The 55,217-nt window shown below is 63.0% G+C and carries 61 protein-coding genes and 2 pseudogenes (1 of these 63 running past the window's edge); 19 read left to right on the top strand and 44 right to left on the bottom strand.

Translation table 11 applies throughout. The features are described from left to right. On the bottom strand, window positions 1–418 hold the 5' portion of the coding sequence (locus F3J18_RS11005) for a TetR/AcrR family transcriptional regulator (RefSeq protein WP_025101683.1). 254 nt of this gene lie to the left of the window's left edge; 418 of the gene's 672 nt are visible here — the first part of the coding sequence; its start codon is at window positions 416–418; its stop codon lies beyond the left edge, outside the window. Window positions 419–555: 137 nt separating this feature from the next. Here F3J18_RS11005 and F3J18_RS11000 point away from each other — a divergent pair, with 137 nt between their 5' ends. Next, window positions 556–1,848, top strand: coding sequence for an NAD(P)/FAD-dependent oxidoreductase (locus tag F3J18_RS11000; RefSeq protein ID WP_166912831.1), 1,293 nt, complete (start codon window positions 556–558; stop codon window positions 1,846–1,848). A 31-nt stretch (window positions 1,849–1,879) separates the two neighbouring features. Here the strand turns inward: F3J18_RS11000 and F3J18_RS10995 are convergent, their stop codons facing one another. Together F3J18_RS10995 and F3J18_RS10990 are read right to left on the bottom strand one after the other, a co-directional pair. After that, complete coding sequence (locus F3J18_RS10995) at window positions 1,880–2,374, bottom strand: GNAT family N-acetyltransferase (RefSeq protein WP_166912830.1); 495 nt, start codon at window positions 2,372–2,374, stop codon at window positions 1,880–1,882. Window positions 2,375–2,496: 122 nt separating this feature from the next. Beyond that, the gene (locus F3J18_RS10990; RefSeq protein WP_240154491.1) at window positions 2,497–3,462 is read right to left on the bottom strand and encodes a LysR family transcriptional regulator; all 966 of its coding nucleotides are present in this window, start codon (window positions 3,460–3,462) and stop codon (window positions 2,497–2,499) included. Between the two features lie 105 nt (window positions 3,463–3,567). On the opposite strand from F3J18_RS10990, the gene F3J18_RS10985 reads away from it, so the two are divergent. Next, window positions 3,568–4,128, top strand: coding sequence for a GNAT family N-acetyltransferase (locus F3J18_RS10985; protein ID WP_205195391.1), 561 nt, complete (start codon window positions 3,568–3,570; stop codon window positions 4,126–4,128). A gap of 77 nt (window positions 4,129–4,205) precedes the next feature. Here F3J18_RS10985 and F3J18_RS10980 read toward each other — a convergent pair whose 3' ends face one another. Next, a complete protein-coding gene (locus F3J18_RS10980; RefSeq protein ID WP_166912828.1) occupies window positions 4,206–5,123 on the bottom strand; it encodes a LysR family transcriptional regulator in 918 nt (305 codons plus the stop codon). Between F3J18_RS10980 and F3J18_RS10975 the strand changes: the two genes are divergently transcribed. The 7 genes from F3J18_RS10975 (at window position 5,122) to F3J18_RS10945 (ending at window position 11,342) form a co-directional block, all read left to right on the top strand. Beyond that, entirely contained in the window at window positions 5,122–5,265 is a 144-nt protein-coding gene (locus F3J18_RS10975) for a hypothetical protein (protein WP_166912827.1), read from the top strand. The two genes, F3J18_RS10980 and F3J18_RS10975, sit on opposite strands and share 2 nt — an antisense overlap. A gap of 127 nt (window positions 5,266–5,392) precedes the next feature. Next, the gene (locus F3J18_RS10970) at window positions 5,393–6,172 is read left to right on the top strand and encodes a 5-oxoprolinase subunit PxpA (protein ID WP_025101677.1); all 780 of its coding nucleotides are present in this window, start codon (window positions 5,393–5,395) and stop codon (window positions 6,170–6,172) included. 35 nt (window positions 6,173–6,207) lie between these two features. Beyond that, window positions 6,208–6,450: an acetyl-CoA carboxylase gene (locus F3J18_RS10965; RefSeq protein WP_166912826.1), complete on the top strand. Its 243-nt coding sequence runs from the start codon at window positions 6,208–6,210 to the stop codon at window positions 6,448–6,450. Window positions 6,451–6,455: 5 nt separating this feature from the next. Beyond that, the gene (locus F3J18_RS10960; RefSeq protein ID WP_166912838.1) at window positions 6,456–7,907 is read left to right on the top strand and encodes an acetyl-CoA carboxylase biotin carboxylase subunit; all 1,452 of its coding nucleotides are present in this window, start codon (window positions 6,456–6,458) and stop codon (window positions 7,905–7,907) included. After that, window positions 7,904–8,779, top strand: coding sequence for an allophanate hydrolase subunit 1 (locus F3J18_RS10955; RefSeq protein WP_166912825.1), 876 nt, complete (start codon window positions 7,904–7,906; stop codon window positions 8,777–8,779). The genes F3J18_RS10960 and F3J18_RS10955 overlap by 4 nt, the downstream gene beginning before the upstream one ends. Next, complete coding sequence (locus F3J18_RS10950) at window positions 8,769–9,764, top strand: biotin-dependent carboxyltransferase family protein (RefSeq protein WP_166912824.1); 996 nt, start codon at window positions 8,769–8,771, stop codon at window positions 9,762–9,764. The genes F3J18_RS10955 and F3J18_RS10950 overlap by 11 nt, the downstream gene beginning before the upstream one ends. Window positions 9,765–9,989: 225 nt before the next feature. Beyond that, window positions 9,990–11,342: a cytosine permease gene (locus F3J18_RS10945; protein WP_166912823.1), complete on the top strand. Its 1,353-nt coding sequence runs from the start codon at window positions 9,990–9,992 to the stop codon at window positions 11,340–11,342. 2 nt (window positions 11,343–11,344) lie between these two features. Here the strand turns inward: F3J18_RS10945 and F3J18_RS10940 are convergent, their stop codons facing one another. Further along, the gene (locus F3J18_RS10940; RefSeq protein ID WP_166912822.1) at window positions 11,345–11,797 is read right to left on the bottom strand and encodes a GNAT family N-acetyltransferase; all 453 of its coding nucleotides are present in this window, start codon (window positions 11,795–11,797) and stop codon (window positions 11,345–11,347) included. Between the two features lie 564 nt (window positions 11,798–12,361). Between F3J18_RS10940 and F3J18_RS10935 the strand changes: the two genes are divergently transcribed. Continuing rightward, complete coding sequence (locus tag F3J18_RS10935; RefSeq protein WP_166912821.1) at window positions 12,362–13,984, top strand: NAD(P)/FAD-dependent oxidoreductase; 1,623 nt, start codon at window positions 12,362–12,364, stop codon at window positions 13,982–13,984. Between the two features lie 153 nt (window positions 13,985–14,137). Here the strand turns inward: F3J18_RS10935 and F3J18_RS10930 are convergent. Further along, a pseudogene (locus F3J18_RS10930) lies at window positions 14,138–14,285 on the bottom strand (IS481 family transposase); the annotation flags it as partial. A 123-nt stretch (window positions 14,286–14,408) separates the two neighbouring features. Between F3J18_RS10930 and F3J18_RS10925 the strand changes: the two are divergent. Together F3J18_RS10925 and F3J18_RS10920 are read left to right on the top strand one after the other, a co-directional pair. Then, window positions 14,409–14,891, top strand: coding sequence for a DUF2778 domain-containing protein (locus F3J18_RS10925; RefSeq protein ID WP_166912820.1), 483 nt, complete (start codon window positions 14,409–14,411; stop codon window positions 14,889–14,891). After that, window positions 14,888–15,175: a hypothetical protein gene (locus tag F3J18_RS10920; RefSeq protein WP_166912819.1), complete on the top strand. Its 288-nt coding sequence runs from the start codon at window positions 14,888–14,890 to the stop codon at window positions 15,173–15,175. Before F3J18_RS10925 ends, F3J18_RS10920 begins: the two co-directional genes overlap by 4 nt. Window positions 15,176–15,214: 39 nt before the next feature. Here the strand turns inward: F3J18_RS10920 and F3J18_RS10915 are convergent. Further along, a pseudogene (locus F3J18_RS10915) lies at window positions 15,215–15,550 on the bottom strand (DNA adenine methylase); the annotation flags it as partial. 541 nt (window positions 15,551–16,091) lie between these two features. Here F3J18_RS10915 and F3J18_RS10910 point away from each other — a divergent pair. After that, window positions 16,092–16,871, top strand: a complete 780-nt coding sequence (locus F3J18_RS10910; protein WP_166912818.1) for a hypothetical protein — start codon at window positions 16,092–16,094, stop codon at window positions 16,869–16,871. 53 nt (window positions 16,872–16,924) lie between these two features. Here F3J18_RS10910 and F3J18_RS10905 read toward each other — a convergent pair whose 3' ends face one another. From F3J18_RS10905 to F3J18_RS10890, 4 genes are all read right to left on the bottom strand, one after another. Beyond that, window positions 16,925–17,743 carry a DUF5677 domain-containing protein gene (locus tag F3J18_RS10905; protein ID WP_166912817.1) on the bottom strand — a complete coding sequence of 273 codons (819 nt, stop codon included), beginning with the start codon at window positions 17,741–17,743 and terminating at the stop codon, window positions 16,925–16,927. A gap of 12 nt (window positions 17,744–17,755) precedes the next feature. Continuing rightward, window positions 17,756–19,201 (bottom strand): hypothetical protein, encoded by a 1,446-nt coding sequence (locus tag F3J18_RS10900; protein ID WP_166912816.1) that lies wholly within the window; start codon window positions 19,199–19,201, stop codon window positions 17,756–17,758. 323 nt (window positions 19,202–19,524) lie between these two features. After that, window positions 19,525–20,529 carry a DGQHR domain-containing protein gene (locus tag F3J18_RS10895; protein WP_166912815.1) on the bottom strand — a complete coding sequence of 335 codons (1,005 nt, stop codon included), beginning with the start codon at window positions 20,527–20,529 and terminating at the stop codon, window positions 19,525–19,527. Between the two features lies 1 nt (window position 20,530). Then, window positions 20,531–21,169 carry a hypothetical protein gene (locus tag F3J18_RS10890; protein WP_166912814.1) on the bottom strand — a complete coding sequence of 213 codons (639 nt, stop codon included), beginning with the start codon at window positions 21,167–21,169 and terminating at the stop codon, window positions 20,531–20,533. 443 nt (window positions 21,170–21,612) lie between these two features. On the opposite strand from F3J18_RS10890, the gene F3J18_RS10885 reads away from it, so the two are divergent. From F3J18_RS10885 to F3J18_RS10875, 3 genes are all read left to right on the top strand, one after another. Next, window positions 21,613–22,029 (top strand): hypothetical protein, encoded by a 417-nt coding sequence (locus F3J18_RS10885; protein ID WP_166912813.1) that lies wholly within the window; start codon window positions 21,613–21,615, stop codon window positions 22,027–22,029. A 144-nt stretch (window positions 22,030–22,173) separates the two neighbouring features. Further along, the gene (locus tag F3J18_RS10880; RefSeq protein ID WP_240154490.1) at window positions 22,174–23,277 is read left to right on the top strand and encodes a DUF3578 domain-containing protein; all 1,104 of its coding nucleotides are present in this window, start codon (window positions 22,174–22,176) and stop codon (window positions 23,275–23,277) included. Between the two features lie 152 nt (window positions 23,278–23,429). Further along, window positions 23,430–24,884: a hypothetical protein gene (locus tag F3J18_RS10875; protein ID WP_166912812.1), complete on the top strand. Its 1,455-nt coding sequence runs from the start codon at window positions 23,430–23,432 to the stop codon at window positions 24,882–24,884. A 164-nt stretch (window positions 24,885–25,048) separates the two neighbouring features. Here F3J18_RS10875 and F3J18_RS10870 read toward each other — a convergent pair whose 3' ends face one another. The 33 genes from F3J18_RS10870 to F3J18_RS10715 form a co-directional block, all read right to left on the bottom strand. Further along, complete coding sequence (locus tag F3J18_RS10870) at window positions 25,049–25,711, bottom strand: hypothetical protein (RefSeq protein ID WP_166912811.1); 663 nt, start codon at window positions 25,709–25,711, stop codon at window positions 25,049–25,051. A 2-nt stretch (window positions 25,712–25,713) separates the two neighbouring features. Further along, complete coding sequence (locus F3J18_RS10865; RefSeq protein ID WP_166912810.1) at window positions 25,714–26,280, bottom strand: glycosyl hydrolase 108 family protein; 567 nt, start codon at window positions 26,278–26,280, stop codon at window positions 25,714–25,716. Continuing rightward, window positions 26,277–26,726: a hypothetical protein gene (locus tag F3J18_RS10860; RefSeq protein WP_017918170.1), complete on the bottom strand. Its 450-nt coding sequence runs from the start codon at window positions 26,724–26,726 to the stop codon at window positions 26,277–26,279. Before F3J18_RS10860 ends, F3J18_RS10865 begins: the two co-directional genes overlap by 4 nt. 72 nt (window positions 26,727–26,798) lie before the next feature. After that, window positions 26,799–27,848, bottom strand: a complete 1,050-nt coding sequence (locus F3J18_RS10855) for a contractile injection system protein, VgrG/Pvc8 family (protein WP_047837034.1) — start codon at window positions 27,846–27,848, stop codon at window positions 26,799–26,801. 9 nt (window positions 27,849–27,857) lie between these two features. Then, on the bottom strand, window positions 27,858–28,064 hold the full coding sequence (locus F3J18_RS10850; RefSeq protein ID WP_166912809.1) for a tail protein X: 207 nt from the start codon (window positions 28,062–28,064) through the stop codon (window positions 27,858–27,860). Continuing rightward, a complete protein-coding gene (locus F3J18_RS10845; protein ID WP_166912808.1) occupies window positions 28,039–28,917 on the bottom strand; it encodes a phage tail protein in 879 nt (292 codons plus the stop codon). The genes F3J18_RS10850 and F3J18_RS10845 overlap by 26 nt, the downstream gene beginning before the upstream one ends. Window positions 28,918–28,926: 9 nt before the next feature. Beyond that, a complete protein-coding gene (locus F3J18_RS10840) occupies window positions 28,927–31,347 on the bottom strand; it encodes a phage tail tape measure protein (protein ID WP_166912807.1) in 2,421 nt (806 codons plus the stop codon). An 81-nt stretch (window positions 31,348–31,428) separates the two neighbouring features. Then, window positions 31,429–31,731, bottom strand: coding sequence for a phage tail assembly protein (locus F3J18_RS10835; RefSeq protein ID WP_166912806.1), 303 nt, complete (start codon window positions 31,729–31,731; stop codon window positions 31,429–31,431). Between the two features lie 77 nt (window positions 31,732–31,808). Then, a complete protein-coding gene (locus F3J18_RS10830) occupies window positions 31,809–32,312 on the bottom strand; it encodes a phage major tail tube protein (RefSeq protein ID WP_013698992.1) in 504 nt (167 codons plus the stop codon). A 9-nt stretch (window positions 32,313–32,321) separates the two neighbouring features. Next, on the bottom strand, window positions 32,322–33,491 hold the full coding sequence (locus F3J18_RS10825) for a phage tail sheath family protein (protein ID WP_166912805.1): 1,170 nt from the start codon (window positions 33,489–33,491) through the stop codon (window positions 32,322–32,324). A gap of 71 nt (window positions 33,492–33,562) precedes the next feature. Next, window positions 33,563–34,288, bottom strand: a complete 726-nt coding sequence (locus tag F3J18_RS10820) for a tail fiber assembly protein (RefSeq protein ID WP_166912804.1) — start codon at window positions 34,286–34,288, stop codon at window positions 33,563–33,565. A gap of 13 nt (window positions 34,289–34,301) precedes the next feature. Further along, a complete protein-coding gene (locus F3J18_RS10815) occupies window positions 34,302–36,266 on the bottom strand; it encodes a phage tail protein (RefSeq protein WP_166912803.1) in 1,965 nt (654 codons plus the stop codon). Continuing rightward, window positions 36,254–36,832, bottom strand: a complete 579-nt coding sequence (locus tag F3J18_RS10810) for a phage tail protein I (protein ID WP_166912802.1) — start codon at window positions 36,830–36,832, stop codon at window positions 36,254–36,256. Before F3J18_RS10810 ends, F3J18_RS10815 begins: the two co-directional genes overlap by 13 nt. Then, complete coding sequence (locus F3J18_RS10805) at window positions 36,822–37,718, bottom strand: baseplate J/gp47 family protein (protein ID WP_166912801.1); 897 nt, start codon at window positions 37,716–37,718, stop codon at window positions 36,822–36,824. The genes F3J18_RS10810 and F3J18_RS10805 overlap by 11 nt, the downstream gene beginning before the upstream one ends. Next, complete coding sequence (locus tag F3J18_RS10800) at window positions 37,715–38,047, bottom strand: GPW/gp25 family protein (RefSeq protein ID WP_166912800.1); 333 nt, start codon at window positions 38,045–38,047, stop codon at window positions 37,715–37,717. The genes F3J18_RS10805 and F3J18_RS10800 overlap by 4 nt, the downstream gene beginning before the upstream one ends. A 2-nt stretch (window positions 38,048–38,049) precedes the next feature. Continuing rightward, window positions 38,050–38,247: a hypothetical protein gene (locus F3J18_RS10795; RefSeq protein WP_166912799.1), complete on the bottom strand. Its 198-nt coding sequence runs from the start codon at window positions 38,245–38,247 to the stop codon at window positions 38,050–38,052. Window positions 38,248–38,297: 50 nt separating this feature from the next. Then, a complete protein-coding gene (locus tag F3J18_RS10790; protein WP_166912798.1) occupies window positions 38,298–38,978 on the bottom strand; it encodes a phage baseplate assembly protein V in 681 nt (226 codons plus the stop codon). Next, complete coding sequence (locus F3J18_RS10785) at window positions 38,975–39,505, bottom strand: hypothetical protein (protein WP_166912797.1); 531 nt, start codon at window positions 39,503–39,505, stop codon at window positions 38,975–38,977. Before F3J18_RS10785 ends, F3J18_RS10790 begins: the two co-directional genes overlap by 4 nt. Beyond that, a complete protein-coding gene (locus tag F3J18_RS10780) occupies window positions 39,495–40,025 on the bottom strand; it encodes a phage tail protein (RefSeq protein ID WP_025099033.1) in 531 nt (176 codons plus the stop codon). The genes F3J18_RS10785 and F3J18_RS10780 overlap by 11 nt, the downstream gene beginning before the upstream one ends. Window positions 40,026–40,028: 3 nt before the next feature. Continuing rightward, complete coding sequence (locus F3J18_RS10775) at window positions 40,029–40,319, bottom strand: hypothetical protein (RefSeq protein ID WP_025099034.1); 291 nt, start codon at window positions 40,317–40,319, stop codon at window positions 40,029–40,031. Window position 40,320: 1 nt separating this feature from the next. Next, window positions 40,321–41,316, bottom strand: a complete 996-nt coding sequence (locus F3J18_RS10770) for a major capsid protein (protein WP_105820258.1) — start codon at window positions 41,314–41,316, stop codon at window positions 40,321–40,323. A gap of 76 nt (window positions 41,317–41,392) precedes the next feature. Beyond that, entirely contained in the window at window positions 41,393–41,737 is a 345-nt protein-coding gene (locus F3J18_RS10765) for a head decoration protein (protein ID WP_013698682.1), read from the bottom strand. 29 nt (window positions 41,738–41,766) lie between these two features. After that, window positions 41,767–42,858 (bottom strand): head maturation protease, ClpP-related, encoded by a 1,092-nt coding sequence (locus F3J18_RS10760; protein WP_166912796.1) that lies wholly within the window; start codon window positions 42,856–42,858, stop codon window positions 41,767–41,769. Beyond that, the gene (locus F3J18_RS10755; protein ID WP_166912795.1) at window positions 42,855–44,345 is read right to left on the bottom strand and encodes a phage portal protein; all 1,491 of its coding nucleotides are present in this window, start codon (window positions 44,343–44,345) and stop codon (window positions 42,855–42,857) included. Before F3J18_RS10755 ends, F3J18_RS10760 begins: the two co-directional genes overlap by 4 nt. After that, on the bottom strand, window positions 44,342–44,548 hold the full coding sequence (locus tag F3J18_RS10750; protein ID WP_013698685.1) for a hypothetical protein: 207 nt from the start codon (window positions 44,546–44,548) through the stop codon (window positions 44,342–44,344). Before F3J18_RS10750 ends, F3J18_RS10755 begins: the two co-directional genes overlap by 4 nt. Before the next feature lie 10 nt (window positions 44,549–44,558). Continuing rightward, window positions 44,559–46,562, bottom strand: coding sequence for a terminase gpA endonuclease subunit (locus F3J18_RS10745; protein WP_205195390.1), 2,004 nt, complete (start codon window positions 46,560–46,562; stop codon window positions 44,559–44,561). Continuing rightward, the gene (locus tag F3J18_RS37825) at window positions 46,525–47,094 is read right to left on the bottom strand and encodes a MarR family transcriptional regulator (protein WP_205195389.1); all 570 of its coding nucleotides are present in this window, start codon (window positions 47,092–47,094) and stop codon (window positions 46,525–46,527) included. Before F3J18_RS37825 ends, F3J18_RS10745 begins: the two co-directional genes overlap by 38 nt. Window positions 47,095–47,206: 112 nt before the next feature. Further along, window positions 47,207–47,461: a hypothetical protein gene (locus tag F3J18_RS10740; protein ID WP_341773643.1), complete on the bottom strand. Its 255-nt coding sequence runs from the start codon at window positions 47,459–47,461 to the stop codon at window positions 47,207–47,209. Between the two features lie 310 nt (window positions 47,462–47,771). Beyond that, window positions 47,772–48,668, bottom strand: a complete 897-nt coding sequence (locus F3J18_RS10735; RefSeq protein ID WP_166912793.1) for a hypothetical protein — start codon at window positions 48,666–48,668, stop codon at window positions 47,772–47,774. Between the two features lie 95 nt (window positions 48,669–48,763). Beyond that, window positions 48,764–49,552 (bottom strand): hypothetical protein, encoded by a 789-nt coding sequence (locus tag F3J18_RS10730; RefSeq protein ID WP_166912792.1) that lies wholly within the window; start codon window positions 49,550–49,552, stop codon window positions 48,764–48,766. A 216-nt stretch (window positions 49,553–49,768) separates the two neighbouring features. Further along, window positions 49,769–52,270: a VapE domain-containing protein gene (locus tag F3J18_RS10725; protein WP_166912791.1), complete on the bottom strand. Its 2,502-nt coding sequence runs from the start codon at window positions 52,268–52,270 to the stop codon at window positions 49,769–49,771. Window positions 52,271–52,428: 158 nt separating this feature from the next. Next, window positions 52,429–52,812 carry a hypothetical protein gene (locus F3J18_RS10720; protein WP_166912790.1) on the bottom strand — a complete coding sequence of 128 codons (384 nt, stop codon included), beginning with the start codon at window positions 52,810–52,812 and terminating at the stop codon, window positions 52,429–52,431. Then, window positions 52,799–53,341, bottom strand: a complete 543-nt coding sequence (locus F3J18_RS10715; protein ID WP_096749044.1) for a hypothetical protein — start codon at window positions 53,339–53,341, stop codon at window positions 52,799–52,801. The genes F3J18_RS10720 and F3J18_RS10715 overlap by 14 nt, the downstream gene beginning before the upstream one ends. Before the next feature lie 160 nt (window positions 53,342–53,501). Between F3J18_RS10715 and F3J18_RS10710 the strand changes: the two genes are divergently transcribed. The 3 genes from F3J18_RS10710 to F3J18_RS10700 form a co-directional block, all read left to right on the top strand. Further along, window positions 53,502–54,227, top strand: a complete 726-nt coding sequence (locus tag F3J18_RS10710) for a hypothetical protein (protein WP_166912789.1) — start codon at window positions 53,502–53,504, stop codon at window positions 54,225–54,227. A 360-nt stretch (window positions 54,228–54,587) separates the two neighbouring features. Beyond that, entirely contained in the window at window positions 54,588–54,806 is a 219-nt protein-coding gene (locus F3J18_RS10705) for a hypothetical protein (RefSeq protein WP_166912788.1), read from the top strand. A 51-nt stretch (window positions 54,807–54,857) separates the two neighbouring features. Next, window positions 54,858–55,217: beta-hexosaminidase (locus tag F3J18_RS10700; protein ID WP_166912787.1), on the top strand; the 360-nt coding region annotated here is incomplete at its 3' end.

The raw sequence follows: 55,217 nt of genomic DNA, 5'->3' as shown, positions 1-55,217 counted from the left end.
CGTGCTCGGTGGCGGCCGTCGAGAAGAACATGCCGACATCGGGCATGGCGAATACCTGGTCGATGAAAAACGCCATCGCCTGCTCCACGCGCTGGCGCGGCGACAGCTCCGGCATCTCGTGCAACGCGCGGATGCGCTCGATCATCGGCGCCACTTCGTCGGCGATCTGCTCGACCACGGCCGCCCACAGCGTTTCCTTCGAGCCGAAATGATGGCCGACCAGCGCCGCGTCGACGCCGGAGATGCGTGCGATCTCGCGCGCGCTGGTGGCGTGGTAGCCGCCCTTGGCGAAGGCCGCGCGCGCATTGCGCAGCAGCACGTCGGCACCGCCCGCGTCGCTGGCGGCGGGCCGGCCGCGCGCGCGGCGTCGTTGGGTGGCCGTCGCGGCGGCATCCAGGGAATCGTTCGGGGACTTCATCGGGTCGAGATCGGCAAACCGGGAAATGACGAAGTTTAACCCTTGCCTCCTACCCGGCAGCCCCCCTCGCATTGACAGCGAACAAGGCCTGCCCTTACCATCGTCCGTCGAATTCAACACATGATGAATAAATCGCGATGAAACACCGACCGAGAATCGTCGTCGTGGGCGGCGGCATTGCGGGCCTGTTGCTGGCCACGCGCCTGGGCGACACGCTCGGGCGCAAGCAGGGCGCCGACGTGACCCTGATCGACAAGAGCCCCACGCATATCTGGAAACCGATGCTGCACACGATCGCCGCCGGCACGCGCGAGATCCAGCAGCAGCAGGTGATCTTCCTCGCGCATGCGCGCGAACACGGCTTCACCTACCAGCCCGGCGAGATGGTCGGCATCGATCGCGCCACGCGCGAGATCGACCTGGCCGCGATCGAGACCTCGGCCGGCGAGACCCTGATCGGGCCGCGCCGGATCGGCTACGACGTGCTGCTTCTCGCGGTGGGCAGCCGCGCCAACGATTTCGGCACGCCGGGCGTGACCAGCCATTGCCATTTCATCGACAACCAGGTCGAGGCCGAGGCCTTCAACGAGGCGCTGCGCGTGCGCATCTTCCAGAGCGTGGTGATGAACCGCGACCTGCGCGTGTCGATCGTCGGTGCCGGCGCGACAGGAGTGGAACTGGCCGCGGAATTGAGCCACCTGCTCGAGGTGGCGAGCAGCTACGGCGACCCGGCGATACGCGAGCGGCTCAAGCTGTCCTTGTATGAAAGCGGGCCGCGCATCCTCGCGGCGTTTCCGGAAACCGTGTCGAAATCGAGCGAGGCGCAACTGCGCCAGATCGGCTTCGAGGTGCACACCGGAACACGCGTGACGGCGGCCGGGCCCGATGGCCTGCAGCTCGCCGACGGCGGCAGCCAGCCGGCCGACATCATGGTCTGGTCGGCCGGCGTGAAGGCACCGACCTTCCTCGGCCAGCTGGCCGGCATCGAGGTCAATCGCTCCAACCAGGTCGCGATCGGGCCGACCTTGCAGAGCGTGGACGACGAGCACATCTTCGCGCTCGGCGATTGCGCGAGCTACACACCGGCCGGCCGGGAGCGCCCGCTGCCGCCCACCGCCCAGGTGGCGACGCAGCAGGCGCGCTTCCTGGCCAGGCACCTGCCCGCCTGGCTCGAGGGCAAGCCCCTGCCCGAGTTCCACTTCCAGGATCTCGGCGCGCTGGTGTCGATCAGCGACTACAACGCCTTCGGCACGCTCGGGCAGTTCGGCTTCTTCCGCGGCGGCTTCATCAAGGGACGTTTCGCACAACTGAGTCACGCGATGCTGTATCGCCAGCATCAATACGCGCTGCACGGCCTGAGGAAGTCGGCCCTGCTATGGAGCGCCGAGCGCCTGAACGGCTGCGTGCGGCCCACGATCCGGATGACCTAGGCGTCACGAGCCTGGCGCGCGCGGGCGCGGCTCAGAGCGGCATCACCATCTCGTGCCAGGCCATGCCGCCATGGTCCGATTCCGAAGGCTTCACGTACTGGTAACCGAGCTTGCGATACAGCTCGACGTGGCGGTCCTTGCACATCAGGTGGATGGTGGCCTTGTCCATCGCCCGCATGCGCGCCACGAAGCTGTCCATCAGCAGCTTCGCATAGCCCTTGCCCTGTTCGGCGGGGTCCAGCACCACCGACATGATCACCACGTTGGGCGCCTCGGCGTCGTGCCCGACCAGTTCCTTGAAGGCCTCGTCCGACATCACCACCTGGTGGGCACAGCCCGAATTGATGAAGCCGATCACGCGGCCCTCGCGCTCCAGGACGAGAAATCCCCGCGGATATTGCGCGATGCGCGTGGCGATCTTCTCGCGCGTGGCCGCCTCGTCGCCCTCGTAGGCCGAGATCTCGATCGCGTAGCAGCGATCCACGTCGGTCGGCAGCGCCTCGCGCAGGTGGAGTTCGTGGTTCATCCCGGGTACCTGTCCAATCCAATCGATTCCAAGCACGCGATCATAGGGCGCCGTGGCGAACCGCGCGCTGAAACTTCTTCATGGGCGACTGTATGCCATGCAGTTTGCCGCTCGGCCGAGCCTCAGGTTCCGCGCCGCTTTTTCCGTGGGTTCGCGGGCAGCGGGGGATTCGCCGCCTCCAGCGCCTGCCGCAGTTGCTCGCGCATCCAGGCATGCGCGGGCGTGCCGGCATGACGGGCGTGGAAATACACGCGCAGGGTGTAGTCGGGGCTCGCGAACGGCGTCGGGAACAGCGCCAGCGGCGTGGCCCGGCTCAAGGCCTCGGCCGCGCGACGCGGCAAGGTGAGCAGCAGCTCCGTGTTCGCGACGATGAAGGGCGCGGCCAGCACGCTCGGCAGGCAGACGGCGACCTGGCGCCGATGTCCGCCGCGCGCCAGCACCGCATCGATGATGCTGCCCGAACTCGCCCAGGGCAGCACCGCCACGTGTTTCTCCGCCAGGTAGGTGTCGAGCGGGAGCGAACCCGCGATGCGCGGATGCGGCTGGCGCGCGACGACCACATAGTCGTCGGTGTAGCAGGCGAAGGACTCGACGCCCTCGCCGGAAGGCCCTTCCTCGTCGGAGAATCCGAGCGCGAAATGCGCGCGGCCGGCAGCGAGATCCTCCAGGGCATCGCGATGGCTCGAATACACGACGTTCACCCGCAGCTCGGGCGCCTGCGCCTGCAGGCGGGCCATCAGGCCCGGCAGTACCGCGAAGGCCGTGAAATCGGTGGCCGCCAGCGTGAACACCTGGGTGCTGCTGGCGGGCACGAACGGGCCGGCCGCGCCGAGGTGGTCCGACAGCAGGCGCAGCGCGTCGGAGACGGCCGGCGCGATCTGGTCGGCCAGGGCCGTGGGCTGCATCGCGCTGCCGTAGCGCACGAACAGCTCGTCGTTGAAGCGCGTGCGCAGGCGCGACAACGCGTGGCTGCAGGCCGAGGCGCTCAGGGCCAGTTCGTCGGCGGCCGCCGCCACGCTGCGATGGCGGTGCAGCGCGTCGAGCACGAGCAGCAGGTTCAGGTCGAGACGGCGGAGAGCGTCGTGCATGACATGCATTTTTCGAGACGAGAGATGCAGTATGCACAGCATTGGCGGCGCTCGCCAGATGGCGCTCGGCGACGCCGCCGAGCGACTTGACCCAAGCACATCGGGATGATTGTTTTCCTGCCCCGAATTCAGGTTCAATCACGCATCGGCATCCACCGACCCATTTCGAACCTCATGAATCTCCATCCCATCGACAGCCACGAACCAGACAGCCCCGGCACGCCGCCCTACTCGATTCGCCGCGCGCGCGTGGACGACCTGCCATTGCTTTACGAAGGCGAGCTGGCCTACATCCTGGCCATCGAACCCGAACAGGAAGCCGGCTGGCGCCGGGCCATGGGCGCGCATCTGCGCCAGTGGATCCGGGGTCTGCCCTTCATGTATGTGGCTGAGCAGCAGGGCACGCCGATCGGCTATTGCTTCTGGGAACGCCACGGCGAGCAGGCTGTGCTTGCCTCGATCCATGTCGTCGAGGCGCATCGGCGCCGCGGTATCGCGCGCAAGCTGCTCGACGCCTATATCGAGGACGCCCGCTCGCACGGCCCGCTCGAGCTGGTGCTCGGCGTGAAGGCCGACAACCCCGCCCGGCAACTGTATGAAACCGCCGGCTTCGCGTTCACCCACGAGGCGGACGGTTATCGCCATTACCGTTACTCGGCCGGATAAACGCGCGCTCCCGCTGCTTCCCGGACGACGGCGACGCGAGCGGCCATGGCAGCGCCGGAACACCGCCCTCCCCCGTCTCAGGCGCCGCCCGTCAACGGGCGCGGCTCCATGAAGGTGTGCCGGAAATACTCGCGCACGGCCAGCATCGCCGGGCTCGGTTCGGCGTTGCGGCGCCAGGCGAGCCCCACGCTCATCGGCGGCACCGGATCGCGCAGCTGCATGGTCTCGATGCGCCGCCCCTCCAGCGACCAGGGCCGATACACCATGTCCGACAGGATCGCCACGCCGCTGCCGTTGGCCACCATGCTGCGCACCGCCTCGACCGAGGAGGTGCGCAGCTTCACGTTCGGCCGGTACGGCGTTTCGTTCCAGTAGCGCAGGGCCGTGTAGGCGGCCTCGTCGACGGTCAGCATCACGAAGGGTTCGGCCGCCACGTCGGCCAGCGTGACGTTCTCGCGCTTGAGCAGCGGATGCTGCGCGCACAGCCAGAGACGCCGCGGCGAATGAATCACCGGCTCGAGCATCAGCTCCGGATTCGCGACGTTGGAGGTCAGCAGCACGGCCATGTCGTAGCGATCGGTGATCAGGCCTTCCTCGATCGACTCGCGATTGAGCTCGTGCAGCTGGATGTTCAGGCGCGGATACAGGGTGCTCATGCGCTGCAGGTGATGCGGCAGGAAATAACCGAGCACCGTGTAGCTGGCGGCCAGCGTGAGCGTGCCGCTCAGCGTGCTTTCCAGGTTCGGGATGCGCATCGCCTCGTCGACCGAGGCGAGGATCGTGTAGGCCTGGTTGAGGAAGCGGCGCCCCGTGGTGGTGAGGGTCACGCCCGTCGCGGTGCGCATGAAGAGCTGGGTGCCGAGGCTGTCCTCCAGTTCCTTGATCGCGTTGGTGACCGCCGACTGCGAAATCGTCAGTTGAATCGCCGCCTGGGAGATCTGGCCGAGTTCGGCGGTCGCGACGAAATACTTCAGCTGGCGCAGCGTCAAGGCCATGGCAATCATCCGAAAAATCGATATCGAGATAGCCGATATCTTATTCCCACCAAAATCCATCGGGCGCGAGGCGGTCGATACGCCCCTGGCGACCGGCTCAGCGCCGACTTTCACGCATTCCGGCGGCGGCCGCCCCATCTGAAAAACAGATACGGTGCCATATAAAAATAGAACTATTTTGACCGGCGGCCAGCGGCTACTGTGCTTCTCGATGGGGTGAACGCGGCTTGCCGGCCGCGTCCGCGCCCCGCATCGAGGAGAACGCCAGCATGAAGAAACACCGCGTCGACCTGAACTCCGACATGGGGGAAGGCTTTGGGGTATGGACCGTCGGCGATGGCGTCGACGAGGAGATCATGCCGCTCATCAGCTCGGCCAATATCGCCACCGGCTTCCACGCCGGCGACCCCAACATCATGGCGCGCACCGTGCAGCTCGCCCGCCAGGCGGGCGTCGGCGTGGGCGCACATCCGGGCTTTCGCGACCTGGTCGGCTTCGGCCGCCGCACGCTCACCGAGACGCCGCAGACGCTGGTCAACGACATCGTGTTCCAGCTCGGCGCGCTGCGTGAATTCGCGCGCCTGCACGACGTGAGCGTGCAGCACGTCAAGCCTCACGGCGCGCTCTACATGCTGGCCGCGCGCGACGAGAACCTGTCGCGCCTGCTGGTGGAGACGCTGCAGCGGCTCGACCCGACCCTGCTGTTGTATTGCATGGAAGCCTCGGTGACCTACCGGATCGCCCGCGAACTCGGCCAGCCGGTGGTGCGCGAGTTCTACGCCGATCGCGACTACGACCGCAGCGGCTCGATCGTCTTCACGCGCCGGGTAGGCCGGCTCGACCCCATGCAGGTGGCCGCCAAGGTGCTGCGCGCCTGCGTCGAGGGGCGCGTCGCGACGGTCGACGGCGAGGACATCGAGATCGACTTCGACTCGGTCTGCATCCACAGCGACACGCCCGGCGCGCTGCAACTGGTCGAGGCCACGCGCGCGGCGCTCACGGCGCACGACATCCGGGTGGCGGCGCCGAGCTACCCCGTCGCGCGCTGAACCGCGCGCCCCGAATATCGATGAGGACTACCCAGATGGCACAACACGAGATCGTCAGCCCCCTGCCCGGCACCTTCTATCGGCGCGCCTCGCCGGACGCCGCGCCTTATGTCGAGGTCGGCACGCAGGTCGACGGCGACACGGTAGTGGGACTGGTCGAGGTGATGAAGCAGTTCAACGACGTCGAGGCGGGCGCGGCGGGCCGCATCGCGGAAATCCTGGCCGAGGACGGCGAGCCGGTCGATGCCGGCCAGGTCCTGATGCGCATCGAGGCCTGAGCATGATGAATCCGTCGAACACGCCCCACGACAGCGCCGCCGGCGCGGCCTTCTATCGACCGAAGCGGATTCGCACCGTGCTGGTCGCCAATCGCGGCGAGATCGCCGTGCGCGTGATCCGCGCGGCACACGAACTCGGCATGCGCGCCGTGGCGGTGGTCAGCGATGCCGATCGCGACAGCCTGGCCGCGCGCCTGGCCGACGAGGCGATCCCCATCGGTTCCTCGCACGCGGCCAAGAGCTACCTGAATCCGGCGGCCATCCTCGCCGCCGCGCAACAATGCGGCGCCGACGCGATCCATCCCGGCTACGGCTTTTTGTCGGAGAACGCGGACTTCGCGGCCCAGGTCGAGGCAGCCGGGCTGATCTTCGTCGGCCCCTCGCCGGCCGTGATCGCCACCATGGGCGACAAGGCCAAGGCCCGTGAAACCGCGCAGCGCGCCGGCGTGCCGACCGTGCCGGGCAGCAACGGCGTGGTGCTGTCGCTCGACGAGGCACGCGGGATCGCCGCGAAAATCGCTTATCCGATCATGATCAAGGCCGCGGCCGGCGGCGGCGGTCGCGGCATCCGCGTCGCGCACGACGCGGCCCAGCTCGACGCCGAGCTGCCGCTGGCGCAGCGCGAGGCGCAGGCGGCCTTCGGCAACGGCGGCGTGTACCTGGAGCGCTTCATCGCGCAGGCCCGCCATATCGAGGTGCAGGTGCTCGGCGACGGCCGCGAGGTGGTGCATCTGTTCGAGCGCGAATGCTCGCTGCAGCGGCGCCGCCAGAAGATCATGGAGGAGGCGCCCTCGCCCTCGCTCACGCCGGAACTGCGCCAGGCGCTGTGCGCCTCGGCCACGCGGCTCGCGCGCCAGGTCGCCTATCGCAGCGCGGGCACGCTCGAATACCTGTTCGACGAGACGCGCGGCGAGTTCTATTTCATCGAGATGAACACGCGCATCCAGGTCGAGCACCCGGTCACCGAGGCGATCACCGGCGTCGACCTCCTGCGCGAAACGCTGCGCATCGCCGACGGCGAGCCCCTGCGCCTGAGCCAGGACCAGATCGTGGCGCGCGGCGCGGCGATCGAATGCCGGATCAACGCGGAAGATCCGGTGCAGGACTTCCGCCCGAGCCCGGGCCGCATCGACGAACTCGCCTGGCCGACCGGCCCCGGCGTGCGCATCGACTCGATGCTGTTCCAGGGCTACACGGTGCCGCCGTTCTACGACTCGCTGCTGGCCAAGCTGATCGTCGCCGACGAAAGCCGGCCGGCCGCGCTGGCGAGGCTCGAGCGCGCGCTCGCGGAGCTGCATGTCGGCGGCGTGAAGACCACCGCGCAACTGCATCGCGCCCTGCTGGCCGACCCCGACGTGCGCGCCGGGCGCTATCACACGAATTTCCTGGAAGCCTGGATCCCGGCCTGGCGCGAGCGGCTCGCCGCTGCTGCCGGGCCTCGCGAGGAGGCCGCATGACCACGCGCTACACCTTCGGCGGCGACGAATTCATCTTCGTCGAGATCAGCGAGGACATGTCGCTCGACGCCTTCTTCAAGGGCACCGCGATCACGCGCGAGCTGCAACGGCGCGCGGTGCCCGGCATCGTCGACATCTGCCCGGCCAATGCCTCCTACCAGGTTCGCTACGATCCGGACATCGTCGATCCCGAGGCGCTGCTGGCCCTGCTCAAGCAGATCGAGGCGGAAACCGGCGATGCGCAACTGGAGATCGCCACCCGCATCATCGAGATCCCGGTGCTGTACAACGACCCCTGGACCCACGAGACGCTGATGCGCTTTCGCGAGCGCCACCAGGACCCGGATTCGACCGACCTGGAATACGCGGCCCGGATCAACGGCAAGCGCGATGTCGATGAATTCATCGCCGCGCATTCCGGTTCGCCCTGGTTCGTGTCGATGGTGGGTTTCGTGGCGGGCCTGCCCTTCATGTTCCAGATGGTCGAGCGCGAGCGCCAGTTGCAGGTGCCCAAGTACGTGCGGCCGAGGACCGACACGCCGAAGCTGACGGTCGGCCATGGCGGCTGCTTCGGTTGCATCTACTCGGTGCGCGGCGCGGGCGGCTACCAGATGTTCGGCGTCACCCCGGCGCCGATCTTCGATCCCGAGCAGCGGCTCGACTACCTGCGCGACTTCATGGTGTTCTTCCGCCCCGGCGATATCGTCAAGTTCAAGCCGATCGACCGCGCCGCCTACGACGCGGCCGTGGCGGCCGTGGAAGCGGGCAGCTTCTCGCTGCGCGTGCGCGAGGTGAACTTCTCGCTCGAATCCTTCCTGCGCGATCAGGACGCGTACAACCGTTCATTGGTCGAGGTGCTCCATGCCGACTGATTCCCGTCCCGCCATCGAGGTCGTCAAGCCCGGGCTCGCCACCTCGGTGCAGGATACCGGCCGGCCCGGTTATTACCGCGTCGGCATCCCGCCTTCCGGCGCGCTCGACCAATACGCGCTGCGCGCCGCCAACCTGCTGGTCGGCAACCACGAAAGCGCCGCGGCGCTCGAATGCACCCTGCTCGGCCCGCAACTGCTGTTCCATGCCGAGGCGCTGATCGCCGTGACCGGCGCCGACATGCAGCCGAAGATCGACGGCGTGCTCCAGGCCTGCAATGTGGCGCTGCGCATCAAGGCGGGCAGCACGCTGAGCTTCGAATACGTGAAGGGCGGCGCGCGCGCCTGCCTGGCCGTGGCCGGCGGCATCGATGTGCCGGTGGTGCTCGGCAGCCGCTCGACCTATGCGCTGGGGGCCTTCGGTGGCCACCAGGGGCGGCGCCTGCAGAAGGGCGACCAGCTCGCCATCGGCCGCGATCGCGGGCCGGCGCGCGAAGGCACCGCGCTGCCCGAGCGCCTGCGCACGCCGCTGGCTCGCGAGGTGGCGCTGCGCGTGCTGCCGGGCCTCTATCACCACCGGCTCACCGACGAATCGGCCCGGACCTTCTTCGAGGACACCTGGACCGTCGCCCCCGAGGCCGACCGCATCGGCTATCGCTACAAGCAGGGCCGCCCGCTCGGCTTCCGGCCGCGCGAGCAGCCGTTCGGCGCCGGCGCCGATCCGTCGAACATCGTCGACGCCTGTTATCCGATCGGCTCGATCCAGGTGCCCGCCGGCCTCGAGCCGATCATCCTGCATCGCGACGCCGTGTCCGGCGGCGGCTACGCGACCATCGGCACGGTGATCAGCGCCGACCTCGACCTGATCGGCCAGATGCAGCCGAACCACCAGGCGCGTTTCGTTTCCGTGACGATGTCCCAGGCGCTGGCCGCCCGGCGCGACGCGCAACTGCGGCTGGCCCGCCTGCGCGACGTGCTGCTGCGATAGCACGACGACGCGGCCGCGACGGGCAGATCGCCCTGCTCGCGGCCGCCCTCGTCCCCCCGTTTCCCGATCGTTCGCGCGATGTCCAGCATCGCGCGCGAAGCGTTGCGCTCGTTCGAGGCGCGCGCGGCAAGTCCTGCACGTCGTTCCGGCAACGTCGCGGCCGATCGCCTCCCTGGCTCGCGACGCGGCCATTTCCATATCCCTTGTGTATTGAGGAGCAGTTCGATGGCCAATCTGAAGCAGGAAGCCGCCGCGGGCGATCTCGATCTATCGATCGCCGCGATTCCGGAGCAGGCCCGCATGCCGGCTTTCTCGCTCACCATGGCCTGGTGGGCCGTGTGCAGCGCGGTGTTCTATATCGTCGTGGGCGCAACCCTGGCGCTCGGTTATGGCGCGCGCAACGCGCTGATCGGGATGGCCTTGTCGGTGGTGGCCTATGGCCTGGTCAACTCGGTGATCAGCCGGTATGCCGTGCGCACCGGGCTGTCGGTCGCGCTGTTCTCGCGCGTGCTGTTCGGCAGTTCGGGCGCCGCGCTCGCCACCCTGATCTTCTTCGCGACCGCCATCTACTACGCGGTGTTCGAGGGTTCGGTGATCGCCGTGGCGGCCCATACGCTGTTTCCCGTGCTCGACTACCGATGGGCCGCGCTGATCGTGGTGGCCTACAGCGTGCCCCTGGTGTTCGGCAGCGTGCAGCACTGGCTCGACAAGTTCAACGGCGTGCTGCTGCCCTTCTATCTGTTCGGACTGCTGGCGGCCGTGGTGCTGACCACGCACGAATACGGCTACAACGCCGCCTGGCTCGATTTCGGGCCCAAGGGCGCGGTGCCCGCCAACGGCTGGTGGAACTGCTTCGTGTACTACATGGGCGTCTGGGTGCTGATGATGTTCACCTTCGACTATGCCCGCTTCGGACGCCGCAAGGACGCCGTCTATCACGGCCGCTTCAACTTCGGCATGCCGTTCTACCTGGTCACCTTCCTGCTGAACGGCGCGGTGGGCATCTACCTGGTCAGCACCACGCCGGGGCTCGGCACCTTGTCGGAAGTCTCGGTGGTGCTGGCCCTGCTCAAGCTGATGGGCATCTGGGGGCTGCTGTTCGTGTGGGTGACGCAATCGCGCATCAACACGGCGAACTACTACCTCGCCGCCATCAACATGCAGGCCTTCTTCGGCAAGCTGGCCGGGCTGCGCGCGCCGAAATTCGTGTGGGCGCTGGTGGTCGGTGCCGTGGTCTATGCGCTGATGATGGCCGACGTGTTCTCGAAGATCCTCCAGGCACTCGCCTACCAGGGCATCTTCGTGGTCGCCTGGGTGGGTGTCGCGCTCGCGCATATCCTGTCGACCCGTTACGACGAACTGGTCGGCGAGACCATCGAGTATCGCGATTCGCATGTCCCGGCCTTCAATCCGGGCGGCTTGAGCGCGTGGCTCGCGGGGGCCTTCGCCGGCCTCGTGCTGATGAACATGACGGGCACCGCGCAGTCGCTGTCGGCGCCGGCGAGCTTCGCGGTGTCCTGGATCGTCTATCGCGGCATGCTCGGCTCGGCGAAACGGACCTGGTTCGTGCGCGGCTGAGTTCAGGCCGTGAGCGGCTTGCTCATGAAGACGCGCTTCATGCCGTCCGGCTCGCGGTGCGTCTCGACGTAGCCGATGCGCGTGTAGCGCGCGATGTTCTCCGTCATGGTCTCGTTCGTGTAGAGACGGATGACGCGGTAGCCTGACGCCCTGGCCGCCTGCTCGGCGTATTCCAGCAGGTGATGCCCGAGCCCGGTTCCCCTCGCGGCAGAAGCGACGGCCACGTTGTGCAGCAGCATCGCCTCCGCTTCGGGGATCAGCACCAGCAGGCCCTGGACGGCGCCGTTCGTCTCGACGACACGGACCCGGCCGGCGTCGATCAGGGCCGCGTAATCGTCCAGCATCGGGCCGGGTGGCCTGCCCATTCGTGCGATGTAGGGCGAGTAGGCCTGCTGGACGATTGCCTCGATGGCCTGGCGATCGGCTGGTGTGGCTGGGCGGGGAGTCGGATGCATGGGGTGCTTGGGGTGCTTGGGGTGCTTGGGGTGCTTGGGGTGCTTGGGGTGCTTGGGGTGCTTGGGGTGCTTGGGGTGCTTGGGGTGCTTGGGGTGCTTGGGGTGCTCGGGGATGGATGGGGACAGGTGCCGAGGTGATCGATGCGGGGGCCCGGGAGCCGGGCGTCACCCGCCCTGATGCGCTCCCGCCGCCGTCCGACAGCCGGACGCCCGCGCGGCATTTATAATAGCGACCTTCCATGCTGGCCAGCCTAACGATAAGGGCGGCGATGCCCGCATGGCGCGGCTTTCGCACCAACCAGCCGTCGGCGCCGCCGGGGTGGATCCGGAGCGTTTTTCGCGGCCGGATCGCCCCGGAGCAGGAAAACTCCTCGGCGACAGGCGCCTCGAGACGGCGCCCCGAGCCGCCCGGCCTGGTCAGTGTGCAGCCCCGCGTACCGTTTTTCCGGCGATGAATGCCTTGCATCCCCGATGCCAGGATGGCGAACCCAGCCGCCACCGGCATGCCGGCCCACATACGTCACAACATCGCCACGGCTGCGTGGCGACCGCATTCGAGTACTCATGTTACGGCTAAGCGAAGTCAAACTGCCCCTCAATCATGCCGAGAGCGATCTCGATGACGCGATTCGCGCGCGCCTGGCCGAACTCGGCGTGGCCGTGGACGAGCCGCTGCGCTACACGGTGTTCCGCCGCGCGCACGATGCCCGCAAGCGCGCCGACGTCAAGCTGACCTATATCGTCGATCTCGAGGTGAAGGACGAGGCGGCGGCGCTCGAGCGCATCGCCGGCAAGCCGAATTGCGGCCCGACGCCGGACATGCGCTACCACTTCGTCGCCAAGGCACCGGAACACGGCACGGCCTTGCGCCCGGTGGTGATCGGCATGGGCCCCTGCGGCCTGTTCGCCGGGCTGCTGCTGGCCCAGATGGGATTCCGCCCCATCATCCTCGAACGCGGCAAGGCCGTGCGCGAGCGCACCAAGGACACCTTCGGCCTGTGGCGCAAGAGCGTGCTGCATCCGGAATCCAACGTGCAGTTCGGCGAAGGCGGCGCCGGCACGTTCTCGGACGGCAAGCTGTACAGCCAGATCAAGGATCCGCATCACTATGGCCGCAAGGTGCTGGACGAGTTCGTCAAGGCCGGCGCGCCGGAAGACATCCTGTACCTGAGCCGGCCGCATATCGGCACCTTCCGCCTGGTCAGCATGGTGGAGAAGATGCGCGCGACCATCCACGAACTCGGCGGCGAGGTGCGCTTCGAAACGCGTGTCGACGACATCGAGATCGAGCAGGGCAAGGTGCGCGCGCTCAAGCTCTCGAACGGCGAGACGCTGCGCTGCGATCACGTGGTGCTGGCCGTGGGCCACAGCGCGCGCGACACCTTCCAGATGCTGCACGATCGCGGCGTGTTCATCGAGTCGAAGCCGTTCTCGCTGGGTTTCCGGATCGAGCATCCGCAAGGGCTGATCGATCGCAGCCGCTTCGGCAAGTTCGCGGGCCACAAGCTGCTGGGCGCGGCCGATTACAAGGTGGTGCATCACTGCAGCAACGGGCGCGCCGTCTACAGCTTCTGCATGTGCCCCGGCGGCACGGTGGTGGCGGCCACCTCCGAGCCCGGCCGCGTGGTGACCAACGGCATGAGCCAGTACTCGCGCGCCGAGCGCAATGCGAATGCGGGCATCGTGGTCGGGATCACGCCGGAAGATTATCCGGGCGGGCCGATGGCCGGCATCGCGTTCCAGCGCAAGTGGGAAGAGCGCGCGTTCGAGCTGGGCGGCGGCGATTATCACGCGCCGGGGCAGTTGGTCGGGGATTTCATCGCCGGCCGGCCATCCACCTCGCTGGGCTCGGTGGTGCCGTCGTACAAGCCGGGCGTGCGCCCGACCGACCTCAGCACCGCGCTGCCGGATTATGTGATCGAGGCGATTCGCGAGGCGCTGCCGCAGATCGACAAGAAGATTGCCGGATTCGCCATGCACGATGCCGTGTTGACCGGCGTGGAGACGCGCACCTCGTCGCCGATTCGCGTGCGGCGCAAGGATGATTACCAGAGCATGAATGTCGAGGGGCTGTATCCGGCGGGGGAAGGTGCGGGTTATGCGGGCGGGATTTACTCGGCGGCGATCGACGGGATCGAGGTGGCGCAGGCGGTGGCCTTGAGCATCACGGGGGCAGGTGCGTCTTGATTTGGCGGGGGCGGCGAATCAGGGGCTGTGGGCCTGTCAGAATTTTCGTGTTCGAGGCGGGTTGAGCATCACACGGATAGCCGGGCAAAACGCTCTTCGTAGAGGATGGCAAACTGATTCATGGCTGCCTTCCAATCATGCGCGGCGCGTCCCCATTTCCTCGATGACTCGATCAAGAAAAAGCAGCGTGTTACGGGGCGTTTCTGCGCGGATAGACAGCCAGTATGCGAAAGGCCGTGTACTGGCAAACGCCTCGCGCGATCTTCATCGTGTCCATCTGGACCCAATCTCCTGAAACCGGGCAGTCCAAAGAAATCCGCTGCTGTCATCCCGACAGGCTCTGATACGCCGATCTCGGTCAAGGGTCGCCACCTAAGTGCCGTGTACACTGCGCGGATCCGAGGCCTAAAAAGAAGGAATAACGATGCCGATCCGCTGCACATTTGATTTAAATGGAAAGACCACCTCCACCCTGAACTGCCCCGGGTTCGGGATGGTTTCGGCTTTTTCAGGCACCAAGAGCGGTCGAGACAACCCCGATGCCACCGGCATCGAAGGCGTCGGGCCGATTCCCAAGGGAACGTACTACATCGTCGATCGCCAGTCAGGTGGGCGTCTGGGATGGTTTCATGATGCGATCGGGAAATATGGCGTTGGCACTACCGATCACACGAAGTGGTTTATGTTGTGGAACGCCAAAACCGGCGACTCAACATACGTAGGAAGCGTCAAGCGCGGCCAGTTTCGACTGCATCCGATGGGGCAGCTTCGCCTAAGCGAAGGCTGCATTACCGTCACGAATCCAACGACATTCGATCGCCTCGCCGAATATCTCCGGAAAAATGGTGCCGACCTGCCAGTGCCAGGATCGACGTTCAAGGCATATGGAACGGTTGACGTGAAATGAAGAAGATCGGACTGATCGCGCTGAATGTCGTTGTCACGCTGGCCGGCGGGTGGATGCTCGGGACTTTCATCATCAGCCAAGCCGGAAACATGCCCGAGTGGATGGATCACGCGCTGCGCGTGCTGCTGCACATAACCGGCCGCGAAGAATTTGCGAACCCTGACGACCTGCCCACACTCGGCATGCTGGCGATACTGCTCGCGTCAATCATCGTTTGTGGCCTGCTTGTCTGGGTCGCGAACGTCGCAATCGGCCGCGCTCGAACCCGTCGGGCCCAAGCGTAACGACATGGCGCGAGCGGGCCGCCCCGCTCGCGCAACGCCTCAGAACAATCCTGCCGGCTCGGCGCCAACGTCCCAGCTCGAAATGATCACCTCATGGCGGCTCGCTGCCTCCAGGCCAACCGTGTACTGCATCTGCACCGTCTCGATATGGAATCCGTCGAACACCCGGCGGATCTCCGGATGATCGTTCAGACTCACGATCGCACGGCCCTTGAGCGTCCGTAGACGCTCGGCCATCCCTTCGCATTGCTCGAACGGAAACGCAGCGCCATAGCCGGCCGTGTCGAGATACGGCGGATCCAGATAGAACAGCTCCAACTTGCCGCCAAAGCAACCTTTCTGCAGGTAGTAGAAACCTCGCCGCGCGCTGGATTCCTTGCCCCCTTTCAGAGCGATCGTCTTTTCGGCGGACAAACCCGCCCGCGCATCTTCGGGCGACTCGTTAACATGCGCCGGTCACGCGTTTCCAGCCACAACGTAGCCGCCGCCTCGAAGCAGCGCGATCAGCCCGCCAACACTCTCACTCCCCCCGCCACCCAGCCAAAAGGCCAACTCCGCGCCCCTTCCCCAGCCCACTGGTAAACTCCCCCCGCTAAAGCAACTTCTCCCGGCCAAATGAGCACGCAATCCACCGACGTCACGACCAACCACACGCCCATGATGCAGCAGCATCTTCATCTTATCTGACAGAGCTCTGAGCACAAACCTACGCCAATACCTACGCTAGCGCTTTTACGGTTCGTCCACTAACGATCCTCTCCGGACCTTGAACCGGGCCTCAGCTCTCCGGCTTCTTCGACGTGTTTAACGGCCATCCACACATCCGAGCCGACTGGCAAATCGTTGGCGGCTTTGCGCATGGTAGGCTCGTCAGGCAACCTGCCATATCGGCAGCGACGAACACAGAGAAGGCCTGATGACCCGCGTGCTACTCCCGCTTGACCAACCAGAGGCGTGGCCCGCTCCACTGGCGTCTCTCCTAGGCGGCCTCCACGAATTGTTTCTAAGCTGGCAGATTGCACCGTGGAAGGTAAGCCCGCAGGACTATGACCGAGCCATTCTTCGCGTGGGCGATGCGCTCAGGCCGTATTCGATCACCGGCTGGCACTGCACCCGCATCACAGATGTCGAGATCACGCAGATCGTCCGATCTGGCATGCAACTGCCCGACGGTACGATGCTGCGCCGTCGCATCGATGCACTGGTCGCGTCAGGCCAGTTGCCGAGCGACATTGGTAACCGACTCGCAGCGGCCAATCAGGCTGACGAGAGCAACCGCGCTGGCCGGCTGTGGTTCTGCTTTTCCCCGCCGCATCGGGCAGGCGAACATGGCATTGGGCGATTTTTCCGCCATTGGGGTGGTGAAGCGCTTTATAACTCGCATGAGGACGACCTGGTGACGTCATCGATCCTGCATGCGATCGGGACACCGTGTGTGATCGAGGCCAACGTGCCCGTTGCTTCACTCGCCCCCAGTGCCGGCCTTGCGATGAAGCTCGTTCGCATCTACCTTATTAGCCGCGGCTACGAGACGGATGAACCGGTGGAGTACCAAGACAAAAGCGTGCAGCCCATTGCGGCTGACTGCATCAGGCGGGTGATCCGGTATCCCGAACGCGACTTCATGGACCTCACCGGATGCGCGAAATGGCGACGGACGCCCGTAACGGGACAAGGAAAGGGTCCTCCGGAATAAAGTCGGCCTGTGCGCGTGGAGGTGGCTCAGCACGAGTAAATGATCGCCGGGGTTCAGTTCTGCCCCTCTGCGGTGCTTGCCGCTTCGAGGTCCGGCCTGAGAATGTTCCAGTGCAAAGCGAGATCGATCCGTTCGGGGTTGAATTCAACCAGTCCCATGTTTTCGACGGCGAGGGTGATCAGGTGAATGGCAGCGCTATTGGCACATAAAAGCGTCGACGCCATGTCGGACGTGTCGGGACCGAAGAAGTAGACGTCTGGCTCCCCATCGATGCCCTCTCTCATGTGGCGAACGAATGCACCCAGCGTCGCGTGTGCCCCGTTCCCGGACGTGAACCTGTACGAAAGTTCATAGAGCAGCGTCAGATCCGAAGCGTGTGCAAGCGTCGCAAGTTTCAGTGATCGCGGCCGTTCGTACCGCGCTTCGATCTCGGCCTTCCTTCTTCTGAAAACTTCCAGCCGCTCGTCGTTCGCGTCATTTCCATTGAGTTCGAGAACCCGGTTACATACACCGAGATCGTGCGCTGCATCGTCCTCGCGCAGGCGCTCGAGCGTTCCCACGACCCTCACCAACCCGGCCGTGACGATGACGGACTCCGTGCACAAGCGTGCCAACGCGCGAGCTTCTGGTAGCGCTCCGCGCTCGGCCATCAGAATGCATCCCTGGAAAGCCCCCAACGCCCGCACGAACCCCGCAATGGCCCACTTCGCTTCCTCGGCGAGCCCTTCCAGAGCAAAGGCTTTCCGCATTCGCATTCCCATTTCATTCGCGCGTTCGGCTAACTCGAAGGGCCCGGCATACAGTTCACGGACTGCTGCCTGCCAGCCTGTAAAATCGTCGGACAGGAAACCGACTTCATCAAAACTCGCCATAGCTTTCTCCGGTCACCGCACACAATGCCGCGCCAGCAGCCCCTCGAAGAATTCGGCAACGCATTGTTGAGCGTGTGGGCCGACCTCGCGCTGTTCTAGATCGACATCCAAGAACTCGTGTCCGCCGAAGCGGTAGACCTCGTATCCCATCAGCCGCAGCCGGCGGTCCTCCGCTACCATTTCGGCGTAGCGCTGTGCGCTCGCGATGAACCGATCCGACGCGAGGGGATCCGGTACTGCATAGTGGTGGCGGCCATCGACCTCGATCACAACGCGCACGCCCTGCTCCAGCATCAGCAGAAAATCCATGCGTTGGCGCGCCAGGAACTGCTCGTCACCGCGCTGGCGCTTGGTATAGGGGTCGTAATGCAGATAGACCTGCGGAATCAGCGCTGGCAACCGGTCGCCAAGCGGGCCGCCGAAGCACTCGTAGTAACCTTGGAACACTGCGAACTCACCTGCCGAGCGGGCACCAAGCACCGTCTGGCGCAGTCGTCGGAACAACCGCTCCTTTGCAATGCCCGGGTCACTGATGCCCTGGAGTTCGGCATACCAGTCCCGCAGGTCCTTCCAGAGCAGCAGTCCTGAACTCGGTAAGGGACGGTCGAAAACCAGCACCTTGTCGGCATGCTTGACGATCTCGACGTCGTTGTTCACAGCATCGCGAAAGACCAGCTCCGGCTTCTCGCCGATCGAGGCGAAGATCAGATTCTTCATCGCTCCGGCGACGCCAGCCTTGGCCCGCACTACCCCGTAGATAGCGTACCCGGACTCTACGCTGGCCTGCCGAACCGTGAAGCCATCCCGCCTCAGTATCGCGCCAATCGCGATAGCAAGCTCCGCCTGCTCCGCGTTGCGGCGTGTCATGGGGTGCAGAAGCTTGGTCAGCAACGCGAAGAAGCGCGTTTGGCTGCACGTCAGCGCGCCGCATTGAGTCAGCAACTCTTCGTGCGACCAGTCGTCGTTGCGCAAGCAGTGCTGGACTATCTGCCCGTGCAAACTGGAGCGGCCGAGCAACCCAGTCGCATCGTCTTGGATGACCGAGACACCGAACACCTCTCTGAGGCTGTCAATCAGGGGGAGCTCGCCGAACAGGGATGCCAAAGGATTGAGGGCCTTGAGCACGTCACTCCGGACCAACGCACTCACTCGATACTCGGCGTGGATTGTCGTCTCGCTCACGGTGTCCGCGAGATTCTCCGATGGGTACTCGCGCAGCACCCGCGTTGCCAAGTCGAGAAGGTCCGCCTCATTCCACGAGAGGATGCGTCGCCGGACATACAGCCGCTTGCTGCTAAAAGCCTCTTGCGCATCGCCTTCCGCTACGGCCTGCTGAATTCCCATGCGGACACAGGCGTCGGGAACTTCATAGGCCTTGGCTGCGGCGACGGCCTGTGCGATCTGCTCCCTAAGCGTGTCGAGAGGAATGACCGCCGGCTTGACTAGTGACCCCTGCATTGCTTTTCCACGGCGTTGCATGAACTGACATTCTGACACCTTTCGGCGAGAAGCAGCCGCTCCACTGCCGGCTGTGCTTGGTGATCACTGACGGCTTCTGGCCGATAGCTGCCGCTCAACATTCCTGGCAGCCGAATGGCGAACTTCGAGCGGCCCCGTTCAGGCCGCCGGTAAACTCGAGCTGTTCAAACGACCGATCCGATGTCTGACCCGTACATAAAGTTGCGCAGGCGAATGCGCTGCAGCCGAGCCAACGGAGCGGATCGACGCAGTTATCATTCTGACTCAAACGAACATTCAAGCTCCGACACTATGATCTAGACTCAGCCATTCGTCGCGCTAGCGGCAGCGGCTAAAAGGCGGCTCTTGATGTCCAGCATCGCAGCGTTGCCAACCCCAGTCGGCGGCGATTCCTTACCGTTAAAGAAAACCTTCATTATTGGTACAAAAAAATCGCGACTTACGTCGCCGAGCTGCTTTCCCATCTTGACAAGCTCGCCCAACGCTTGCACCACCCCCCCATAACCAGTTGTTCTATAAAAATAATCTTGAGGAAATTGGCTCGTATCTGAGCGCACTTCGTCTATAGCGGAAAAGCAACTGGCCAGTATCTTCCTGATTACCCAATCTTCGTCTGCGATATAGAACTCATACAACGAACCGCTACGATCCTTGATCTGTCGAGCGAGTTGATCGACAAAGGCTGCTTGGGAAAGCGTCTCTTCCGGACCAACTTTTGTACCCAGTATTTTAATACGACCATGGAATGGCGACTCCGGATCATCATGCAAGGATCTCGCAATTTCGTGGCATGACTTCTCAATACTTCTGCCGGGACTCAACGAGAACAGGTCATACATTAAGGATTTTGAAACCTGCTTTTGATTACCATTGATCGTCGAAAAGATGGTCGCTTCCGAGTAAACATCAATGTCGAACACGAAGACCACGAGCAGATTGAATCTTCGAAGATCACTACGTGACAATTCCCTCAAACCTAATACTCGATGTTGCCCGTCCAACACATGCCCGACATCACCTTCATTGTTTACGAATCGAAGATGGGCTCCGTCGACCACGACTTGATTCGATCGAGCCGATACGATGACCGGGGTCGGGAAGATCGCATTTCGCTCAGTCGCATATTCTGATATTTCACGGACCCGTCTCGCATTTTCATCCCTCTGAATACCAAAATCGGGATCTGAACTGCGACGACGAATCTCTAGTCGGTCGATGATTTGATCAGCCGGAAGAATACAAGCATAGAATACCGCACCCGGCTGCTCATACTCGAATACGGGAATTTTGTTCGAACTGTCTGACATTTTAAACCCTCAATCCCGTTGACGTCTTGACCCGTTCGGACTCAGTCGTCATGGAAGATGCATTTCTTTCCCATTTTCCAGTCTCTTCTGAAGCTGAAGTTTGCCACTCCTCTAGCATCCAAAGAGCGAACGCCGTGATCATTGCAAATCCGTAGCAAACCCAATGCAACCAACGCTGTAGAGGTGCGCCGAAAACTGAACTCGACGCTGATAAGAGCTGCACGGAAATGAGTACGCACCCAAAGCCACACAAGATGGTCCAAAGTAACAAACTTGATTTCATAATCCGGTTACCTATCTGCGCTGGTGAGTTGTATTCCTTCACCAAAAAATAGGTTCCGGCAGCTAAAATCGCAATGGCGCAAGTTAAAAGCTCGCCCTTTGCTGCACTCTCCTCGATCTTGTCCAGCACTGATGATCCATCCCACAATGCTTTCGCGTATTCGATGAGTGGACCAATCTGTCCGACGATTAATATTATGAAAACGTACCACGCTGCATTTAGCAGTTGCTTGCGTTTTTCTTTCATTGCCTTCCCGAGGGCCGCGGCCTTTGACAATATCGGTCGGGCAACAGCCTGCGCACGTGTTATCAAGCATTGCGATTGTGCCTGTTGTGCGTCGTCGGATTCCGTTGCCATTTGAAGTTAGCCAGTTTTGGTCAAAATTGCGCTTTCGCAACTAGAAAGTGACTAGAAGGAATCGCAGGATATTACCCACGGCCTTCTTGTGGCGCAACACAAAACTCACGGCAAGGGCCTCGCCCCCAACACAGTTAGCCGCATAAGGTCATCCGCCGACGAGCGTCCACTCTCTGAGAGTAGGACCGCTACTCGACCAACCAAGGGACTGACACCTAGAACGACAACTCCTGGCCGGCAACCGCCGCTCGCCATCACCTACAACCAGCGGAATGGCACACTTCGAGCAGCCTCCGTTTCTGACCGCTGGCAAACTCGGGCTGTCATAGCAACTTTTTCCGGCCACATAAGCATGCACCCACATCAACGCCTACAACCGTCATGCGCCTGGCGGACCGCAGCACTAATTCAGCAGTGACTTCACCTTTACCAGCAAGACTAAGATGAAAAGTTACGCCGGAATTTTCGAAGTTGATCGACACCATAGAATCCAATCAATAATATCTTCAGGAGAGGGCGCTGCTGCGCGCTTCGCTCACATCACAACTACTTTTGCCACGGGGTGCAACATGCCACTAAACAAGATACAAAAAGAAGCCATCGATTCACTGATCGGTCAAAATAAAAAAGGAGCCGATATTGTCCAAGAACTTGTCGCCAATCGAGGCGCACAAGTCCGCGACGTACAGGAATATCTTAAAGAAAACAAGACCCTTCAAGGGATGCTGAAGACGATTGCACATCGCACCAGCGACCTCGCCGGCGCGGGTGACGCCGGAAGCCGCGAAAAGCTATCGAAGGAAGTTCAAGCGATGGCTAAAAAGGCTATTAAGATTCTTCAAACGAAAGCGAAGGAATAACGAGGTCGGCACGAAGTCCCAATACCGGCGGGCGTAGGCCTCAGGTTCCCGCCGGGCCAGCTAGAATTGATGAGGATTTTTTCACGCAAAAACAATAAATCAATCCGCATGCTTTCATTTTTATAGTGATTCCAGCGGAGCCACATGATAAGAGGACTTCAATTGATAACGGTCATTAAGCGGATTTGCGAACTTCAGAAAAAATATTCTTCATCAAATACGCACGAAATGAAGGAGCGCGGCAGTCTTATTCGCACCGATTTGGTTGAAGAGATACGAAATCGAATTCCCACCCTGAGTCGTGCGTTCAATCCTCTATTCGACGACCTAGCCGTGCAGGGTTCAGACGGTATTGGGAGAAAGACTGAAGCGCCATGGGTTCGACTCTACTCGAACGCAATGTCCCCGACGCCGCGCGAAGGCTTCTATGTTGTGATTCACTTTTCGGCAGATGGTGCGGCCTGCTTTTTCACTGTAGGCTGCGGCAGCACTGTGTGGAATAATGGTGATCTTAGAGCAATATCTGACGCACAGCTAAAAGTAAAAACATCATGGGCACGTTCGGTTATTGAGCGGCGCTGGAAAACACTGATGCCCTTTGTCGATACTATTAATCTGGGGGCACGTGCGTCTCTTCCTAAAACATTCGAAAAAGCAACTGCGGTGGCCCAAAGAGTACCCGTCGAAAGTATTGAAACTTATGACCTCGACGGATTACTCTTTGCTGCCAGCGAAAGGCTCTCGGCGATTTATCTTGCTCAACTCGACCAGCGAGACGTAGCTCCGGGCGACCAAGACGCTCGCGATCTAACAGCAGTTGTAAAACCATTACGCCGGCGGTCTCGTGCGCAAGGCATTGGGCTTACACCTCCCGAACGACGGGAGGTAGAGCTACGCGCAATGTCCCTGGCAATAGACTTTCTTCAATCTGCGGGCTTCGCGTGCCAAGATACATCAGCGGTCGAATGTTTTGATATTCTGGCTCAGCGAGATGGACAAACACTCAAAATCGAAGTCAAGGGGACAACAAGTGAAATATGTGACTCGATCTTAATGACGCGAAACGAAGTCGAACTTCACAAGCGAGAAAAAGGCACAACAGGACTCTTAATTGTTTCACGGATAGCACTCGACAGAAGCAGTGTGAATCCACGCGCTTCCGGCGGAGACGTTGAAGCATTGATTCAATGGGATATTGACCAGTGGACACTTGAACCCCTCGCCTTTCAAGTCCGCCGATCGGCTTAGCTTACCGACAAGACATCATTTCAATCAATTTAAATTTACCGCACTGCGGAACATAAAATCATTCACCAAGGTAGACTATTTATATTATTTCCACCACACACAAAACCAGACACACCCACCACATTAAACCCTCACAAAAAAGCGAGGAATTTATGAGAATAAGTGAGCTTTTCGATCTCAATGCAGGACAGCGCGAATTAGATTTCGTAGACATCGATCCCGATCGAGATTTGCGAGTATTTCTCGACCCTCACTTTCTTTCCTTAAGAAACGACCGATTCTCAGCTGAGGCCACTTCGACTATTCGAAGTTTTTTCGCACAGCTTCTTGAAGCAATTCGAGCAGACGACGACATAACAGCCTTGGAGCTCCTGCAATATTTGCATGAACCCAACGAAACTTGCCTAGGCCTATCCATAGGGGCGCCGGACGGACGCGGGCTGGGTTCGATTGATGCAACAAAAATATTAAATAGTTTGAAAGGTAGCCGCGCCGTCAAAAGCGGCCTGGTAGAACACATTGAAGATGTGCGAATATTTGTTCACGGCGTGGATAAAGACAAAATATCGGACATGATCACGAACATCATTCGCGGTCAGTTGATAAAATACACGCAAAATCAATGCAACTTATGGGGAATAAATCTCACCAAAGAAATAGACTCCGGCTTCTATTGGGACAGAGCAAAATGCCAGTGGGCAGCTTCACATGAGGACATGCTCATAATAAATGATCGAAAGATACTACTTGTTCCCAAAGGAGTTGTCTCGTACTCGACAAGATATTCATCCTCTAGATTCCACCGCTTTGGCGTACTCCCTTTCCTTCAGCACGAACATTTGAGACTCAACACAACATTAGTCAATCGAAGAATTTCAAAAAATGGCAAAGAGCGAATTTGGGTAAATAAAAGCGATGTCGCAAAGGAGGTTTCATCAAACAAAGATGATCTCAGCGCCTTTACCGAGCGCCATAAAGAAGTTTTCAAAAAATTTAAATTATCCGAATCAAGATTAGGAGCAAAATCACTTGATGATGACGCATTCAACCCTCCAACCACCATAGAAGAAACCGCCAACACCTTGAGGGACGCTCTTAAATCGACAAAAAAAGGCAACAATGAAGCAGATCGATTCCACAAACTCGCAACCTCAATACTAGATTTCATATTTTATCCCGATTTAATAGCCCCCACATCAGAAGTTAAAATTAACGGCGGCAGAAAAAGAATAGACATTGTTTTTGAAAATGCGGCAACAAATGGGTTTTTCAACAGACTCCACCAAGTATCAAATATTGCTTCAACATATATCATCATAGAATGCAAAAATTACTCAAAAGACCCAGCCAATCCAGAACTTGATCAACTGGAAGGACGGTTTAGTGTAAATCGAGGTAAATTTGGACTCCTTGTCTTCCGAGACGCAAAAGACGAAGCCCTTGTCATTGAAAGATGTCGAGATTCGTGGCGAGACAGACAAAACTTGATATTACCAATCACAGATGACTGTCTCAACCGCATGTTACTTAGAAAAATCGAATACCCCGAATCTCCGGCATATGAAGAAGAACTGAGAAAATTGGCTAAACTTGTGCGATTAGGATGACATAGTCGACGGTAGTGCGCCTTGGACAGAGGATAAATGATCTCAGACGGGCTTCATAAGGAAGCCCGAACTTATCAACGATTCCGCCAAATGTAACCGGACGGCCAGGGAAAGCTCGCGACCGCGGCGTTGTTCACCGGTTATCTATGTCGCCACGAGGGCAGCTACTCCGAGGCCTCCAGTCCTTCTAAGCGTTTGGTACGATCCAAATAACTTTTCGGCAGAACTCGATCACGAACACCAGCGCTCACGGTAATGTCCGGCGAGACCGCGAAGCGCGTGATCTCCGCCGTCTGCTTATCCGCCCGCGACGACGAGCCGAAGAAATACTCCTTCGAGCCGATCACCATCGTGATCAGCACACCGAGCAGTGTGTCGAGCGTGCTCTTCACGACGTCAGGCATCCGGATCTCGCCGATCGCCAGATAGAACTCCAGCCCGATCACCACGAAGAGCGCCACCGTGTACATGTAGGCTAGGTTTCGGGCCGTGTGATCGTGTTCGGACGCCGCATACTGCCGGGCGCTCGCGCGATCGTCCGCCGCGACCTTGTCGGCCTGCACCTGGATCCCGGCGAGATTCTCGGCATGCGCGAAGCCGGCCTGCCGCATCTTCAGCTCGAAGTCGGCGTCGGCCTGCTTCAGCGCGAGCAATTGCTCCGGCGTCATCGACTGGCCGGACAGGGCCGACGTCACCGCCTCGACCGAGCCATCGCCCAGGCCGAGCCGGTCGGCAATCGCCGACGCGGCCATGGCCGCCACGCCCGGCACGCCACCCGTCAATGCCGTGACAAGCCACGGCGCCACCGTTTTCAGAATGTCGAGCATGCTTACACCCCCAGCGCACGGTTGAGTTGCCAGCCATACTCGAACGCCTCGTTCTCCGGGCGGCGCTCGGCCAGCTCGATGTAGAACACCGACTGCTGCGCGGCGACCATGCCGTACAGCACGCGATGTCCATCGGCACCGCGCTGCTGTAGAAACGCCTTCAGCGCGGCGAGGGTCATCGGGCCGATGCCACCATCGGCCGCGATGTCCGGGAACGCCTTGCCGCCCTGGTTCAGCACGTTGAGCGCCCGCTGCATGAACTTCACCCCGGTGGACGGCCCCGCGTTCACGCCGATATCGAACAGCTTCTCGGCCAGCGTCGTCGAGATCGCGTCGACCTGGTCGAACTTCGGCCGCGACCAGTAGCGCGATTCGTAGATCGCGACGGCCGTCGCGCGCGGCATGTCCTTCATGGCGCCGAGATAGCCGTTCGCCCGCGCCTCGGCGGCCGTGATGCCCCACATCGTCCCCTCCAGCTTGCCGAGATACCAGTTCCCCCGATCGTTCGGATCGTTCGAAAAACCACCCTCGCGCCCGATCAGCGCGTCGATCTTCGCCGTGACATTCATGGCTTTCCCCCTCGGCCAATGGCCAGTTCCAGCGTTTCGATACGCTGCTGTTGCAGTCGATTGAGCACGTCCGCCTCGTTGACGTGCGTGAAGACCCAGACGATCGAGCCGACGACGAAGGCTTGCACCGCCCCGAGGCCGATGCCGAGCACCCAGACCGCGCCCGTCGCCCGGTTCCTCATCGCATCGACCTTCCGGTCCACCTCGGCGATATCGCCGGCTTGGTCGAGGCGCGCACGCTCCTCGGCCTGCGACCGCGCCCACAGCAGCCCGACGTCCTCGCGCACCGATTCCGCGCGCACGCGCATCTCGGCAAATCCGCGATCGAGATCCGCGAACGGCTGCACCGATCGCTTGATGTCCTCGACGCTCGCCGCGACCGATCGCATCTGCTGCGTGAGCGTGGCGATCTGTACCGCCAGCCCCTCCTGCTTCTCGTCACCCATCCCACCCCCGTTGAAAAAAGAAAGGCCGCTCCGGTTACCCGTGAGCGGCCTACATCGTTCTCGCGTGGCGCGTTACGTCGGCGCCGGCACGACCAGATCGATCTTCTTGCCCGACTTCTTCTTGTGCCCGACCTTCGCCTTGCCCTTGTTCCCTCCATTCAACGTCACCACCGTGATCCAGCCCCGCGAGGCGAACGTGTGTTCGACCGCCTCGATCAGGAACTCCCCATCGACACCCTCTTTGAACCCCTTCAGCGCGATCGTCTTTTCGGCAGACAGATCGGCCCGGCCGCGCATCGTGAGGCGGCTCGTCGACGTGTGCCGGTTGAGCGTTTCCAGCCTGGACGTGGCCGCCGCCTTCGCGGCCTGCGGGCTCGCGAACGCATGGCGCTCGGTATGAACCGCGGCCGCCCCTTGCGGCGCATCCGGATTGGGAATCGTCAAGTCGATTTTCTTCCCCGTCTTGCGATCGTGGACCTTGGTGCGGACCGCCGCGAAGCTCGCGCGATCGGGAAAATTGATGTCGTAGTCGAGCAGCAGCTCGGGCGTCAGGGTCACCACTGGCAACGGCTTGCCGCTCGCGCTCTTGCCGCCGCCTCGGGGCAGCACGATCAGCTTGCCGGCCTTGACCGTCGCCGTCGCCCCATACTGCCGAGCGAGCCGCGTCACGAAATGCAGATCGCTTTCCCCGAACTGGTCGACGCGGGGCACCACCACGTCGACGTCGCACGCGGCCGACCATTTGTTACGTCGCGCGACATCGCCGACGATGTCGGCCAGCCGCACGTTCGACCAGCTCCCGTAGCGCTGCGTCTTCGACGTCGCCCGCATGTTCGCCGGCTTGCCGCGAAACACCACGCTCGCCGGCGGCCCACGCAGCCCGACCTCGTCGACGGCATACTCGCCCAGCATCGAGAGCCCCTGCCCCTCCCATCCCAGCGACACCTTGACCGTCGCGCCCTTGGGCGGGAATCGGATCCGGCCGTCGCGATCGTCCAGCGTGATCGTGCATTCGTCCGCATCCAGGCCCGGTTTGTCCACGGTCCGGATCTCCATGACCCGGTCCTGAATCACCTTCGTGACATCGTCGCCGTTCGCGATGATTTGAAAAATCGCTTCCATTGCGCCTCGCTATGTCCAGAGCGACACGGTTTCGTCGCGCGGCGCCTCGATATCCGGCATCACGATCTCGACGCCCGAGGCGAACGGCTGCGGCCTCGCAGCGAGGCCCGTATTCGCCTCGTAGACCGCCTCCACCGTGCCCTGCAGCGTCCCGTACACCCGATAGCACAAGGTATCGAGCACGTCGCCCTCAGACGTTCTTAAAATCTTCGCCATAGCGGCCAAACTCCACAGTGAAGGATTGCTTGCGGGGCAGGCCATCGGCCAGCATGGCGTCCTGCTCCTCCTCGATCGTCTGCAGCAGCCAGCGGCCGAGCACTTCGCCGCTGCCCGTCGTCAGGCGCACCGGCTTCATGCGGCTGCCGATCGCGCGCAGCTTGCTGATCTGCGTCGTGCCGGCGCCCAGGGCGGGAAAGATGACGCCCGACAGGGTAATCGTCTCGCCGCCCTCGCTGACCGGCTGCAGCGCCTCTTGCCGGTTCAAGCGCTCCTGCGTGGCCACCCGGTATCGCGTCGCCCGCCGCAGCTTCTCGAACGCCGCCGTCGACAGGTTGAAATGGAATGCGCTGCCGTCGTCGGCCGCCATCGTCATCAAATGCGGCGTGCTCGACGTCGCCCCGTCCGCGAGCCCAGGTAGTAGGGAACTCAGGCCCGTCGCCTTGACCGCATCGGCCACCGCCGAGTCCTTGATGCCGACCAGGCTCGAGAACTGACTCACCGCCCCGCCAAGCGCCGATTTGACGCTGTCGGCGGCAGAGCGCACGAGCGGGAAGCTCGAACTGTCCGCCATCTTCAGAATCGAGCCGACCGACGCCTGCGTCGCGTTGAAGCTGCGCATCACGCTCCCGACTTGCGGGAATAGATCGCCCGCGACCGACATGGCGCTCTTGGCGCCGGTCAGCAGTTCGGCCGCGCTGCTGAGATTGCCGGTCGCCAGCTTCTGCAACGTCTCGACCGTCGTCGCGCTCGCGGCGCGGTTGCGATCGGCTACGCGCACCATCTGCCGGACGCGCTCCGAGGCGACACTCGCCTGCGTCGCGGCCGACGTGATCTGTCTGATCAGATCCATGCCTTACCCTCATAGATGCGGCGCATCGAACATCGCCGAAAAGTTAGTCGTCTTGCGCTGCTGCTCGACCATCATCTGCGTCAACATCGGACTGACCCGCGCCAGGAATTTCTCGGCCGCGTCCGCCTCGTTGCTTTCCACGCGGACATGGAAGACAGGGGCGAACGTGTTGGTTTGCTCGACGCGCGGGCCGGCACGCGGTGGGGCGCCCTCGCCAGCGGCGTTCGCTGCGGCTTTCGCAGCCGCCTCCGCGCTGGCGGGCGGCTCGCCCGACTTGTGCTCGAACACCTTGCGCGCGATCGCGCTCAATGCCTTGTCACCCGCGAAGGTGCCGATCGCACCGCCAATCACGCCACCCACAGCGGCACCGATCGGGCCACCGAAGGCACCGACCAGGGCGCCGATCTTGGCGCCGGCAAAGCCTCCAGCAAGGCTCCCTGCTATCCCCGCGAACTGCGTCGCCTTCCGCTCCCGCGTGTCGGTACTCGACGCCACGGCATACGCGTCTTTCGCTGCGAAGCCGACCTTCAGGATCGTCCCGGCCAGCGCGATCTTTCCGGCATAGGGCGCTACCTTGCCGAAGAGCGAGCGGCCGGCGCTCAGGGCTCGACCAATACGGCCACCACGCGCGGCACCGCGCCCACCTGCACGCCCCTTATCGCCACCCGCCGGCACGTCCACCAAACCGCCGCCGCCGAGCCCGCCTGTCCCTCCCGGCATGTTGACGACGAACACACGCTGCACCCCGCCAGCCGCGCCGGCAAGCGCGTCGAGCGCTTTGCCGGCCACTCCACCTTTGCCACCGCCACCACGGGCGCCTGACCGGCCCAGGACCGTGCCGCGCGCGATATCGAACACACCGCGCCCAATGTTCCAAAGTGCCTTTGCGCCGCGATAAGCGACGGCCGCGCCCGCCACGCCGACCACCGCTGCCGTGACACCCGGCGCCTTGTCCGCCGCTTCGCGCACCGTGCCACCGAGCCCCTTTGCCGCTTTGCCGGCGAGATCCGTGACCGGCCGCAGCGCATCGCCGATGCTGCGCATCGCGTCATCCCACTGCTGGCCGACCTCGTTCCAGATCTGTTTGGACGTCTCGCGGCGGGCTTCGAGATCCTTCTGGATCTCGCCGCTCGCCTTCTGTGCATTGGTCTTCAGCTCGTTGTACAGATCCGCGTTCTGCATGTACGCCGTGAGCGCCGCCTTGACCTGCATGTCGTTGAACAGGTCGCCGGTCTTCATCGTCTCCGCGAACGCGGCCATCTGCGCCTGCCGCTTCGCCGGATCCATCTCCGCATTGAACTGTTTAGCGGCACCGGCCAGTTGCTTTGCCTTCTCCGGATCCACGCGCTCGATGTACGCACGAGCCAGCACGAACGACGCCTCCAGCGTCGACCAGCCCTTGCCGATCGCCTCGCGCATCTTCGCCTGGTAGTCGACCCCGGCTTTCGCATAGTTGCGCTCGGTCTCCCCCGAACCGATCTTCGAAAACCAGTTCTTGAGGTTGTTCGCGGCCTCGTCGGCGCCGCCGGCCGTCTTCATCTGCACCTGGAGCATGGCGCCTAGCTGCGTGACGGAATCCTGCCCCGTGATACCGATCTTCTTCATTTCGGCGAGCAGCACCGGGAACCACCGCGCCATGTCGACCGACTCGAACGACCCTTCCTTGCCGAGATAGGCGATCGCCTCTAGCGCTTTCGCCATCTGGCGCGGATCGACAATCTCAGCGTTCTGCTGAAGCGCCTGGATCATCTTCGCTGTCTCGACCGTCGTCGCCCCCTGCCCGATCGCGAACTTCGCGACGAGCGGCCCGAAGTTGAGCGCCCGGTCGAGATCCATGCCGCCCGCCACCATCTGGTTGATGGCGTCGGCCAGCTCGTTGCGGCCGATCCCGTTGTCCGCCGCATCCTTGCGGATGCGCACGCCCATCGCCGCCTCTTGCTGCGTGCGAGCGATGCCGGCCTTGATCGAGATGTCGCGAATGATCGCCTGATAGTTGGCCGCGATCGTCGCAGGCACCGCCACGGCCGCCGACAGCTTCACCGCGTCACCGATCACCCCGCGACCCGCTTCCTTGCCGGCCTCCATGCGCTCGAAGCCAGCCGCCTTCAGATCGAGCCCGCGCGCGGTGCGCCCGAGTTGCGCATACGCGCGATCGAGCTTGCTGACCTCGACCCCAGCTTCGCGCAACGACTTCAGGTTGCTATCCAGCTTGCGGCGGATGCCGTCCGCCGCGCTATCCCCGGCGGCATGCAGCCGCCGGAACTCCTCCTGCAGGCGAACCGTCTCGCCGATCTGCCGCTGCCAGAGGCGGGCATCGTTCGCCCGCTTCTTCATGCCGTCGATCTTCGACGTCGTATCCGTGATCGCCTTGCCGAACGTCGCCGACACGGCGCCGCCGATCACGATACCCAGGGCGATATCCTTTGCCATGTCCGCACCCCTCAGTCAGTCAACCACCAGATCATGTCGTCGATCGTCATGTCATCGATCGACGCAGGCGACATGCCGAATTCAAGCGCGAGGCGCCTGGCCAGCGCCTTCAGCGTCTTGGCGTCCGTCTTGGCGTACGGATCGAAAGGAGTAGTAGGCGTCCTGCACGCGCGCGTAGTCGGCCATATCCATCTCCTCGATGTCGTCCGGCGACACCTCGGCAAGCGAGGCGAACAGGATCAGCTCCTGTTGTTCCTCGTCTTTCGGCGCGAGTTTCTGCGCGCCGCGCATGTCGCGCACCTTCGGGCGGCGCATCGTGAACTTGTCGCACTCGACACCGTTCAGCTTGATCGGGTAAGCCAGCGTGACGGTAACCTTGTCCATATCGTGTCCTCAAAGAGAAACGGCGAGCCATCGGCCCGCCGTTGAGTAAAAAGTGACTTTGCTCGCGTCCAAACGAGCTACATGCCGAGCGCCTTACGCACCTCGGCCAGTTGGTCGACGCCGTTGACCACGCGCTTGCACGCGAACACGTCGATCTCGTGAACCACGGCGCCGTCGATCTCCATCCGGTAGTAGTCGACGGCGATGGTGTATTTCGTTTCCGCCTTCTCGCCCGGCTTCCACTCCCCCGGATCCACCTCGGTCAGCTTGCCGCGAAAGAAGGCGCCGACATACTTGATCTTGCCGTAGTGGTCCTTGAAGGCCGCACGGAAATTGCCGCTGAACGCGTTGCCGTCGAGGATGCCGAAATACTTCAGCACGTCGTACTCCATGGATGCCATGGCGAACGATGCTTCGAGCGCTTCCATGCCCTGGTCGACCTTGGACGGCGCGTCCATCCCGCCCGCGCGGTAGTCGTCGGTCTTGAGCTTCAGCTTCGGCGGCGTCATGCTCGTCGCCCGGCCCGCGTAGCCGCGACCGTCGATCGCCACCGAGCAGTTGTACAGCGTTTCCGGAACCATCTTTCCCCCTTAGATCTGGTTATCGAGCACTTCGGTCATCCACTGGTTGGTGACCTCGAAGCGGAAAATCGGGTTTTCGGCCGGCGGGACATCGGTAAAGCGGATGTTCCAGTACACCTTGCCGTCCTCCAGTTGGCTGGCCGTGTTCAGCTCGGGATCCGGGTAGACCTCGAAGTTGATCAAGGCGCCCTGGCGCTTCAGATCGCGCATGAACGCCTGCAGCCCTTCCGTCACGTCGCTGACGTAAGTTGCCGTGATACCGCGATCGACCGCCCACTTGTGGCCGGCCTGGACCGCGTCCATGACGATGTCGAGCGTGCGCACCCGTGTGACGAACTTCCACTTCGGATCCGCCGACAGCGTCCGGTTACCCCACAGGCGATAACCGCCGTCGCGGATGATGGTCGCGATATTGGCGTTGTTCAGCAGGTTCGCGCGGCAGGTCTCGTCGCCGTCGAGATATTCGATCGGCCGCGCCGTGCCCGTGATGCCCGTGATTTCCTTGTTCGACGGCGATGCCCAGAAACCGATATTGGCGTCGGTCTGGCAGAACAGGCCAGCCGCGAACACCGAGGACGGCACGGCGACGTCGGCGTTGGCCGTCGTATCCCACATCGTCGAGCCGGGATCGACCATGTAGAGGCGCTTGCTGCCGAAATTCTGCGCGTAGGCAATCGCCGCCTCGTCATCCTTGTTCGGGCCATCGATCACGGCGATACCGCGCAGCTTCGCCGCGATCTCGTCGGCCGCCGTCGCGACAGGTTGCTTGGCCGAGTGGCCCGGCGCGATCAGCAAACGCGGCTGCGCGTTGAATCGCGACTTCGCATCGAGCAGCGCTTGCATGCCCGTGCGCGCTCCGCTAGCCGTCACGCCCCCGATCACGGCCGAGGTGCGCTGCGCCTCGTCACCATCGGCCGGCACGCCCACCGCGACGATGACCGCGCGGCTCTGCGCGTAGATCGCTCGCGCAGCTCGCGCGATGGCACTCGTATCGCCGAACGCCACTACCGCATCGCGATAGCTCGTCAGTTGGACGGGCACGTTCGGCTGCGCCAGACCCGCGCCGGGCATGTACGTATCGACGAGCCCCACCACCGACGACGAAGGCACGGCGATCGTGCGCGGCCCCGAGTCGACGATCGTCGTCGTGATGCCGTGAAAAAACGAGGTTGCTCCCATACGGGTCTCCAGAAATGAAAAAGCCGCCCATGCGGGCGGCTCTGTGAAAGGTCGGAACGGGGTCCGGAAAGTTACTTTTTGCTGCTGTTCGCCTTCGGTGCGGTATCCGCGTCCACCGCTTCGTCAACGGGGCCAGTCTCGTCAGCCTGCGCCGCCTGCTCCGCCTCCGCTTTCGCCGCCTCTGCGGCAGCGGCAGCGGCTCGCTTGGCATCGACTTCACGGCGGATCGCGTCGTCGTCCGGCTCGACCGGCCACACGGCCGAGGCAGGGAAGTCCGGCGCATTCACCACGCGCGAGAGATCCATCTGGTACTTGGACCACGCGACGAACTGCGCTTCCTCGACATCCGACAGTACGCCGGCTGCGTGCGCATCGGCTCGACCGTAGTTCTTCGTCTGCGCGTTCGCCTGTCGATGCTGGAATTCCGCCATCGCCTGCTCCTTCGCCTTGCGCGCCACGATGTCCGGATCGATCGCCCAGGCGCCATCGGCCCAGCGGTACTCGTCGGACGGCCGCGGCGTCTCCGTGAGGCCAGCATCGGCCGGCGTGACGCCCGCTGCCAGGATCTCGGTGCGCTCGCCGGTATCGGTTCGGTACAACACGCGCCCGCGATAGTCGGGCATCAACACCCAGGCGCCATCCTTCCAGAACGGCCACGTGAGCGGCTTACGGTCGGGGATCGGCGTGACGGTCGAGAAAGCCGGTTCGAGCCAGCGGCTATCGTCTTTCGGATCCGAATCAGCAAGCGTGCTGTTCAGGTATTGGCCCGTCTGTCTATCGTAGTGGTTGCAGAGCATGTTTTCTCCCTTATCAATATGCGCGAATCATCGCCAGCAATGCGACATTGCGCGGACGCGCTTCGGCGCCGCCATCGGCTTGAACACTGATTGCGTGCGCGTGCCTTCCCCCGCCGTCCATGCCGATCGCGTGATCGTGCGTGCCGTTCCCAGCAATCGCGATGTTGGCCATCCCCTCGTCGGACCACAGGGAGGAAATGCGCCCGTTGTATGGCCCGATACCGCCGCCCGGCGCAAGGCCCGATACCTGCACGGCGCCGGTCCACGTGACGTGCGCATGCGGCGTTTGATTGACGCCGTGATCATGCCAGCCGTTCGGCGCACTCCAAACCTTGTGCCAGTGATCGTCGACCGTGTCCGAAGACGCGGCATGCGTGTGCGTCTGGTTCTGGCTGGCCTGGAACGAGCCGATCGCACGGCCGGCGTCGACGTCGCCGCGCCCGTCCGACCAGCAGCGCAGGAACTCGCCGCGCAGATCAGGAACCCGGAAGTACGTCTGCCCGTCCGCCGTCGAGAAGCCGCCCCATCGGCCCCCCGCGTACTCGGCTTCCGACACCAGCGCACCACTGGCCTGCGCATAGGCCCACAGCGCTGGATAGTCCGCGCGCTTGTACTGCGCGCCGTCACACTTCACATAGCCCGCGCGCGTGGACGTTCGCGCCTCCATGACGATCTGGCCGATCGACGCCGTGCCGATCGCAGCCGTCACCCATGCTGTTGTCGCGAAACGCAACGAGTTGTCACCCGCAGCCGGCGAAGGCCCGGCCGCTGGCGCTTGGAAATAGGTCGCTTCCTGCGCGAACGTGACCGTGACAACGCCATTGCAGGTCACGCCAAAGACACCGTCTCTCGCGTGATAGAGACCGGTGTCGGGAACGCCATCGTTCACGAACGCGATCGAGGGGAACGCCGCGCTCCCCTCGTCGAGAAACAGACGTTGACCGGCGGCAAATGTCACGCTGCCGCTCATCACGCCTCCCTTGCTCGCGTCGAGCGGCGTCACGTTCCCGCTGTGCCAGACGGGCTTCCCATCGATACGGAAGGATCGATCGTCGACCATGTACTGGAACGAGCCGATCGTCGGCGACCACCAGCCGACAGACGTCGCATTCGAGTAGAAGTAACCGTTCAGGGGGCCGATTCGCGCGCGCCCCTCATTTGCACCATTCGCGATCCACGCTTCGCCGGCAATCTTGACGTCACCGCCGATTGCCGTTCCTTGACCGCCCGCATCAATCGACACGTGGCCGCTATCAAGACTCCATCCGAACGGCCGATAGTCATTGAATTTCCCGGACGGATCGCCCTTTTTCGTCGACAGCAGATAGACATTCGTGCCGTCGTTGCGCAGGAAGGCGCCGTAGTCGCCCATGCGCGCCCTCCAATGCCCACCGCCTGAATCGAACGCATCCGACACAAATCCGTCCGCACGAACCGAGCCGGAAACTTGAAGCCGATTCACACCGTCGCTATTCGACGATCCGATCAGCAACCGGCCTTCACTGGTCACCAACGCCCGGCCATCCGCTCCGGCAACCAACACCAGATTGCCGCCGGCAACATTCGGCCCCACGTAGGTGTCGGTGCCTCGCGTCTCGAAGTGGGCAATCCCTTGCGCACCGATCTGCACGAGCCCATCCTTCGGCGAAAACATCCCGCTGTCCGCATCGCCGTCAAAGCCGTAACCCGCCCCTTGCGGATTGTTCGGTGCGATGGCGCCAAGCTTCCCAAGCAGCACGCCCTTCAGCGTGCCCCCCGCGACGGGCAGTTTGTCGGTGCCTAGGCCGGCCACCGTCTGCCCCATCGCATCGACCCGCTTGTCGGTCGCATCAGCCCGATCCCTCAGGTATCGCGTGCGGCTCCCAAGTTGCTTTGCCTGCACGTTGTCGACACCATCGGGGCCGCCCTGTACGGGATCCGACGTCTCCAACTGGTAGATACCGTCTACCCAGGCACTGTCCTCTTTCAGATTGGCCATGTTCCGATAATCCCTCGTGTAAATTGCCCGTTGCGTGTCGCGACGCCGTTATGTCGGATCGCGACCTCGGAGAAGTCCAGCCATGCCAGCCGGCTGCGGGCCGGCGCGTACCGTTCGATCGCCCGTTTGATCTTCTCGCCCTGGTCGCGCGTCACGGCGCGGTTCAAGGTGACGATGTATTCGGCCCAGGCGCCGTCGCCGCCATGCAGATAGCGCCCATCGCGGCGGGCCGAGCCGTCGCGGCGGGACAGGCCCCGCCCCTCCTGAATGTCCACCTCACCAAACCCGAGCCGCCGCACGATTTCCCGGATCGCCCACGGCGTGCCCTTGCGCCGGTAGATCGCCAGCGACGACTTGATCAGCTCGCGGCGGGCCTCGTCCGACTCGGCCAGTTCCCACCCGTCCACCTGAAGCGACCATGCCAGCCAGGGCAGGAACGCCGCCGGGCAGCGATCGGCGTCCCACAGCGTGCGGATGACGTCGGGCTCGACGCTCGGGCGCATCACCTGCGCGAGCGCCGCCTCAAGCGACGTTTGATTCGCGGGCAAGAGCGGTTCAGTCGTCATCTTTCACCCTCGCATTCAGCGTGATCGACGCGCACCGCGCGAACTGGTCGAACTCGCATTCGACATCGAGAGTCGGCTCTGTCAGATCGACTCGCACCACGCCCGACGACTTCGGATGCAGTGCCCCCGTGATCGCCGAGCGCGGCATGCCGTTGCGCAGTCGGGCGCCATCGTTGACCGCGATATCGAGATCAAGGCGCCGTGCGGCAATCACGACCTCAGGATCCGGGCCGCGACCGACGTAGATATCCGCCACGATCGCGTAGTCGACGGGCCGGGCGGGCAGCACCTGCACCGTATCGTTGAGCGGGCGCCTGTCCTCGGGCGTCAACGCACGTTGAACCACGTCGAGCAGCGCGGCACTGGGCACCCCGCCGTTCGATTGCGACTTCACGACCACGCGCACGACGCCCGGCACGCCGCGATCGACCCGCACGTCCGCGACGTCGGCCGAGGCATTGAGCGCAATCGATCGATACGAACCCGCCGGCCCCGCTGTCGTCGCCTGCTCGATCGCCATCTGCGTGCGAAGACGCAGGCGATCATCCTTCTCGTAGGTCACGGGAATCGGCGGGCGCGCATCCGGATCGCCGGGATCGACGATCTCTTTCTTGATGTTCCAGAGCGCGGCGAGGTGTTCAAGATCGGCCCCGGTCGCGCAGGCGAGCAGCACGGCCCGCCCGCAGTCGTTGACACGCGCTCGATACCGAACCTCGTCGTACGCCGCCAACTCCAGCACCTTGACTACCGGATCCGATTCGAGCGCCGCAGTCCAGTCCGGGTAGATGCTTTTGAAGTGGGCCAGCTTCAGTTGATACGTCGCCTCGAAGTCCAGCGTTTCGACGAGATCCGGCGGATCCATCGCCGAGAGATCGATCATGGTCATACCGTCACCTCGAAAACGACATCGCCGTCGTCATAGCGGCCAGCAATGAGAAAAGTCACTTTGCCGTCGACGACCGACTGCACCGCGACCCGATCCAGCTTGATTCGCGGCTCCCATCGTCCGATCGCGCCGGCCGCCTCGGCCTGGACGGCCGAGATCCACCCGCGCGTCACGGGCAAGTCGATCATGGCCGGGAGATCCGAGCCGTATTCCGGCCGCTGCCGCCGCGTGCCCTTGCGCGTGCTCAGGATGTCGCCGATGCTCTGCACCAGATGCTCGACGCCACTGATCAGCCGCCCCGAGCGGCGGCACATCCCGACCAGCGCCATCGTTATTGCTCCTTCGCCGGGATCCGCGTGAAACTCGGACTCGACTCCAGATAGGCGACGTGCTCGGGCGCCGTCACCTCGGCCTTGCCTGCAAGCACCGGAATGAACGAGCCATCCGGAAACACCACGACGCGGCTGCGATACTCCGCGTCGACAAATGTCACCGCCACGCCAACCGCCTGCTGATCTTCCTTTCGCATACCCACCTCACGAGAGCCCCGCTGTCATGCGAGGTCCAAAGTTGCTTTGTTCAAACCGGAGCGCTCACCAGCTCCCCGTCTCCCTGCTCGCGATGCTGGTGCCCATGAACCGAGGTTCCAGCCGCGACGACGTCCGCCGTAAATTCCGCCCCACCATCAACCTTCACCGCGACGCCCTGCCCCGCTCCCGGCCGCCCGTGCATGCCGCCGTTGAACGTCAGCAGCCGCTCCGTCGTCGTGTTGCCAGTGAATGTCGAGTCCGGAATGTCCGCCAGCAGCTTCGCGCTACGCAGCGTCGCGCCATCCGCCTTCAGCTCGAACTCCGTGCCGCCGATGCGGAACACGATCCGACCGCCGGCTGGCACCGACAGCACGTATTCATGACTCGCATGGTTGTACTGTTCGAATGCGCCGTCCGGGAAGTCGGTCGCGGTCTCGTCGGGACTCGACCGACCGGACCCGCCGTGCTGATCCGTGTAGTAGCCCGGCGCCACGAACGCGCCCGCCAGATCGCCGGACGGCGCCCACAAGGCGACCTCCTCGTCGACGGACGGCGGACGCCACTGGCGAACCTTGCCGGCAGCACCGGCCTGCCATTTCAGCCAGTCGCTGACCCAATCGCCGATGCGCACCTTCACGCGTGGCGGATCGTAGGTCACCGCCTCCACAATGGCCGACTGCGTCAGGCACGCCATGCGGCGATCCATTTCGCCCAGCTCGTAGTCGCTCACGGGCGCCCCTCCTCGGCGATTGCCACGTCGACGTAGTCGCCACGATGCTCGGCCCCGATCTCCGGATAGACGCCCCAGCGGATCTCCCGACCTTGCGGCGGCGGCTCGACCCTCTCGCCCAGGTCGAATTCATGGACCCACTCGACCAGCCACACCAGATAGGTATCGAGATCCGGCCGGAACGGATCTTCCGCCGCCGATCCGATCTGCTTGCCCGGCGTGATCGGCAATCCCCAGGTCTGGCCATGAACGGCGCGCAGCACACGGGCGGACAGCTCACGCACCAGGACGTCCGCGCCAGGAACCAGCGGATCGACGACGATGCGTGCCTGCATCCGTCCGATCAACGGCACGCGGCCCGTGCCGTCGTCGTGCCCCGGCTCCAGCTCGGCCAGCTCGATCGCCACCAGCGGCGTCTCGATCGACTTCCCGATCTCCGGATAGGCCAGCACCCGGTCGAGCCCGGCAAGCCGGCAACGCAGCCCGGATTCGATCGCGTCATGTAGTTGCTTGAGGTTATCGAGCACGGCCTGCCGCCTTCTGGATTTCGTAGTTGACCTCCTGCCGCAGGACCGCCAGCAGCCTTTCCTCGCACGCTCGGGCGGCCCGTCGAAAGGCCGGATCGCCTTCATGTGCCCAATCGAACCTCACGACCTCGATCGGCGTGCGGCCCTTGCCGGTTCGGCGGAACACGGGGCCATCCGGCGCCTTCTCGGTCATACGCCACGCGCCCTCGAACAGCGTCTTGCCGGCCCGAATGCCCTTGCGCGTACGACGCACGGCGCCGAGCCGGTGCGCCCCGATCGGATTGAGACCGAGCCACACCTTCCCGCTATCAGCGGATCGCATGTAGAAGTACGTCCGCTGTCGGATCACCTTCTGCTGTATCCCCGTTGCGCGGCCCACATCCTTCGCCGTCTGGCTCTTGATCCAGGCCGCCGTCTTTCGGAGCGTTCGCCGCCATGCCGACTGCATCGCGGCAGGCGGCAAAGCGGCGAGCGCTTCCAGCGCCCCCTTCACGTCGATTTCGACTTTCAGCACGTCCATGCCTTACCCCAAGATCAAGACCGTCCACCCCGTGCCGTCCGGCTGCAGTTCGTGAACGCGGTAACGGTTCCCGCCGGCCACGACGATGCTGCCGACCTTGACGACCGCGGCATCGGCGTCCGTGACGTGCAGGACGGGCGCCACCAGTTGCGTGCGCCGTGAGCCGAGATCCGGCCCGAGCCACGGCGCCGCGAACATGCCCTGCACCGGCTTCCCGTCGATCGTGACGTCGTCGTCCGCCAGATCGCGCTTCACGGCGGCATCGACGTCCGCCATCAGATCGCGGAACCGCATATCAAGCCTTCAGCTTGATCAGCGCCTTCGGGCGCGTGCAAAGATGGATCGGGTTCGATTGCGCCTCGATGTCGATCCCCTTGCCGAACGGGGCCAGCTCCTGCTTCGCGTAGTACGGCAGGCCCGTCGTGTTGACCGCCTCCACGTAGTCGGCCGGCGCGAAGCGCGAGATGAACAGATCGGGCACGCCTTCCGGCACGGCGTGCGCTTCGTCGTCGGCCACGTAGCCGACATCGCCGACACGCCCGCGATAACGCTCGAACGTGCAGCCGCCGAAGTCGAGCGCGTCGCGTGCGTCGCCGCGCAGGGCCGCCGCCATGCTCGTCGCGAGGTAGGTTTCTTTCACCGTCTTCGCGACAATCAGCTTGTTCCAGAAGGTCCGGCCGCAGAGCACGCGCACGCCCGTGTAGGTCAACGCGCCGAGCGCATCCTCGATCGCGTCCTGCACCTCGCTGCACTTCAGGCGGATCTCCGTCTCCGGCTTGTCCAGCTCGAACCCGATCACCGTCTGCTTGATGCCGAAATACTTCAGCAGGTCGATCAGCACGGTCTTGCCGTCCGCATCGAGCACGGCACCCTTGATCGCGCCGATGCGATGGAACTCGTGCGTGGCGTCCAGTTGGCGCCGGAGCTTGGCGAGGCGCCGATTCACGACCGTCTGCAGCGCCTCCAGCTCGCTTTCGGAGCCGAATGCACGCAGGTTCTGCACCTCGTCCGCTGCGATGTAGCCCCGCTGCGGCAGGTGGACCGTGTTGAACGGGATCATGCTGCGCTTGCTGCCACCGACCACCGGGGCGGGCGATCCGCGCTGGCCAGCAGGCACGAGCGCCAGCGTGTCGCCGTCGCGCTCGATCTGGACCGTCGTCGTCGTGATGCCGTCCTCGTCGAACAGCCCGAGCGTGCCGACACGGCCCGGCACCGCCGGCTGATCGTTGATTGCCGCCGTGAGCGACGAGAGCGAGAAAGCGTCGTCTTGAAACAGGGCGATGTCCGCCATACAACCTCCAACCTGGAAATGGAAAAGAAAAAGGCCACGCGATGCGTGGCCTTCGTAGGTCTGTCTTGCTGCGTGATCAGCGAACGATCACGTGGCGATCCGCGAGATCGGTACGCCCGGCCGCGTCCAGGCCCGTCAGCAGGCCGCCCACGACTTCGGCGAGCCGGACAATGCCGGTCGCCGGCCGCGACTCCTCGGACGCCGCCAGCGGCGCGTAGAGCACTGCGCCCGCGACTTCCGAGCCGTCCTCGGCCTTGTTGTCGTACGGGGCGTATTCGCCCGTATTGGTCACGCCGAGCACCTGACCGGCGGGCAGCGCCGGCCCGGCCTTCACGACGATCTGCTCGCGAGAGATTTGGCCGTTGCCTTCGGACACCAGAAATTCGGCCGGGAGAATGCCCTGTTCCTTCACAATCGACATGGTTTGCCCCTCCTCATGGGACGTCAAAGTTACTTTCCGCCGTTGCGGCGGGCCGCGTAGATGGATGCCGCGCGCGGCGCGTTGGCGGCGACCACCGGCTCGCTCAGGCTGCTCGGCGTCTGCCTGGGATTGATGTGCGCCTGCGAAGCCGTCACGCGCTCATAGAGCCGGGCGCGAACCTGATCCGGGCTCAGACCGTCCGACACGAAACCGGCCGTCAGCTCGGTCAGGTTCGCCGCCAGACAGATGCCTGCGATGTCTTGCGCGGTGCGAATCGCCGCATCCACCGTTGCGCGATCCCGCAGGCCCGTCGCGAGCACAATGCCCTCAGCGCAGTGCTCGATCCGCGCGTCGCGGCACGACGCGTACACATGCGACGCAAGCGCCGCGACATTCGGCGGCTGCGGCGGATCCTGCGGGGTCGGCGGATCGACGGGATCCACGAGCGGATCGACAGGCGGATTCGGCGGCGCCTCGGGCTCGCCATCGACCAGAGCGCGGACCTGCTCGGGCATCGCCGCGAACCGCGCGACGAGCGGCTGGGCGCCTGCGTACGCCGCGATACGAATCGGCTCCTCGATCGTGTCGCAGAATCCCAGCTCGACGGCTTGTGCGGCCGTCAACCAGGTCTCGGCGTCCATCAGCTCGCGCACCGTGTCCTCGGTCTGCCCGCTGCGCTCGGCGTACGCCGTCAGCATGTTCGCGCTCGTGCTGCCCAGCAGATCCGCCAGCCGACGCAATTCGCCCTCGTCGCCCGCCGCGAGCGTATGCGGGTTATGGATCATCAGCATCGCGTTGGACGGCATGACGATCTGGCTGCACCCCATCAGCAGCAGCGATGCGGCCGACGCCGCGATGCCGTCGACGCGCCCCGTCGTCTTGCCGGGGTAGCGCCGCAGCAGGTTGTAGATCGTGAACGCATCGAACACGTCGCCGCCCATCGAGTTGACCGCGACGACGATCGATGCCGCCGTCGGGCCGACCTCGTCGAGCCGTGCCGCGAACTGCTCGGCGTCCGTTCCCCAGAAACCGATGTCGCCATAGATCCGGATCTCGACGTCATTGCCGCCGGCCGCGTTCGCCTGCGCGCGGATGTCCCACCACTTCTTCTTGCCTTTCATTCGTCATCCCCATTCGAATTTCCGCCCGTGTCCTCGACCGGCACCAGCGTGTCGTAGCGCAGCCCGAGGCGCTGCTCGCGCGCCAGGTCTGCCGCGTTCTCGTTGTCCACCTGCTCCGGATCGTCGCCGCGCGCGAGGACAGCGCCCGACCGGCTCGCCAAGCCTGAACGGATCTCCATGCGCTTGGCCGTGACGTCCTGCACCGGATGGATGTATGGCCAGCCTTGTGGCACCCACCGCACTCGGCGATAGTCCCGGCGCCTGCGGTAGTAGTCCGGCATCGACATGGCCCCCGACAGCGCGCACGCATCGACCCACCAGCGCCAGACCGGGCGGCAGAACTGGTGGATGAAGACGTTCCACTGGATCTGCTCGACCGCCCGCCGGAATTCGTTCAGGATCACGCGCAACACCCGATCGCTGACGTCACGCAAGTCGCCCGTCAACACCTCGTAGGGCATGCCGACCGAGGCCGCCGCCGCCATCAATTGCTGACGCATGAAGGGCGCGTAGTCGGTGCCGGCGCCCGGCGGCGACGCAAAGCGCACGTCCTCGCCCGGCGCCAGCTCCTGCATGCCCCCAGGTTCGAGCGAGACCACCGGCGAGAAGCCGTCAGCGTCGTAATCGACGGCGCCGCCGGTAATCGGATCGCCCATCAAGCCCGGCTCCGAATGCGGCTTGACGATGAAACCAGCAAACAGATTGCTGACCTCTTGCCGGAACAGCACCGCATCGTCGAAGTTGTCGAGCGAGCGCAACCGCAGCAGCACCGTCGACAGCTCGGGCACGCCGCGCACCTGCCCCGGCCGCAACGCCTGGAACACATGCGCGATCTCGTCGGCCGGCACGCGCACGGTCTGCATGTTCGTGAACGACGCGCGCCCGTATTCTCCGGGATGACGCTGGTACAGGTGATAGGCGACGCGCCGGCCATCCCGATCGAACTCGACGCCGTTGATGATCTCCCCGCCGGCGACGATCTCGTTCTTGTCCATCGGCAGCATGTCGCCTTCCAGCAACTGGATCTGCATGGGGACAGCCAGCCCGTCTCGCGGGCTTCGCATCCGCCTGCGCACCAGCACCTCGCCGTCGCTGAAGAACGAGCGTGCGGCGAGCGTCTGCACGCCCGCCAGATCGTTCAGACCATCGGCGTCGATCTCCTCTCCGCAGTCCTCCCAAAGTTGCTTTTGCTCCTTGCGGATCGCGTCGATCGGGTGTTGCGGGTGCGCTTGAATGCCGGCGCCGATCGTGTTCGACACCAGACGAGCGATTGCCGTCTTCGCCCAGGGATCGTTACGGATCGCATCCCGTGCGCGGGCGCGCATCAACGGCAGGTTCTGCACCGCTGCCGCGTTCGGCCCGGCGCCCGACACGCGCCACGCCTTCGCGCGGGCGCCGACCGTGCTGGCCGATTCGTACGCCGCCGCCTTCACGCGAGTCGGAACGACAAACCCGCGCTGCGCGAGCGAAGAGTAAGCGCGACTCATCGCACCCCCTTGCCTGCATGCCGCAGACGAAACATGCGGGGCCGGCCTGCCGCCCCGTCAAGTGCCCGAACGATCTCGGTTTGCGCGTCGCGCAGCTCGCTGATCGAGCGGTAACGCACGCGCCTGTCGGCGTACTGCACCTCCAGCTCGCCCTTGGCGATTGCCGACTGGACGCGCTCCAGATCCTGCCTCGTGTATGCCATGCTCTACCTCCTAGCGCCGCCCGAGATAGCTCGACCGGCCCATGCGACGCCCCTGAATGCGCGAAACCCCGCTCGGTGGCGAGGTTTCGGCGGGTTTGTTTTGCTGCGGCACCGGCTGCGTAGGCGCCGGCTCCGTACTCTCGGGCGGCACCAGTTCGACCGGCGGATCCGGAACTTCCTCGATCGGCAACGCGGACGGCAGCGCTTCCAGGATCGGCACCGCTTCGAACAACGACGACTGCGAGATGCGGACCTGCTCCACGCTCCAGTGCGCTTCCGTCATCATGTGCGTCTTCACGCTGCGAGCCGCGTGCAGCGCGTAGACCTCGCAGTCCAGCGCCTCGTTGCGGGCGCCGGCCTTCTTCTGCCAGACCCGTTTCGAGCCGATGCGTCCAGGCACCTTCACCTCGGCCGTGACTTGCGACAGGTAGTCAGAACGCACCCCGACGTACCAGTGCATGCGCCCTGGCCCCTCGCCGTCCAGCTTGAAACGATTCTCGAGAATCAAGTCTTTCGCCTTACTCACGCCCACCATGAACGGGCGCAAGCCATACTTCGCCGCCTTGCTGTTGTTCCGCGTCGAGTCGACCGACTGCTTCGGTACGCTGAAAACCTCCGCGTTCGCATCGGTGCTGCCCTTGATCGCCATGACGTTCAGACCGGCTCGCCGCGCGGCTCGCACGTACTTGTAGACAGCGTCCGATGTCGAGCCGTCTGACGAGTCGATCGACATCGCGCGAATCCGGAGCACACCGCCCGTTTCATGGCGATACCCGCTCATCAGCATCTCAGTCAGTGCGCCCCACACGCCACCTTCGAGTGGATTCTCGTCTTGATGCAGCACGTTGCCGTGAATCTCGTCCCATACCACCAGCCAGCTTTCCTCGCCCCGCCCCCATGCGCGCAGAACGAGCGCGATCCGATCATGTTGCACGTCGACACCCAGCGTCAGCAGCAGACCGCCGGCCGGCACCGTGAATGCCGCGTAGGGCATCGCGCGCTCGGCCAGTTCGTCCAGCTCGGGCAAGTCGCTCTTGTACTTGTAAGGCCGTCCCTGCGAGTTGTTCACGAAGGCCCGCATTTTCGTGTCGTCGCCCGCGAGCAGCGCCTTTTCGGCTGTCAGCCATTTCTTGACCAGCTCCGCCATACGCGAGCCGGGGAACGGCGACACCAGCTCGTTGAGCCGGAAACCTGCCACGCCGAAAAATGGTGCCGTCGCAACCCAGCGCCCCTTGCGCACCGCGCGGATCCGCGCAGCGTCATCCCATAACGATCCGCAATGCGGGCAGACGTAGCGGGCCGAGTCGGGCCGCGCTCGTCCAAATACTTCGTGCGCGACCTCGGCGTCGTCGCTCCACGTGACGTTTTCCCAGGCCAGCTCGTGCTCTTCGCCGCAATCCGGACAAGGCACCAGATACACCCGCTGATCGGATCCGCCATACGCCTGCTGGATGCGCGAGAAGCCGTCGACCGTCGGCGTGCCCCCGAAGATCACCTTACGCCGGCTGTCCGAATAGCTCTTGTTGCGCTCCTCCAGCAGCGTGATCGAGTCGCCCTGCTCGCGCACGTTCGCGTTCGCGTCGTCCGGCTCCTCCACCGCGACCACCGGGGCCGGCGTCGACTTGACGTCGTCCGGCGCGTTCGAGGTGATGAACTTCAGGAAGCCGCGCGGGTAGGTCTTGTGGTCCCAGAGGTTGTTCTTGTCGCGGGCCGCGTGGACTGGCAGCTTTGCCGACAGCCTGGGCGTGACCTCGACCATCGGCTCGAACTTCTCCATGTTGAACTTCTTGGCTGACTTCTCCTTCGCGAACATGATGATCATCGGGCACGGGTCGACGTCAATGCGCCGGCCGACGTAGTTCAGCAGCACGCCGTCCGTCCAGGCGACCTGCGCCGACTTCATGCACACGACCTTCTGCACGGTCGGATCGTCGAGGGCGTCGTGCATGCCGTACACCCAGGGCGTGATGTTCGGGTTATACCGTCCAGGCGTCGCCGTCGCCTTCGCACTCATCCGCCGATGCTTGCGCGCCCATTCCGTCGTCCCGATCCGCTCCGGCGGACGTAGGAGAAGCGCGATCCGACGAATCACCTCCCGGACCGTCTGGCTCGTATCGAGAAAGCTGCTCAAGGCATCCATAGATATGCTCGTTTAGCCATTCGACGTCGACCTCGACGCCGTACAGCGTGCGTAGCTCCTGCACGAGTTTGTCGGGCAGCGCCAGCAGTTCCGTTTGAAATGCGCCGGCCATCTGGCCGTACGCCTGTTCGAGTTGCGCGGCGTCGACGAGCTGGCCGCGTTTCTCGGCGAGTGTCAGCAGCTTGATTTGCCGATCGACGCGCTCGGTCATCGCACGCTCGGCCACCAGATCGATGCCGGTTTCGCTCGTACGGCCGGCCGCGACCTCGCGCAGGTGCCGGATATACGCGACCCGGATCTCATCGATCGATGCCGCCTTGTAGTCGAGCCGGATCTTGTCGACGAACCGCGAAACGGCCGACTGATCGAGATCCAGATGCTCGGCGATCTGTAGTTGAGTGGGCATGAATATGACCCCCCTTGGTATGTCGCCAGTAGAGAAAAAGCGCGGGTGCGAGCCCCCGCATGTCGGTCCTGCCAGGGGGTCCCTGCCCACTTTCTGAGCAGGGGCGCCCTGCCTAAAAGGTAGGCATGCCCCCTGCTGCTACCCGCTCGGTCACGCCGGCTCCGCCAGCCCGCTCCATCGCCCACGCAATGCGGTCCATCACATCGCCCAGGTCGAAGCTGCGCGCCGTCACGTAGTCCAGGCGCCCGTACTCCTCCCACTCCGACCAGAACTCGCCCAGGCCGGCCCCTGTTGACTCGATTCGCATTTCGGCGCCCCAATGCAAAAAGCCCCGAGGGCTTTCGCGCTCAGGGCTTTGGATATTCATTTCGTGAGGGCGAACGCCCTCCCAACAGTTCCCGACAGACAGTTATCGTTGTTGGTCGCGGCGCTCCCGCGATTCAGTACGCCTGTCGGGCGAAGGTTGCGACACGAGTATGCGGTCGCTCATGTGCCCAGTGACTCGGTAAAGGGCATGCAGAGTGTAAGCGATCCGCTCTTGGAATGGAATACATTTCATCCCATTAATTTTGCGAAGATTCCGATAGAGACCTCCGTTCGGGGCAAGTAGAACATCTTTACTCGTACTAGAGTCGGTGTCGGCTTCATCAGTACAAACCCGGACACGCACTGAACGCTCAATCCGTGCGTTTGATTTTCCATCGGCCATCAACTGCTTTATAAGCTCGCCCTGGATGTCTGATACGCAGCGCACGTAGTGCTGCATCTCTAAAATTAGTCAACTGCTTGACTACATCGTAAAGAGGCAAAATTACAGTCACACCATTTCCACCCCGCCCAAAAGCGACCGTATTTGCAAACATTAGCCTACTAAATGGATTTGGACTCCCATTGCTAGCAATAATATTCTCAACCAAAAATCCCCTAGCCTGCAACAGCAAATCAAGATAGGAGTAAAAGTCTACGAAGTCTAAAGCTCCCCCACTAAGCGCCGATAATTTTTTCATATCTTGATGGTCGGCATCACGTGTATTTGCGAATCTGCTCCACTCTCCCCAATAAAAACTGCGCCTCAGGGGGATAAACGTGTGATCGGACGCATATATAAACATGTGCGGTTCATTTGGACCAACATTGGCTGGCGGAAGACCGTTAAAGAGAGAATTCAATGCTGCATCTGCACGATGAAAAACACAATCATGCGCGAACCAACCGTACTGCAGTGCCAACGCAGCCTCCCACCTCAAGGTTATCGTAGCGACCTGGTGAGGCTTCGGTCTTACCCCTTTTAACTCGGCATTAAGCGTGGCCACGTCGTTCGGATAAAACTTCTTATAAATGCGGTTCGCCACCGCACATGCTCGCACCCACGACAGACTCGGATATTTTGCCAATTCATCACCCTGGCCTTCGAGATCTCGCTTGAACTCAAGAAGCATCCATTGGCTATCAACTGCGACAAGAGCATCCGATATTTCGATATCGCCATCGATCGGCAAAGATACATTTAGTTTTGTTAGAAATGCCCGAACAAACTCCCACTCGACATGTTTTTCCCACCATTCAATTTCCATAAAAATCCCCGTCAGCGCACCAAGTATATTCCATACTAGATATTACGCTGAATGAAGCGCAAACAGTTCCATATCTCCTCACGCAAGCCTATCATTCAGCGGAATCTGCTTCGTCCTCTCAACTGCTTGCGCATTGTGTCAGAAACGGAGCCATCAACTCGGTCAAGCAACGCGAGCATGTCATAGAAGCGCCACGACCAATTGCGCCGATAGTCGATGAGCGAGATACCGAGTGCATGGGCTCGGCCCGCGTCGTCGATCTGCCGCTTCCCCGAGCCTGAACATTCAGGGCAAATGTGCCGGCCCTTCGCATCTGCTACAGGCGCTGCCGCGATTCGGCCCATCCCGCCGCAGTCGTCGCATGGTTCGTATTCCCGAAAGACAACCGGGCCGCTACGCCCTTCAAAGAACGGAATGCGCTCCTCAGACACGCATACCTTTCTGCTTCCTCCACACGAATCGCATGCATGGGTCGCCGTCGTAACGGCACGCGCTCGACGCACGACACCGCGCCCCTCGCACTCGATACACTGATCGTTCACCCACTCGTCCAGCAAACGCAGCGCGAACCGTTCGACGATGTCGACGTTTGCGCGCTCGACAGCATGCCCCGAACGCTGATCGCGACGCTCATCGCGTGTATAGCCCGTGAATCGCGCCCGCTTGAACCTGCCCGACGTCCGGATCATCTGCGCCAACAGCAACGTTGCTCGTCGAATCATCGCAGGCGTCGCTTGCGGGCCGGCCTTGATTCGGGTCAGCAAACGACCGAGATCGTTCGCAAAGGCCAGTGCGCCCAAAGTAACTTTCGGATCGGCAATGGGGTCGGTGAACTGACCACGCACGCTCATTGCAACACCTGCCCGCTCCTTCAAATCGATCATTTCACTCTCCTATTCGTCCCAACGTCCCAATGTCCCAAAGAAAAAGGCTTGCAGGGGAGCGCGCCCGCGCGACATGCGCTGCCTACGTCGCGCACGTCGCAGGCACATACGCGCGCCCGAGGCGGGCTCTTGGGACGTTGGGACATTGGGACGTCCCAAGCGCGCCAAGACCGGCGACAAAGCGCGCCGGACATGCCGGCACAGCGCGCCATTCGCTCATAGCGGGCTGTCGTCGTCGCCCGCGCACACTGCCTCCAGAACCGGCTCCGCCTCCTGCTCCTCGTCCGGCACGTAGTACCAGCCGCGCGATCCGGTCGACTCGCGTTTGCGCACCCATCCAAGCGATTTCAACGCCTTGCCGATACGCCGCTGCTCGGGCAGCGTCCATTTCGACGAGTCCAGCCTGAGCACGTCGCGCAGGATCTCCTCCATCGTGGTACGGCTGGAATGCGCGATCTGCTTGCCGATCACGTCCTCATACACGTCGCCCTCGTAGCGCTCGGCCTGCTCGACCTCAAAGAGGGGCCGCTCGGCCTCCGTGACGTGCCACACAACGCCCTGCCGATACAGGTGGACCGCCTCGGCCCAAAGCTGATCACGTGCGCGTGCGATGCCGTCAATGTCGACCAGACCGCCGCAACGCAGCGGCCAGTACCGCCGGTTACCCGACTCGTCCTTCAGGTAGGCATCGAAGTTGACCGAGCCCGCGAACACGCACTGACGATGGACGTCGGTCGCCCGCTTGCCGTAGAAGTTGCGGAACCGGTCCGTCTCCGTCGCGAAGAAGCTCTTGGCGGCCGACGAGTCGGTCTTGTTGAGCGAGTCCAGCTCGGCCAGCTCGATGATCCATTTGCCGGCCATGACGGCGTAGGTATCCTTGTTGCCGATCTGGATAGGCGTGTCGGTGAACCACTGCTTGCCGGCCAGCACCTTCAGCGCCGTCGACTTCCGCCAGCCTTGCCGCCCTTCGAGAATCAAGACGTTGTCGACCTTGCAGCCCGGCTGCATGACACGCGCGACGGCGGCGATCATCCACTTCATGAACGCCAACTGGACATATTCGCTGTCGGCCACATGCAGGTACGTCGAGGGCATCGACTTCACGCGCTCGACGCCATCCCATTCCAGGGTGTTCAGGTACTCGCGGATGTCGTGAAAATGCGTGGCATCGGCAACGAGCAAGACAGCATTCATGACGATGTCCGGCCGAACGTTCAGGCCATACTTCTGCGACAACCAGAGCGTGCTGCGATGGTCATCCATGTCGGTCCATTCACCCAGCGCTCCCTGCCCGAACGGCGGCACGCGGCGCTTGACTACCCGACCGGCAAAATCATCCTGGGCGATGACACCCCGCCACTCCGCATGGTTAGACAGAATCAGATGGACGTTGCCAAGCGTGGGCAGCAACGTGCCCTTGTCCGATCTCGCAAGGCTCTCCTCCCAGGTGAAGGCACCGTTCTCCGCTTCGCGTCCGTCCCACTCCTGCTCCTCTGCGGCAGCGGACGTCGCGGCCGGCTGCATCACGCGCTCGGCAGTCACGACCTCGGCGGGCTGCTGCTCGTCATCAGCTGGCGCGAGGACGGCCCGAATCGCCGCATGCAATTGCCGCTCGACGACTTCCAGCCCTTCCTCTACGTGCAGATCGTTGAAGTCGGTCAGCTTCCGATCGCCGCGATCGGCGAACGTCGGATAGGTGACCGACACGCCGTCGACCGCGGCTGCCGCCTCGTGAGCGCGTTTAAGGCCCGTGTTTTCGAAGCGCTTACGACGCAGCGGCATCACGTCGTTGCCGTACGTCGCCTCGACGAATTGCACGCCGTTGTCGTCGACACGCTTGTGAGCAGCCAGCATGTACCACGTGTTCTTCGCCTCGACCTTGATCGGCGATGCACCGTATGTCAGCTCACCGCGAAACCCGAACTCCTCGACGAGCCATTCGCGCAGGCGCTGCTCGATCTTCCAGTCATCGTCGGCGCAAACCAGAATATGAACCGCCGGGAAGGCCGCACGCAGCCCCTGCACCGCCGACTGGATGCCAGCCGCGTCGAAGCAGACGGACACCACGAAGGCTTCACGCGTCGCCATACGGATCGAGCGTCCGGTGGCGTACCCCTCAGCGACCAGCACCATCTTGTCCTCGGCGCCGATGCTGCCGAGCAGCCGGCTGGCGCCCTTCTTCTCCATGCCTTTGTTGTAGCGCTTCTCGCCGTTCGGCGTGATCTTCTGCAGACCGACGAGCCGCCCTTCGGCTTCATAGCGGTACATCGGGACGAACATCGTGCCGTCTGCGTCGAACCGCACGCCCTCGGGCGTGATCTGTTTGCGATCCAGATAGGCGGATACGCCGACGTCGCTCGCTCGATCCCACTGGTTGCGTGCGCGGTTGGCCGCCAGTTGCGCCTGGCGGGCCGCCCGCTCGCTCTCCTCGCGCTCGGCCGCTTCCTGGCGGCGCCGCGTTTCGGCAAGCACCTCGTCGCTCAGGGGCGCACCGGCCCACTGGAACCGCTCGGTGCCAGGATCGTCGCCGGAGAAATAGCCGTAGGTGCCCGAGTAGCCGATGACAGCGCCCTTGCTCACGACTTCGCGCAGTTGATACCAATACTTCTTGCGGGGACCGTATCGATGGTGCTTGCCGTCCGCAACAGGGTGTCCGACAGGCAGCTCAGGATGACCCGCTGCCGCCAACTGCGCGCGAATCTGGTCTAGCGACGACATTCCGCAATTCTCCTTTCCAGTTCAATTTGATGCAGGGTGGAACGCCAAGCCTTACGGCCGGCGGCATAGACATTCACGCCGATCGATTTGCGCAGCGGCACCGAGTGCCGCCGACGCAATGCGCGGCTCACACGCTCTAAAGTCACTTTGGTCTCCGGTTATTTGCCGCGCAGGCGGCGCCACTCGGCGGCCATCTGGGTATCGAACGCGGACAGGTCATCCGCCGGTATTTGGTCGGCGAACTGATCACGGAACGAATGGCGTTCCGCTTTGGTGGGAAGCGCGGCGCACACACGCGCGGCGACGCGCACAAAGGCATCGACGCGGCCGGCCTGGATTGCCTCGTCGGCAAACATCGCGAGGCGATCGGGGAACGTTGACATCAACGACTTGAACAAGCGCCCCGCATCCTCGGGCGCCCTGTCCAGGCGACAGGCCAGCGCGGCTCGGCCACACGCGAGTTGCTGCCCGCGATCGCAGGACAGGCCGACATGCTCCCGCGCTATGCGGCAGCAGCCCATACCCGGTTCAATTCGATCCATGGCGGCGCCGACGTCGGGCTGCGAGGTTGCGGGCCGCGTGAATCAGGCGTTGAAAGAGACGCTGTCCCTTCCGCCCCGTCGCGATGATCTTCTCCGCATCGTTGTCGTCGATACGGCGATCGACCAGAACGCGTGTGACATCGTCGGCAACGAGCCCGACGTGCGCTTGCAGGCTCAAGGCAGTAGAGACCAGCCGCATCGCACCGCCGTCGACCGCGTCGTCCACGCCTTGCTCGTCGACTGCCTCGGCGACGAGACCGAACCGTGCATTCAAGGCGTGCAAGGCGTCGAGCGCGTGCGCGCTCGCCTCGGCTTTTTCCTGCATCCACTCGACCAGCAGCTCGAACATCTCCATCGAGAGCCGGCTGTCGCCGACGCCACGCAGACGAAGGCGCAGCGATTCGGGCGTGATGTTCTTTCCGCGTCGATTCGTGAGGTGATTCGCGGCGTCTGCAACGCCACCCGGCGTGTTGCGCACGGACGTGTAGAGCACGTCCAGCCATTCCGTGCTGTCGTATCGGCAGGTCATGTTTGATGTTGGGACAGGTAGGTTTTCATGCTGTCGTGCCCGGAACAGGCGTCATACGATGCGAACTGGCGATGTCCGGCATAAACAGGTCGGGCCGCTCGACCTTCACCGCAGCAGGGATGCCTCGCACGAGCCAATTGCAGACGCGCTGAGTACCGCCATGGCTTTTCTCGTATCCAAGCAGTTCGGCGACCCTGGCCGGGCCACCCAAACGCTCGATTGCCTGTCGGTCCGCGTTGATGTGAGCAGATTTGTCCATAAGGCGACATTAAACACTATGTTTATATCAAACGCAAACGCAGCGTTTAACAACAAGGCGTTTACATCGCAGACCATGTGGCCCATGCGAGCCATTCACGAAACGGCCCAGCGTCTCTACGCGGCCGCTAAACAACTCCGGGACGTCGAAGGCCCGGCCAACGTCGCGCGTCTGCTGAACGAGTCACCTCAATTACTGAACAATTGGGAGCGACGCGGCATGTCGGCGGCTGGTGCGTTGAAAGCCGCGTCCGCGCTTGGCTGCCGGGCGGAATGGCTTCGGACTGGCGAAGGAGAAATGGTTGACGCAGGCGGACTGAAAGAAAGTTTACGCGGCGGTAAGATTTCAAAAGATCAGACGGATCAACAGAAATCGAAGCCGCTGCCGGCGCCGCCCCCCGCGATACAAGAACGAGCAAAAGCGTTTGTCGCTGCTTTCATCGAAGCCACGACGAATAACCAGGTCTCGCCCGAACTCATGACGGCACTGGAAGGCATGCTTGCAGCAGGGACATCCAGCGCGACTGCGGCGGCGTTTGCAAAACGCTCACGTAGCGCAATACGCGCTGCGATGATGCCCGAGGGCCAGCCACACAATGAAGTACAAAAACGGGGATCGACGCGCTAAGGTCGTCGATTTAGCAGCATATCGAGCAGGCCGGAAACCACGCCGCACCTCGATCCCGGACGAATCAGACGTCGTCACCGACATTCGCTTTTCCATCACCCGGGCCGGCAAGGTAATCGCCTCACGCCCCGTCCTCGATACAACGCACCTTCTCGCCGTCCTCTCGTGGTGCCAGGAACTGGCATCACTGGCGCTCGACTCGTACATAGAAAAGTCACTTTGAGCTACTGACCCGCTGCCGCCGCGTAAACGCGGGTAGCGAACGTGCGCCCATAAATTAAACATAGTGTTTGCATTGAAACTAAACATGATGTTTAATTCCGGTCATCGCGTCGCCTGACGCCCAACCGGAGACTGACCGTGAAACTGACTGACTTGCATACGGACGCGCGCCACGATTGGCTCGATAACGAACAAGCACCGCGCGTGATGCAGTCCGAAGCCGCACGCCGAATTACCTTTGAGAAGTCGACGATCGTCCGCGCAACGATCGTGGCCGTGCTTTTGATCATCGTTGCAAATCTGCTGCAAGACGCCCCGATCGAAGCGCAGCCGACCGCACATCGCCTCACCGCCTAACCACCCCGCACATGCCGGGGTAACCGCCCCCGGCGCCATGGAGACCCAACCATGTCGCGAATCAAACTCAAAGCTGCGCCCCTCTTCGACGCTGATCGCCGGGACACCCTCTCACTGCGAAGCGTTGTGCGTTATGACCGCAATGCCAAACGCCCATCCACGCCGATCCTTGTCGGCAAATATGTCGTCGGCCGTCGCCCCATCACCGACAGCCTGCACACGCTGTATTTGATCCTCGACGAAGGAGACATCGCCTGCACTCAGATTTCGATCCCGAGCGAAGACGACTGCGCCCAGGCGGTAAAGCGGCTGCGTGACAAGAAGCGCGCAGCGGCCAAGACGGCCTCAATGGCAATCCGCAAGGCGAAGAAGCGCGGCAACGGCCAACGTCAGACGGACACGGAGACTGCG

It is taken from the genome of Burkholderia sp. Ax-1720 (genome assembly GCF_011753035.1).
GTDB classification, from domain to species: Bacteria; Pseudomonadota; Gammaproteobacteria; order Burkholderiales; family Burkholderiaceae; genus Burkholderia; species Burkholderia gladioli.
The sequence above is the reverse complement of the archived record's forward strand: the minus strand, read 5'-3'. Positions and strand labels throughout refer to the sequence as shown.

Coding starts and splice junctions, on each gene's coding strand:
- F3J18_RS11000 (WP_166912831.1), top strand. CDS start 556: ATGAAACACCGACCGAGAATCGTCGTCGTGGGCGGCGGCATTGCGGGC.
- F3J18_RS10995 (WP_166912830.1), bottom strand. CDS start 2,374: ATGAACCACGAACTCCACCTGCGCGAGGCGCTGCCGACCGACGTGGAT.
- F3J18_RS10990 (WP_240154491.1), bottom strand. CDS start 3,462: ATGCACGACGCTCTCCGCCGTCTCGACCTGAACCTGCTGCTCGTGCTC.
- F3J18_RS10985 (WP_205195391.1), top strand. CDS start 3,568: ATGATTGTTTTCCTGCCCCGAATTCAGGTTCAATCACGCATCGGCATC.
- F3J18_RS10975 (WP_166912827.1), top strand. CDS start 5,122: ATGGCAATCATCCGAAAAATCGATATCGAGATAGCCGATATCTTATTC.
- F3J18_RS10980 (WP_166912828.1), bottom strand. CDS start 5,123: ATGGCCTTGACGCTGCGCCAGCTGAAGTATTTCGTCGCGACCGCCGAA.
- F3J18_RS10970 (WP_025101677.1), top strand. CDS start 5,393: ATGAAGAAACACCGCGTCGACCTGAACTCCGACATGGGGGAAGGCTTT.
- F3J18_RS10965 (WP_166912826.1), top strand. CDS start 6,208: ATGGCACAACACGAGATCGTCAGCCCCCTGCCCGGCACCTTCTATCGG.
- F3J18_RS10960 (WP_166912838.1), top strand. CDS start 6,456: ATGAATCCGTCGAACACGCCCCACGACAGCGCCGCCGGCGCGGCCTTC.
- F3J18_RS10955 (WP_166912825.1), top strand. CDS start 7,904: ATGACCACGCGCTACACCTTCGGCGGCGACGAATTCATCTTCGTCGAG.
- F3J18_RS10950 (WP_166912824.1), top strand. CDS start 8,769: ATGCCGACTGATTCCCGTCCCGCCATCGAGGTCGTCAAGCCCGGGCTC.
- F3J18_RS10945 (WP_166912823.1), top strand. CDS start 9,990: ATGGCCAATCTGAAGCAGGAAGCCGCCGCGGGCGATCTCGATCTATCG.
- F3J18_RS10940 (WP_166912822.1), bottom strand. CDS start 11,797: ATGCATCCGACTCCCCGCCCAGCCACACCAGCCGATCGCCAGGCCATC.
- F3J18_RS10935 (WP_166912821.1), top strand. CDS start 12,362: ATGTTACGGCTAAGCGAAGTCAAACTGCCCCTCAATCATGCCGAGAGC.
- F3J18_RS10925 (WP_166912820.1), top strand. CDS start 14,409: ATGCCGATCCGCTGCACATTTGATTTAAATGGAAAGACCACCTCCACC.
- F3J18_RS10920 (WP_166912819.1), top strand. CDS start 14,888: ATGAAGAAGATCGGACTGATCGCGCTGAATGTCGTTGTCACGCTGGCC.
- F3J18_RS10910 (WP_166912818.1), top strand. CDS start 16,092: ATGACCCGCGTGCTACTCCCGCTTGACCAACCAGAGGCGTGGCCCGCT.
- F3J18_RS10905 (WP_166912817.1), bottom strand. CDS start 17,743: ATGGCGAGTTTTGATGAAGTCGGTTTCCTGTCCGACGATTTTACAGGC.
- F3J18_RS10900 (WP_166912816.1), bottom strand. CDS start 19,201: ATGCAGGGGTCACTAGTCAAGCCGGCGGTCATTCCTCTCGACACGCTT.
- F3J18_RS10895 (WP_166912815.1), bottom strand. CDS start 20,529: ATGTCAGACAGTTCGAACAAAATTCCCGTATTCGAGTATGAGCAGCCG.
- F3J18_RS10890 (WP_166912814.1), bottom strand. CDS start 21,169: ATGGCAACGGAATCCGACGACGCACAACAGGCACAATCGCAATGCTTG.
- F3J18_RS10885 (WP_166912813.1), top strand. CDS start 21,613: ATGAAAAGTTACGCCGGAATTTTCGAAGTTGATCGACACCATAGAATC.
- F3J18_RS10880 (WP_240154490.1), top strand. CDS start 22,174: ATGATAAGAGGACTTCAATTGATAACGGTCATTAAGCGGATTTGCGAA.
- F3J18_RS10875 (WP_166912812.1), top strand. CDS start 23,430: ATGAGAATAAGTGAGCTTTTCGATCTCAATGCAGGACAGCGCGAATTA.
- F3J18_RS10870 (WP_166912811.1), bottom strand. CDS start 25,711: ATGCTCGACATTCTGAAAACGGTGGCGCCGTGGCTTGTCACGGCATTG.
- F3J18_RS10865 (WP_166912810.1), bottom strand. CDS start 26,280: ATGAATGTCACGGCGAAGATCGACGCGCTGATCGGGCGCGAGGGTGGT.
- F3J18_RS10860 (WP_017918170.1), bottom strand. CDS start 26,726: ATGGGTGACGAGAAGCAGGAGGGGCTGGCGGTACAGATCGCCACGCTC.
- F3J18_RS10855 (WP_047837034.1), bottom strand. CDS start 27,848: ATGGAAGCGATTTTTCAAATCATCGCGAACGGCGACGATGTCACGAAG.
- F3J18_RS10850 (WP_166912809.1), bottom strand. CDS start 28,064: ATGGCGAAGATTTTAAGAACGTCTGAGGGCGACGTGCTCGATACCTTG.
- F3J18_RS10845 (WP_166912808.1), bottom strand. CDS start 28,917: ATGGATCTGATCAGACAGATCACGTCGGCCGCGACGCAGGCGAGTGTC.
- F3J18_RS10840 (WP_166912807.1), bottom strand. CDS start 31,347: ATGGCAAAGGATATCGCCCTGGGTATCGTGATCGGCGGCGCCGTGTCG.
- F3J18_RS10835 (WP_166912806.1), bottom strand. CDS start 31,731: ATGGACAAGGTTACCGTCACGCTGGCTTACCCGATCAAGCTGAACGGT.
- F3J18_RS10830 (WP_013698992.1), bottom strand. CDS start 32,312: ATGGTTCCGGAAACGCTGTACAACTGCTCGGTGGCGATCGACGGTCGC.
- F3J18_RS10825 (WP_166912805.1), bottom strand. CDS start 33,491: ATGGGAGCAACCTCGTTTTTTCACGGCATCACGACGACGATCGTCGAC.
- F3J18_RS10820 (WP_166912804.1), bottom strand. CDS start 34,288: ATGCTCTGCAACCACTACGATAGACAGACGGGCCAATACCTGAACAGC.
- F3J18_RS10815 (WP_166912803.1), bottom strand. CDS start 36,266: ATGGCCAATCTGAAAGAGGACAGTGCCTGGGTAGACGGTATCTACCAG.
- F3J18_RS10810 (WP_166912802.1), bottom strand. CDS start 36,832: ATGACGACTGAACCGCTCTTGCCCGCGAATCAAACGTCGCTTGAGGCG.
- F3J18_RS10805 (WP_166912801.1), bottom strand. CDS start 37,718: ATGACCATGATCGATCTCTCGGCGATGGATCCGCCGGATCTCGTCGAA.
- F3J18_RS10800 (WP_166912800.1), bottom strand. CDS start 38,047: ATGGCGCTGGTCGGGATGTGCCGCCGCTCGGGGCGGCTGATCAGTGGC.
- F3J18_RS10795 (WP_166912799.1), bottom strand. CDS start 38,247: ATGCGAAAGGAAGATCAGCAGGCGGTTGGCGTGGCGGTGACATTTGTC.
- F3J18_RS10780 (WP_025099033.1), bottom strand. CDS start 40,025: ATGGACGTGCTGAAAGTCGAAATCGACGTGAAGGGGGCGCTGGAAGCG.
- F3J18_RS10775 (WP_025099034.1), bottom strand. CDS start 40,319: ATGCGGTTCCGCGATCTGATGGCGGACGTCGATGCCGCCGTGAAGCGC.
- F3J18_RS10770 (WP_105820258.1), bottom strand. CDS start 41,316: ATGGCGGACATCGCCCTGTTTCAAGACGACGCTTTCTCGCTCTCGTCG.
- F3J18_RS10765 (WP_013698682.1), bottom strand. CDS start 41,737: ATGTCGATTGTGAAGGAACAGGGCATTCTCCCGGCCGAATTTCTGGTG.
- F3J18_RS10760 (WP_166912796.1), bottom strand. CDS start 42,858: ATGAAAGGCAAGAAGAAGTGGTGGGACATCCGCGCGCAGGCGAACGCG.
- F3J18_RS10755 (WP_166912795.1), bottom strand. CDS start 44,345: ATGAGTCGCGCTTACTCTTCGCTCGCGCAGCGCGGGTTTGTCGTTCCG.
- F3J18_RS10750 (WP_013698685.1), bottom strand. CDS start 44,548: ATGGCATACACGAGGCAGGATCTGGAGCGCGTCCAGTCGGCAATCGCC.
- F3J18_RS10745 (WP_205195390.1), bottom strand. CDS start 46,562: ATGAGTGCGAAGGCGACGGCGACGCCTGGACGGTATAACCCGAACATC.
- F3J18_RS37825 (WP_205195389.1), bottom strand. CDS start 47,094: ATGCCCACTCAACTACAGATCGCCGAGCATCTGGATCTCGATCAGTCG.
- F3J18_RS10740 (WP_341773643.1), bottom strand. CDS start 47,461: ATGAATATCCAAAGCCCTGAGCGCGAAAGCCCTCGGGGCTTTTTGCAT.
- F3J18_RS10735 (WP_166912793.1), bottom strand. CDS start 48,668: ATGGAAATTGAATGGTGGGAAAAACATGTCGAGTGGGAGTTTGTTCGG.
- F3J18_RS10730 (WP_166912792.1), bottom strand. CDS start 49,552: ATGATCGATTTGAAGGAGCGGGCAGGTGTTGCAATGAGCGTGCGTGGT.
- F3J18_RS10725 (WP_166912791.1), bottom strand. CDS start 52,270: ATGTCGTCGCTAGACCAGATTCGCGCGCAGTTGGCGGCAGCGGGTCAT.
- F3J18_RS10720 (WP_166912790.1), bottom strand. CDS start 52,812: ATGGATCGAATTGAACCGGGTATGGGCTGCTGCCGCATAGCGCGGGAG.
- F3J18_RS10715 (WP_096749044.1), bottom strand. CDS start 53,341: ATGACCTGCCGATACGACAGCACGGAATGGCTGGACGTGCTCTACACG.
- F3J18_RS10710 (WP_166912789.1), top strand. CDS start 53,502: ATGGCTTTTCTCGTATCCAAGCAGTTCGGCGACCCTGGCCGGGCCACC.